Source organism: Microcoleus sp. T3_D1, from assembly GCF_036700405.1.
Lineage (GTDB): Bacteria > Cyanobacteriota > Cyanobacteriia > Cyanobacteriales > Microcoleaceae > Microcoleus.
Genome location: NZ_JAUBOV010000020.1, coordinates 1 through 57,671 on the forward strand (window position 1 = coordinate 1; position 57,671 = coordinate 57,671).

General features: G+C 45.9%; 44 protein-coding genes, 1 tRNA gene and 3 pseudogenes (1 of these 48 running past the window's edge). 24 read left to right on the plus strand and 24 right to left on the minus strand.

Annotation, left to right across the window (positions count from 1 at the left end):
* Together QT992_RS11415 and QT992_RS11420 are read right to left on the minus strand one after the other, a co-directional pair.
* Positions 1–624, minus strand: a pseudogene (locus QT992_RS11415) (photosystem II D2 protein (photosystem q(a) protein)); the annotation flags it as partial.
* Positions 625–710: 86 nt separating this feature from the next.
* On the minus strand, positions 711–941 hold the full coding sequence (locus tag QT992_RS11420; protein ID WP_333340085.1) for a hypothetical protein: 231 nt from the start codon (positions 939–941) through the stop codon (positions 711–713).
* 537 nt (positions 942–1,478) lie between these two features.
* Here QT992_RS11420 and QT992_RS11425 point away from each other — a divergent pair.
* From QT992_RS11425 to mutL, 6 genes are all read left to right on the plus strand, one after another.
* Complete coding sequence (locus QT992_RS11425) at positions 1,479–2,795, plus strand: transposase (protein WP_333340088.1); 1,317 nt, start codon at positions 1,479–1,481, stop codon at positions 2,793–2,795.
* Positions 2,796–2,926: 131 nt separating this feature from the next.
* Complete coding sequence (locus QT992_RS11430; protein WP_333320544.1) at positions 2,927–3,493, plus strand: photosystem I assembly protein Ycf4; 567 nt, start codon at positions 2,927–2,929, stop codon at positions 3,491–3,493.
* A gap of 316 nt (positions 3,494–3,809) precedes the next feature.
* Positions 3,810–4,601: a peptidylprolyl isomerase gene (locus QT992_RS11435; protein ID WP_445251168.1), complete on the plus strand. Its 792-nt coding sequence runs from the start codon at positions 3,810–3,812 to the stop codon at positions 4,599–4,601.
* 216 nt (positions 4,602–4,817) lie between these two features.
* Entirely contained in the window at positions 4,818–5,990 is a 1,173-nt protein-coding gene (locus tag QT992_RS11440; protein WP_333340091.1) for a beta-ketoacyl-ACP synthase, read from the plus strand.
* 568 nt (positions 5,991–6,558) lie between these two features.
* The gene (locus tag QT992_RS11445) at positions 6,559–7,668 is read left to right on the plus strand and encodes an ATP-binding protein (RefSeq protein ID WP_333320549.1); all 1,110 of its coding nucleotides are present in this window, start codon (positions 6,559–6,561) and stop codon (positions 7,666–7,668) included.
* Positions 7,669–7,850: 182 nt separating this feature from the next.
* The gene (gene mutL, locus QT992_RS11450; protein ID WP_333377002.1) at positions 7,851–9,728 is read left to right on the plus strand and encodes a DNA mismatch repair endonuclease MutL; all 1,878 of its coding nucleotides are present in this window, start codon (positions 7,851–7,853) and stop codon (positions 9,726–9,728) included.
* Positions 9,729–10,001: 273 nt separating this feature from the next.
* Here the strand turns inward: mutL and QT992_RS11455 are convergent, their stop codons facing one another.
* Entirely contained in the window at positions 10,002–10,262 is a 261-nt protein-coding gene (locus tag QT992_RS11455; protein ID WP_333377004.1) for a hypothetical protein, read from the minus strand.
* Positions 10,263–10,316: 54 nt separating this feature from the next.
* On the opposite strand from QT992_RS11455, the gene QT992_RS11460 reads away from it, so the two are divergent.
* Positions 10,317–11,141, plus strand: a complete 825-nt coding sequence (locus QT992_RS11460; RefSeq protein WP_333340097.1) for a transglutaminase family protein — start codon at positions 10,317–10,319, stop codon at positions 11,139–11,141.
* Between the two features lie 596 nt (positions 11,142–11,737).
* The gene (locus tag QT992_RS11465) at positions 11,738–12,424 is read left to right on the plus strand and encodes an alpha/beta hydrolase (protein ID WP_333340102.1); all 687 of its coding nucleotides are present in this window, start codon (positions 11,738–11,740) and stop codon (positions 12,422–12,424) included.
* A gap of 167 nt (positions 12,425–12,591) precedes the next feature.
* Here the strand turns inward: QT992_RS11465 and QT992_RS11470 are convergent, their stop codons facing one another.
* A complete protein-coding gene (locus QT992_RS11470; RefSeq protein ID WP_333340105.1) occupies positions 12,592–13,056 on the minus strand; it encodes an SRPBCC family protein in 465 nt (154 codons plus the stop codon).
* A 147-nt stretch (positions 13,057–13,203) separates the two neighbouring features.
* On the opposite strand from QT992_RS11470, the gene QT992_RS11475 reads away from it, so the two are divergent.
* Entirely contained in the window at positions 13,204–14,403 is a 1,200-nt protein-coding gene (locus QT992_RS11475; RefSeq protein ID WP_333340108.1) for a transposase, read from the plus strand.
* Positions 14,404–14,504: 101 nt separating this feature from the next.
* Positions 14,505–16,181 (plus strand): mechanosensitive ion channel, encoded by a 1,677-nt coding sequence (locus QT992_RS11480; protein ID WP_333340110.1) that lies wholly within the window; start codon positions 14,505–14,507, stop codon positions 16,179–16,181.
* Positions 16,182–16,424: 243 nt separating this feature from the next.
* Here the strand turns inward: QT992_RS11480 and QT992_RS33585 are convergent, their stop codons facing one another.
* The 4 genes and pseudogenes from QT992_RS33585 to QT992_RS11495 all read right to left on the minus strand — a co-directional run bounded on the left by QT992_RS33585 (position 16,425) and on the right by QT992_RS11495 (position 20,546).
* The gene (locus QT992_RS33585; RefSeq protein ID WP_445305794.1) at positions 16,425–16,607 is read right to left on the minus strand and encodes a hypothetical protein; all 183 of its coding nucleotides are present in this window, start codon (positions 16,605–16,607) and stop codon (positions 16,425–16,427) included.
* Positions 16,601–16,867, minus strand: a pseudogene (locus QT992_RS11485) (transposase); the annotation flags it as partial. The gene QT992_RS33585 and the pseudogene QT992_RS11485, both read right to left, overlap by 7 nt.
* Before the next feature lie 42 nt (positions 16,868–16,909).
* Positions 16,910–18,820, minus strand: a complete 1,911-nt coding sequence (locus QT992_RS11490; protein ID WP_333377006.1) for an ABC transporter ATP-binding protein — start codon at positions 18,818–18,820, stop codon at positions 16,910–16,912.
* A gap of 508 nt (positions 18,821–19,328) precedes the next feature.
* Positions 19,329–20,546, minus strand: coding sequence for an RNA-guided endonuclease TnpB family protein (locus QT992_RS11495; protein WP_333320563.1), 1,218 nt, complete (start codon positions 20,544–20,546; stop codon positions 19,329–19,331).
* A gap of 404 nt (positions 20,547–20,950) precedes the next feature.
* On the opposite strand from QT992_RS11495, the gene QT992_RS11500 reads away from it, so the two are divergent.
* Positions 20,951–21,355, plus strand: coding sequence for a hypothetical protein (locus QT992_RS11500; protein ID WP_333282538.1), 405 nt, complete (start codon positions 20,951–20,953; stop codon positions 21,353–21,355).
* Between the two features lie 378 nt (positions 21,356–21,733).
* Here the strand turns inward: QT992_RS11500 and QT992_RS11505 are convergent.
* The 5 genes from QT992_RS11505 to QT992_RS11525 form a co-directional block, all read right to left on the minus strand.
* Positions 21,734–21,807: transfer RNA gene (locus QT992_RS11505), tRNA-Pro, on the minus strand.
* A 37-nt stretch (positions 21,808–21,844) separates the two neighbouring features.
* A complete protein-coding gene (locus QT992_RS11510) occupies positions 21,845–22,213 on the minus strand; it encodes a DUF1818 family protein (protein WP_333320564.1) in 369 nt (122 codons plus the stop codon).
* Positions 22,214–22,354: 141 nt separating this feature from the next.
* Positions 22,355–23,002, minus strand: coding sequence for a hypothetical protein (locus QT992_RS11515; protein WP_333340116.1), 648 nt, complete (start codon positions 23,000–23,002; stop codon positions 22,355–22,357).
* A 68-nt stretch (positions 23,003–23,070) separates the two neighbouring features.
* Positions 23,071–24,366 (minus strand): transposase, encoded by a 1,296-nt coding sequence (locus QT992_RS11520; RefSeq protein ID WP_333340119.1) that lies wholly within the window; start codon positions 24,364–24,366, stop codon positions 23,071–23,073.
* 305 nt (positions 24,367–24,671) lie between these two features.
* Positions 24,672–24,908 (minus strand): DNA-directed RNA polymerase subunit omega, encoded by a 237-nt coding sequence (locus QT992_RS11525; protein ID WP_333320570.1) that lies wholly within the window; start codon positions 24,906–24,908, stop codon positions 24,672–24,674.
* An 80-nt stretch (positions 24,909–24,988) separates the two neighbouring features.
* On the opposite strand from QT992_RS11525, the gene QT992_RS11530 reads away from it, so the two are divergent.
* Positions 24,989–25,681 (plus strand): GDSL-type esterase/lipase family protein, encoded by a 693-nt coding sequence (locus tag QT992_RS11530; RefSeq protein WP_333320572.1) that lies wholly within the window; start codon positions 24,989–24,991, stop codon positions 25,679–25,681.
* A 106-nt stretch (positions 25,682–25,787) separates the two neighbouring features.
* Here QT992_RS11530 and QT992_RS11535 read toward each other — a convergent pair whose 3' ends face one another.
* Positions 25,788–27,398: a hypothetical protein gene (locus QT992_RS11535; protein ID WP_333340123.1), complete on the minus strand. Its 1,611-nt coding sequence runs from the start codon at positions 27,396–27,398 to the stop codon at positions 25,788–25,790.
* 365 nt (positions 27,399–27,763) lie between these two features.
* Here QT992_RS11535 and QT992_RS11540 point away from each other — a divergent pair, with 365 nt between their 5' ends.
* Positions 27,764–29,017: an S-layer homology domain-containing protein gene (locus QT992_RS11540; RefSeq protein WP_333340125.1), complete on the plus strand. Its 1,254-nt coding sequence runs from the start codon at positions 27,764–27,766 to the stop codon at positions 29,015–29,017.
* A gap of 127 nt (positions 29,018–29,144) precedes the next feature.
* Here QT992_RS11540 and QT992_RS11545 read toward each other — a convergent pair whose 3' ends face one another.
* From QT992_RS11545 to QT992_RS11575, 7 genes are all read right to left on the minus strand, one after another.
* The gene (locus QT992_RS11545; RefSeq protein ID WP_333320578.1) at positions 29,145–29,654 is read right to left on the minus strand and encodes a pentapeptide repeat-containing protein; all 510 of its coding nucleotides are present in this window, start codon (positions 29,652–29,654) and stop codon (positions 29,145–29,147) included.
* A gap of 134 nt (positions 29,655–29,788) precedes the next feature.
* Positions 29,789–31,138: an LCP family protein gene (locus QT992_RS11550; protein ID WP_333322561.1), complete on the minus strand. Its 1,350-nt coding sequence runs from the start codon at positions 31,136–31,138 to the stop codon at positions 29,789–29,791.
* 14 nt (positions 31,139–31,152) lie between these two features.
* Positions 31,153–31,500 carry a DUF6717 family protein gene (locus tag QT992_RS11555; RefSeq protein ID WP_333322563.1) on the minus strand — a complete coding sequence of 116 codons (348 nt, stop codon included), beginning with the start codon at positions 31,498–31,500 and terminating at the stop codon, positions 31,153–31,155.
* A 551-nt stretch (positions 31,501–32,051) separates the two neighbouring features.
* Positions 32,052–33,227, minus strand: coding sequence for an aminotransferase class V-fold PLP-dependent enzyme (locus tag QT992_RS11560; RefSeq protein WP_333340129.1), 1,176 nt, complete (start codon positions 33,225–33,227; stop codon positions 32,052–32,054).
* A 105-nt stretch (positions 33,228–33,332) separates the two neighbouring features.
* A complete protein-coding gene (locus tag QT992_RS11565) occupies positions 33,333–33,938 on the minus strand; it encodes a molybdenum cofactor guanylyltransferase (RefSeq protein WP_333322567.1) in 606 nt (201 codons plus the stop codon).
* Between the two features lie 179 nt (positions 33,939–34,117).
* Positions 34,118–35,182, minus strand: a complete 1,065-nt coding sequence (locus QT992_RS11570; RefSeq protein WP_333340132.1) for an anthranilate phosphoribosyltransferase family protein — start codon at positions 35,180–35,182, stop codon at positions 34,118–34,120.
* A gap of 128 nt (positions 35,183–35,310) precedes the next feature.
* Complete coding sequence (locus QT992_RS11575; RefSeq protein WP_333340134.1) at positions 35,311–36,285, minus strand: LysR family transcriptional regulator; 975 nt, start codon at positions 36,283–36,285, stop codon at positions 35,311–35,313.
* Between the two features lie 305 nt (positions 36,286–36,590).
* Here QT992_RS11575 and QT992_RS11580 point away from each other — a divergent pair, with 305 nt between their 5' ends.
* Together QT992_RS11580 and QT992_RS11585 are read left to right on the plus strand one after the other, a co-directional pair.
* Positions 36,591–37,892, plus strand: a complete 1,302-nt coding sequence (locus tag QT992_RS11580) for a transposase (RefSeq protein WP_333284907.1) — start codon at positions 36,591–36,593, stop codon at positions 37,890–37,892.
* A 119-nt stretch (positions 37,893–38,011) separates the two neighbouring features.
* Positions 38,012–41,419 (plus strand): PAS domain S-box protein, encoded by a 3,408-nt coding sequence (locus QT992_RS11585; RefSeq protein ID WP_333377008.1) that lies wholly within the window; start codon positions 38,012–38,014, stop codon positions 41,417–41,419.
* 20 nt (positions 41,420–41,439) lie between these two features.
* Here the strand turns inward: QT992_RS11585 and QT992_RS11590 are convergent, their stop codons facing one another.
* The 3 genes and pseudogenes from QT992_RS11590 to QT992_RS11600 form a co-directional block, all read right to left on the minus strand.
* Positions 41,440–43,656, minus strand: coding sequence for a polysaccharide biosynthesis tyrosine autokinase (locus QT992_RS11590; RefSeq protein WP_333319647.1), 2,217 nt, complete (start codon positions 43,654–43,656; stop codon positions 41,440–41,442).
* A gap of 82 nt (positions 43,657–43,738) precedes the next feature.
* Positions 43,739–43,990, minus strand: a pseudogene (locus QT992_RS33590) (transposase); the annotation flags it as partial.
* Between the two features lie 86 nt (positions 43,991–44,076).
* Positions 44,077–45,180 (minus strand): RNA-guided endonuclease TnpB family protein, encoded by a 1,104-nt coding sequence (locus tag QT992_RS11600; RefSeq protein WP_333340342.1) that lies wholly within the window; start codon positions 45,178–45,180, stop codon positions 44,077–44,079.
* A 457-nt stretch (positions 45,181–45,637) separates the two neighbouring features.
* Between QT992_RS11600 and QT992_RS11605 the strand changes: the two genes are divergently transcribed.
* From QT992_RS11605 to QT992_RS11645, 9 genes are all read left to right on the plus strand, one after another.
* Complete coding sequence (locus QT992_RS11605; RefSeq protein WP_333319650.1) at positions 45,638–48,415, plus strand: polysaccharide biosynthesis protein; 2,778 nt, start codon at positions 45,638–45,640, stop codon at positions 48,413–48,415.
* An 80-nt stretch (positions 48,416–48,495) separates the two neighbouring features.
* Positions 48,496–49,830, plus strand: a complete 1,335-nt coding sequence (locus QT992_RS11610; protein WP_333319652.1) for an oligosaccharide flippase family protein — start codon at positions 48,496–48,498, stop codon at positions 49,828–49,830.
* Entirely contained in the window at positions 49,778–50,974 is a 1,197-nt protein-coding gene (locus QT992_RS11615; protein WP_333319653.1) for a glycosyltransferase family 1 protein, read from the plus strand. The genes QT992_RS11610 and QT992_RS11615 overlap by 53 nt, the downstream gene beginning before the upstream one ends.
* Before the next feature lie 340 nt (positions 50,975–51,314).
* Complete coding sequence (locus QT992_RS11620) at positions 51,315–52,334, plus strand: hypothetical protein (RefSeq protein WP_333319655.1); 1,020 nt, start codon at positions 51,315–51,317, stop codon at positions 52,332–52,334.
* Between the two features lie 69 nt (positions 52,335–52,403).
* The gene (locus tag QT992_RS11625) at positions 52,404–53,618 is read left to right on the plus strand and encodes a hypothetical protein (protein WP_333319657.1); all 1,215 of its coding nucleotides are present in this window, start codon (positions 52,404–52,406) and stop codon (positions 53,616–53,618) included.
* Between the two features lie 3 nt (positions 53,619–53,621).
* Positions 53,622–54,818, plus strand: coding sequence for a glycosyltransferase family 4 protein (locus QT992_RS11630; protein WP_333319659.1), 1,197 nt, complete (start codon positions 53,622–53,624; stop codon positions 54,816–54,818).
* Positions 54,815–55,966 (plus strand): glycosyltransferase, encoded by a 1,152-nt coding sequence (locus tag QT992_RS11635; RefSeq protein WP_333319661.1) that lies wholly within the window; start codon positions 54,815–54,817, stop codon positions 55,964–55,966. The genes QT992_RS11630 and QT992_RS11635 overlap by 4 nt, the downstream gene beginning before the upstream one ends.
* Positions 55,963–56,910 (plus strand): NAD-dependent epimerase/dehydratase family protein, encoded by a 948-nt coding sequence (locus tag QT992_RS11640; RefSeq protein WP_333319663.1) that lies wholly within the window; start codon positions 55,963–55,965, stop codon positions 56,908–56,910. The genes QT992_RS11635 and QT992_RS11640 overlap by 4 nt, the downstream gene beginning before the upstream one ends.
* 82 nt (positions 56,911–56,992) lie before the next feature.
* Positions 56,993–57,671, plus strand: the 5' portion of a protein-coding gene (locus QT992_RS11645; protein WP_333319665.1) for a FemAB family protein. 395 nt of this gene lie beyond the right edge of the window; only the first 679 of its 1,074 coding nucleotides appear in the window; its start codon is at positions 56,993–56,995; its stop codon lies off the right edge, out of view.

Sequence of the window (57,671 nt, forward strand, 5' to 3'; positions counted from 1 at the left end):
CGCACCGCCCAAGATGCCTGCAACGCCCATCATGTGGAAGGGGTTGAGCGTCCAGTTGTGGAAGCCTTGCAGGAATAACAAAAAGCGGAAAATTGCTGCGACGCCGAAACTGGGGGCGAAGAACCAGCCTGATTGACCCAATGGGTAAAGCAGGAACACCGAAACAAACACGGCGATGGGGCCGGTGAATGCTAGGGCGTTGTAGGGACGGATGCCGACTAAACGGGCGATTTCAATCTGACGCAGGCAAAAGCCGATCAGTGCGAAGGCGCCGTGGAGGGCTACGAATGTCCACAGCCCACCGAGTTGGAACCAGCGGGTGAAGTCCCACTGTGCTTCGGGGCCCCACAGGAACAGCAGGGAGTGTCCGAGGCTGTTGGCTGGGGTGGAGACTGCTACGGTGAGGAAGTTGGCTCCTTCGAGGTAGGAGCTTGCCAAACCGTGGGTGTACCAGGATGTGACGAAGGTGGTGCCTGTTAACCAGCCACCGATGGCTAGGTAGGCGCAGGGGAATAGCAGGATGCCAGACCAGCCTACGAAGACGAAGCGATCGCGTTTGAGCCAGTCGTCGAGTACATCAAAGATGCCTCTTTCGTTCTGGGCGCGTCCGACTGCGATTGTCATTGGGGTAAAATCCTTTTGCTTGTTAAAAGACCAAGGTTTCTAATTAAAGTTAACATAACTATATATTAGAAGTTCATAAATTTCAACTAGAACAGCAGGGTTCCCCCACTAGAGGCGTACTCGATGAAAGCGTGGTTGAGAGGAAGGCCATCTGGGTTGACGATGCTCAGCAACAATCCAACTGACCCTTCGTCGCCAAGCGGCGAGGTGGCGGTGGTTGAGGAGCAAAACTTAAGTGCCCAATAGTTTCCCAAACTTATCCACAGTTGATCGCTGAGAGAAAGTTCTATGTGGAAAGTGGCAGAGTTCGCACGCATTAGTAGGAGTCCTCATGTTCTACGTTACGACGCCCAGAAAGTGAAGGCAAGTTAATTCCTGACAGAACACTCTTGAACCAGCGCATTTACTCAGAAAGTCAGTTTACAAAAATTCGTCATACTTAACTTGACTGATTAAAATTTTGGGCAGTATGATTACACCAATGCCTACAAAAGGCTTAATTATCTGGTTTGTAAACCGAGCGTGCAAGTCAAAACTGACCAGCCTGTCACAAGGTCGAACGGGAGCCCGCGTTTCGTTAAATTGGTTGAAAATAGTGGATGACTCATGGCTAAAAGCTTCAACCAAAATTAATTCAATTAGGGCGTTGCTCCACCCGAATTAACGCCTGTGGACAAGTTGCGAGCCGGCTCCCTTGGGTGAAGCAGGAAACAGACCCTTCAGGAGTCATTCTGATTGAATGGTGAGGCTTAAATAAGTTTAGCCAAGTTTTGTGTAGCAGACGAACAAACACTCTGCGCTTGCACTCAAATCCTTCACAGGGTAAGATTATCCTCTTATCTGTTGAAGAAGTTGTGAGCCAAGTAATTACCGCCAAACTCAAATTAAACCTGACTGCCGAGCAAAAAATCTCGGTAGCTCAGGTTTCTTTGGCCTATCGGGATGCGCTGAACTACGCATCCCAAGTGGCATTTGATAACGGTAAATCGGGCAACGGAGCTAAACTACAAAAGTTGGTCTACTCGGAGCTACGGGCATTATTTGGGCTTGGTTCCCAGATGGCGTGTAACGTGCCAAGACAAGTTGCTGCGACTTTTAAGACGCTGTGGACTAAAGCCAAGCAGAATAGCGAGGCGCTTAAAGCTGGGTATACCAAGCGGCGGTACAAGGGACTCGATCGAGCTCCCAAATACACCTCGCGGACTTGTACGCTTAATTACCAGCGCGACTACTCCTTTAAAAAGGATCGACGGGTCAGTATTAACACCCTGGGTGGTCGAATTGTTGTTCCGTTTGATGGCTACAACAAGCACATCGATCTGATGCGAGCGTCCAAGAAGATCGGTGCTGCTAAAATTGTCTACCAGAAATCCTCGAAGACTTACTATCTAATGGTGAGCTTGGAGGTGGAAACGCCTACTCTCGACCCACTGAACATCACTAGAATTTCTGGTATAGATGTGGGAATGAGATACCTCGCAGTCGAAACAGACTTAGCTAATAAGTCGAGTTTCTATTCGGGCAAGGCGGCTAGACATCGAGCCAACCGTTATCAAAAAGCCAGACAATCTCTACAGCGAAAAGACACCCGTTCGGCGAAGCGAAGATTAATCGCTTTGTCGGGACGGGAGAGACGGTTTATCGCTGATGTGAACCACCAGATTGCGAGTAAAATCGCCAAGCCTAACAGCCTGATTGGACTAGAAGATCTGACCGGAATACGCGATCGAACTAAATCTAAATCGGGCAAACGGGCAAGCAAGAAACAACGGAAAGCTAACAGGAACGTGGCTCAATGGTCGTTTGCCGAATTGCATGGCTATATCGATTACAAGGCTGTGCTGGTTGGCTCGTTAGCTACTAAAGTTCCAGCACATTACACCTCGCAAAGTTGCCCTAAATGTGGGCATACCTCAAAGGCTAATCGACCGAACAAGGGGCTGATTTTCCGCTGTGAATGCTGTGGGCATCAACTTCATGCAGATCTGGTTGGGGCGCGAAATATCGCACTTAGAACGTTGCTCGTCCGGCAAGCCTGGATGAGTACCGGGGTCTTGTCAGCACTCCCTCATGTATCGAGCCGTGAAGCCAAAGCTGAAATCCTTTCGAGGTTTTCGGAATTGAGGTGGAGTTCAGATACAAGCCCCCATCTCCGGCGGTACTCCGCTTGATGGCGGGTAGTTGACCATAATTAGCAGGAGTTGATACACAATCCCGATCGGTCGATCGCGATCGCCTCAGCGAAGCGTCACGCTCGGTGGACTAATTGAATTAAAATTTGGCTTTAAGGCTGTTTAGTTTTATGACTGCAAAAACAACGACCTCGACCGATCCTGTCCTGCGCTACCAGGTTGTGGGCTCCCGCCGCTTCAGCAATTTCTGGTGGGGGACGATTGTCAGCATTGGAGGGACTGGTTTCCTGCTGTCGGGCCTTTCCAGCTACTTGCACGTGAACCTGCTGCCTTTTGCTGACCCGACTCAGCTTGTTTTCATCCCCCAAGGCATTGCGATGAGTTTCTACGGTGTCTGCGGCGTGCTGTTGGCCCTCTACCTGTGGCTGACTATTCTCTGGGATGTCGGTGGCGGTTACAACGAGTTCGATCGACAAACTGGTAACATTCGGATCTTTCGCTGGGGTTTTCCCGGCAAAAACCGCAAAGTTGATTTTAATTGCAAGACATCGGAGGTGCAATCTGTGCGGGTGGACATTAAAGAAGGTCTCAATCCCCGCCGCAGTATTTATCTTAAGCTCAAAGACCGCCGTCAGTTTCCCTTGACTAGAGTCGGACAGCCGATTGCTTTGTCTGAAGTGGAAAATCAAGCGGCCGAATTGGCTCGATTTTTGCAAGTTCCCCTAGAAGGACTTTAGGGATTTTCGATTTGCGATTTGATATCTGAGATTGGTAATGTCTCGTAGGGTGCGCCTGGCCGCGCACCTTACCTACCTGGTAAGTGAAAAAGATCGATCGGCGAGTAAGCCCGTTACCAATTTTTGAATCTATCAATTAACAATACTTCCGACAGTTTTTGATTGCCAACCGTAGAATAAGGTTTTCAAGGATCTGCGGCAAGTTCGCTATCCAAGGAAAATCGCTGGTTTTAGACTACGAACTAAAAACAGTTCGGACTATTGAATTAAAATCTTTAGTTGCCAAGTCCGTAATTGACTCAAAGTGAAAATACAAATGCAAATGCAAATCAAAATTCAGCGGTGGTTGTTCTCACTTTTAATAATTGGCGCGTTGTTTGTCGGAGGATGCAGTAGTTCTCCTGTGGCAAACTCGACTCCGACATCGAATCCGGCGTCGGGTGAAAATATTTCTTTGTCTCAGTCTCCGTCTCCTTCTCCTGCTGCTGTAGCGGCGAGTTCGCAATTTAGCAATTTGCCACGATTGGAAGGAAAAGCAACGGTGGTGATGACGGTTAAAGGTTCTCCAATTACGATCGAACTCGACGGCACAAATGCCCCAATTACTGCGGGCAATTTTGTCGATTTGGTTCAGAAAGGTGTCTACGACGGGCTGGTATTTCACAGAGTCGTGCGGGAACCTCAGCCTTTTGTAGTTCAAGGCGGCGACCCCCAGGGTAAAGACCCAAAATTCCCTACAGCGCGACTGGGAACTGGTGGTTTTATTGACCCGAAAACTACTGTAGAACGCAGGATTCCTCTGGAAATTAAAGCTAAAGGTGCTGCCAATCCGACTTACAGCGCGACGCTACAAGAAGCTGGGGTTAAGGAGAAACCCGTGTTGGTGCACAGTCGCGGGGCTGTTGCTATGGCTCGATCGCAGAGTCCTGATTCGGCTTCTTCTCAGTTTTACTTTACTTTGACCGATGTGCCGTTTTTGGACGGTAGCTATGCGGTTTTTGGGTACGTCAAGCAAGGCATGGATGTGATTGATAAGATTCAAGCGGGCGATCGCATTGAGAAGGCTACTGTTACTCAGGGTTTGGAAAATTTTAAGCCGGCTAGCTGAAGGTAGTCAACCAATTTTGGATTGGGGATTTTAGATTTGGGATTTTAGATTTTAGATTATCCCCGCGGGATCGATCCGATGGCTTGTAAATTCGGGATTTGAGATCAGGGAATTGGATTTTAGATTTTAGATTATCCCTTTTTAATCCAAAATCTAAAATCCTCGGCCCTGATTCTTCTTTTAATCCAAAATCTAAAATCTAAAATCGGCTTAGCTATGGATGTTGTTGTTACTGGAATTGGTCTTGTTTCGGCTTTAGGGACTCTGGAAACAAGCTGGAAAAGACTGCTGTCTGGAGAATCGGGAATCGCTCGGCATCAACCTTTTTTAGAACTTGAACGGCGACCTTTGGCTTTAATTGGCAAAAAACCTGCCTATTTAATAACTTTAATTCGGCAGGTTTTAGCAGATGCTTTGCAAGATGCTAATTTGACTTTGCCTTTGCCTGATTGCGGAATTGCGATCGGTTCTAGCCGAGGTTTTCAGGCAAATTTGGAACTGTTGGCGAGGGAAGGAAGAGGGAAGAGGGAAGAGGGAAGAGAATTCCCAATTCCCAATACCCAATTCCCAATTCCCAATTCTCAATTTGTGAATTTTTTGCCTCACATGGGGGCGATCGCAGCGGCGAGGGCAATTGGCTCAATGGGGCCGGTGCTGGCGCCGATGGCTGCTTGTGCGACGGGCCTACAGTCGATCGCCCGTGCTGTTGATTTAATCCGCACTGGTGAGTGTCAGCGGGCGATCGCAGGTGCTGTGGAAGCGCCTATCACACCGCTTACTCTGGCTGGATTTAGCCGGATGGGTGCTTTGGCAAACAATGGGTGCTATCCCTTTGATGAAAATCGGGAAGGCTTTGTGCTCGGTGAAGGCGGGGCTTTATTTGTATTAGAATCGGCCGAGTTGGCAAGCCGCCGTGGTGCTAAAATTTACGGTCGAGTTTCCGGTTTTGGCTTGACAAATGATGCGTGTCATGCTAATGCGCCGGAGCAGGGGGGGAAAAGTGCGATCGCGGCGGTAAATCAATGTTTGAAACGCAGCAATTTAGCGGCGATTGATATAGATTTTATTCATGCTCACGGTACTGCAACTGAGTTAAATGACCGACACGAAGCACTGTTAATTGAGAAGTTATTTCACCCAGGAGTTGCTGTTAGTTCGACTAAGGGGGCGACGGGTCATACTTTGGCAGCTTCGGGAGCTTTGGGCGTGGCTTTTTGTTTGATGAGTATTAAATATGAGATGTTGCCGCCTTGCGCGGGAATGAAAAAACCGGGGTTTGAATTAGACTTTGTTCGCTGTGCGCGATCGGCTATTGTCAGAAATGCGGTTTGTTTAAGTTTTGGCTTTGGCGGGCAGAATGCTGCGATCGTTTTATCGGGCGATCGTTAATTTTTGTAAACTCGGTCGATCGGCATTTAAATTACACGATCTCTCTACAGTTAAAATCTTCTGAGGTGGCCGGAGAACCCCCCCACATCCAATTTAAATCTCAAAAATAGTACAATACTTATGTATTTTAGTCAATTAACTGAGAATTTTGGTGAGATTGCTGGTGCTGCTATGCTAGTCTGGCTCTCCATCCCGACGCTAATCCTTGCGTCAAAGCCTCGGAGGCTAGAAAAGAGAGCCAGATTAAAGCAGTATTGTATTTTAGTGAACACACCTGACGGTCAACTGAGTACAGTTAGACCGCAGGCTTCTTTTTCCTTTTTTTTCTCAGGCTTTTTATAGTGAGGTAGTTCCACCCCCACTTGCTAATATAGTATCAGAGTATTTCCCGATCGTATTGGGGTATAAAAGAAATAATTGTCGGTTTCCGTACCTACACCCGACGCTTCTTTCCATCACGCGGGCGTAATTTATTCGGGGTACTTCGCGCAGCGCTCTGATTAATCCCCTCTAAATATACCGAGGGACTTCCCGGCTGGTAGTTAAATTAAGTCTCAGGTATTTTCACATGGATCTGGCCTCTCATCGATTTATGTCTTATTTTGAACCAGAGCAAGCTGCTCACCTTTGCCAAATAGCTGTTTTGGAGAGTTTTGCTGAGGAAACGCTGGTTTTTGAAGAAGGAGAAACAGCGGATTTTTTATATCTAGTTTTAGAAGGTAAAGTCGAGTTTAGCAAGCGGATTGAAAATCATAAATATCAAACTGTTGCTGTCGCTAACCCAGACGATTATTTTGGCGAACTCGGAGTTTTAGACGGAGAGCCTCGCAGTGCTAGAGCTGTGGCAGTTACCGGCTCGACTTTGGCCAAAATAGACCGTGAAAAACTAATAACAACTCTCCACTTTGCTAAAGGCAGTTCGGTACTGCAAATGTTTAGTTTCATTACTAAAAATTTACGGGATACCACGGATCAATATGTTAGCCAGTTGGTACACAAACAAAAAATGGTATTGGTAGGAGAAATGGTGAGTACAATTATTCACGATTTCAAAAGTCCTTTTACCGGAATTAAACTCTCCAGTGAAGTGCTCAAAGAAATGCACCCGGATGAGGAAACTCAGGAGTGGTGCGAACTTATTCAATTGCAGGTTCAGCGAATGTTGGGGATGGCTGAAGAAGTGTTAGAATTTTCGCGGGGCAATTCTGTATTAAATAAAAAACCAGTTAATCTAATTCAGACGTTGCAGCAGTTTCAAAAGTTGAACCGAGTTTATTTTGAAGCAGCAAAAGTAGATTTGGTAGTACGGGTGACAGAAGTGATAGTGGAAGCGGATGAAAATAAGATTTTGCGCGTTTTACAAAATTTAGTTGGGAATGCTGTTGAGGCTTTTGGGGGACGAGGGGGGCGGGTGGAGATTGCTGCGTCGCAAAGTGAGGAGTGGGCAGAAATTAGCATTTACGATAACGGCCCGGGCATTCCGCAGGCAATTAAGGAAAAGTTATTTGAACCGTTTGTGACTTATGGTAAACGGACTGGTACAGGGTTGGGAACGGCAATTGTTAAGTCGATGGTTGAGGCTCACAAAGGGCAAATCACTTATGAGTCCGAGGACGGAAAAGGGACAACTTTTTACATCCGCTTGCCGAAAACCCAGGCTTTAGCAGATCAAATTTAAGTAGGTTGGAAGATATATACTTAGGACTTTCTCACTAAGCCTCAGAGACTTGGTTGATAAGTAGATATCTTGTTATCAAACAATATTTTTCTAATAAACCGGGTTTAAGAGCCTAAGTCCTAATACTGTGTAGCGACTTGCAGAATAAAGTAGAATTGAATTAACGAAATGCTAAAAATCTGATGCCAGTTACTATTCAAACCTTACCCACAGAAGTTATCAATTTAATTGCCGCCGGCGAAGTGATTGACTCGATCGCCGCAGCGGTACGAGAATTAGTTGAAAATTCTCTGGATGCTGGCGCAACTCGCATCGTTGTTTCTGTCTGGCCCGAACAGTGGCGGGTGCAAGTTGCAGATAATGGTACGGGAATGGATCTGGAAAATTTGCGGCAGGCGGCTTCGCCTCACAGTACGAGCAAAATTACCACGGAAGCAGACCTTTACAAAATTGATACTTTGGGATTTCGTGGGGAAGCTTTGCACAGTTTAGCTCAGTTGGGCTGTTTGGAGGTTTTGAGCCGATCGAATGATTTGGGATTGGGGGATTTTTCGGAAAATCCAGAGTCGGCGTCAAACCCCGCCAAATCATCCTTTAACAAGGGGGGAATGGAAAATGCTCGATCGGGCTGGCGGGTGGTTTACAATAACGCAGGCGTTGCTGTGGAGCTGGAAACAGCGGCGATCGCTCCTGGTACGGTGGTGACTGTTGATAATTTGTTTGGCAATTGGCCTGTGCGCCGCAGTTTTTTGTCGCCGGCACAGCAAATGCGATCGATCCAATTAACCCTTCAGCAAATTGCTATTTGTCACCCGCACGTTAATTGGCAGTTGCGTCAAGGAACTACGCCTTGTTTGCACGTAACTCCTGGTAGCACAGCAGAACAACTTTTACCTCAATTCGTGCGCGGTGTGCGATCGAGCGATTTGCAGTATTTAAAGTTAGATTTGCCGGCGAGTCCTCAAAATCAGAAAGCAGCAAATTTCTTGGTAGAAACTCAACTTGTGGGCGCTAGAGTTAAACACAATTACCAATTCCCAGTTGCGACTTCCAAATTCCAAATGCCCAATTCCCAGTTTTTGGAATTAGTAATTGGTTTGCCCGATCGCTGTCACCGCAGGCGGCCGGATTGGGTGAAAGTTGGGGTAAATCGGCGTGTTGTGCGATCGCCCGAATTAGAGCAAACTATTCTCAGCGCCTTTGCGCGCACTTGTCCGCGCGATCGCTATCCGGTGTGTTTTGTCCACCTGCAAATCTCCCCTTCGGAAATCGACTGGAACCGCCACCCGGCTAAGGTGGAAATTTATCTGCACGATCCGAGTTTTTGGCAAGCACAAGTTAGCGCGGCAATTGCTCGTGCTTTGCACCTGAACGATGAAGTTTTGCCTGCTGCCCCAATTCCCGATCGAGTGGGAAAATTGCTGAAGGCATCGGAACAAAAAAGTGCTTACAGTGTCGGGATTTCGGCTAGGCAGAATGATGAAGGCGGCGAACAGGAAAAAGCTAATAAAATAGGATTGATGGAATTGAGGGCGATCGCTCAAGTTCACAATACTTACATTGTTGCCGAACATTCCAGCGGAATGTGGTTAGTGGAACAACACATCGCTCACGAGCGCGTTTTATACGAGCAATTGTGCGCGGCTTGGCAGCTAAAATGTCTAGAAAAACCAGTAATTCTCAGTCAATTATCTGCACTGCAAATTGAGAATTTATCCCGCTTGGGTTTGGAAGTAGAAACATTTGGGGAACAGCTATGGGCTGCCCGCGAAGTTCCTGAATTGTTAGCCGATCGAGATGACTGTGCGGATGCGCTTTTTGAACTCAGTAAAGTCGCAGATTTACAAGCGGCTCAAGTTGCGACTGCTTGCCGTAGTGCTATGCGAAACGGTACTCCTTTGAGTCTTTCCCAAATGCAAAATTTGTTGGATGAATGGCAGCAAACTCGTAATCCGCGCACTTGTCCTCACGGCCGCCCTATCTATTTTGCTTTGGAAGAATCGACTCTGGCTCGGATTTTTCGCCGCAGTTGGGTGATTGGTAAAAGTCACGGGATTTGAAAGTTGATTTGATATCCGAGGGCGTTCACCTCAATCTGGCTCGCTCGAAAAAAATATCGTGAAGCTTTATTAAAAATAGGAGCTGATTTAGAGGAAAAAACTTATATAGCAATCCTAAATCATTTGTAAAAATATGTAGGGGTAGTGCTACCCCTACTCCCCGTGCCTACCCCAGTCAAGGCGGGGCAACCGGGCGTGGGTTTGCCCCTACAAGAATTACACGAATCATTTAGGATTGCTATAATATATTAAAATTTAAATAATGCACTGTTTTTAATATCTTTTGGGCAACAGGCAAGATGCCTGTTCCACAAGAAAAAATGCCTGTCTTACCCGAAAAAATTTAATTATACTACAAAAAGCTGCAACAGACAAGATGCCTGTTCCCCAAGAAAAAGTACCTGTTTTATCATAAGAAAGGTTAATTATACTACAAAAAATGCCGATTGACCCGAATAATTTTTGTTGTGGAACAGGCATCTTGCCTGTTCGTTGTGGAACAGGCAAGATGCCTGTTCGTTGTGGAACAGGCATCTTGCCTGTTCATGATATTAGTCCAATAAGTAAATTAAAAATAAATCAATAAATATGGATTTTCCGATCGCCCGACAACTCTTTTATCGAGAAATAAATCAGCCTGATGGCTCGATCGACCTGGCGAAAGCTGCCCTTTACATGGCTTTGGAAGAATACCCAAATTTAGAGCCACAGGAGTATCTAAATGCTCTCGACACGATCGCCGATGAAGTGCGAGATCGCCTGCCAGCACAGAATTATCCGCTGCGGATTATTCAAACTATTAACGGCTATTTATACGGGGAGTTGCAGTTTGCGGGCAATGATGTTGATTATTACGACCCCCGCAATAGCTTTTTGAATGAAGTTATCGATCGGCGTACTGGCATTCCCATCTCTTTATCTTTGGTTTATTTGGAGGTTGCTAAGCGCATTGATTTTCCGATGGTGGGTATTGGGATGCCAGGACATTTTTTAATTAGACCGGATTTTGAAGATGCTGGCATTTTTGTTGATGCGTTTAACGGCGGCGAGATATTATTTCCTGAAGATTGTCAAGCCCGACTTTCTCAAATTTACGGTCAACCTATGGAGTTGCAGCCGGCTTTTCTCGCCCCGGTAAGTCGCCGACATTTGTTGGGGCGAATGCTGGGAAATCTGAAGGCGATTTACTTGCAACAGGGAGATGCTGTGAGGGTACTCTTGGCGATAGAACGGATTTTGCTGCTGTTTCCCGATGCGCTGGGTGAACGGCGCGATCGCGGAATTCTCTATTATCAACTGGGACGCTTGGTAGAAGCGCGCCACGATTTGGAATTATACCTGAGAAATGCTCCTAATGCTCCTGATGCTGCTAGAATTCGCCAATTGGTCGATCGGCTCGATCGGGATATTTAAATTTGGTATCGATCGCACACTATAGCCATCCTAAATCATGTGTGAATTTCTTACTCCCTCCCCTTGATAAGGGGAGGGTTGGGGTGGGGTCAATCGATTTTAGATTTTAGATTTTAGATTTTAGATTTTAGAGGCGACCCCACGGATAAATGCGGGGGCTTGAGGATTTTCGATTTGAGATTTTGGATTGATTCCACAGATAAATCACGTGGCAGGTACCACCTTTGAAATTCGTGGTCAAAAATTTACGACTCCTGCAAGGATTGCTATATAAGAGGTGAAAGCGACACTCAATAAACTGCTGCCCGACGACTCTATTTCGCTTTTATACTTTTTGCCAATGTATCTAAAATTGTCAAACAGCTAATTATAACATATTAATTGTCAATTAATACCTATCTTTTGATAGGTTAAATTTGCTTGACATGACTGTAAAATCATAGGTCATTTACCGAACTTCCGAGTCCACTTTCCCGACTGATACCCGCACTGATACCCGCACTGATACCTGCACTGATACCTGCACTGATACCTGCACTGATACCTGCACAGACGAGCGAGCGAAAAAGTATTTTGACGTAAAGAGGCACAAACTCATGAACTTTCAGTTTCAACAAGGTTATCTCAACGGAATGCAACCGCTGTCAGCCAATTTAACCAAAAGAATGTCAAAGTCTTTATCATTTGGTTTGGCGCTTTTGTTGGGAACAAGTGCAGTATTCCTAAGCAGCGGCAAAGCCTTGGCATTAGATAATGTTACCGTAAAATACGGTGCTCTTGACGTAACATTACCGATGAGCGACTTGCAAAGCTTTGCACAAACCGGCAAAGCATCATCTCAACTGCAAAGCGTTCTGAGTCTTGCGAAACAAACTCCCGAGTCGGTGCGCCAAATATTAACGCAAGAAGTCCCTTTAGATTCCCAATTAGTAGCGGGGCTGGCAAATACTTATTTTGGGGAAATTGTTTTCAAACAATTGGGCGAGGTTGCTTATACGCCGGCCACTCGTCTTCAAAGCGCGCCCGCACTGCGCGATGCTTTAGTCGCAGCTTCCAAAGATGGCAAAATATCGCTGATTGAAGTGATGCAAAATTACAGCCCTGCTACCTTAGAAGTTGACGGGAATCAAGCTATGGCTATTTACCAACGAGTGATTAAAGACTTGCAAAATTTGCAAGCTATGTATCAGAATTCCCAGGCTTTGCAAAATACGGCCGGCCAAGCGGTGAATTCGGCGAGACAAATGATTTGTCAGCCCAGTCCATCGGGAAGCGCGAAGTAAATAACTGAAGTTGGAGGGAATGGGGAATGGGGAATTGGGAATGGGGAATTGGGAATTGGTGCTTTTTTTCCTATTAGCTCTAGCTTTCAGCTATTACCAATTACTCATGACCAATTACCAATTATTCGGCTACGCGAGGGTAAAAGTTTCCCATTACCCATTATCCCTTACCCCTTACCCATTTTTTGAGATAGTTGCTCGGCTACCCGCTTGAGTCGGCGGAGTTGGTCTTTCATATCTTTTTCCGTCCAAGGGGCGGCAAAGCGATTGAAACCAAATCTAATTAAACGATTGGGAATTTGAAATTCAAAGCGGTTAATCAAGAGAGTTCCTTGGATTTGCGGCTGGCATTCCCAACGATCGCATCCTTTGAAAAATCCGTCAAACCCCCAAACAATTAAACCTGGTTGTCGCTCCAACACAACACTCTCTAAAGAGGGTTGCAAAACGGGAATTTTTATGATAAATAAGCTGCGACTTCCTACAGCCGTATCCCATTCGCCCTGGGGTTCGCAGCGTAGCAGGGGATTGAGCCACTTGTGCATTAAAGTGCGATCGACTATACAGCGCTCCACCAGAGTAGCAGCAGCCTGAATTTCAATGGATTGCTCGAAAACTTGACGAATTGACATGAGAACCTGCAACAAGGAGGGTATTACAAAACTTTGCTTACTTTATAGTCCTTTATTTACTTGTAACGTCAATTTTTCCAGAAATTAAAAGATTGACACACTCATAAAGACAGTGTATCATCTTGAATTAAAGTATATATACCGATTATGGAGTTAGTCGAAAGGCACATCATTAAACCAAATCATAGGTTTTATCGAGAAGCCGATCGACTGTCTTGGCTGTGCAAAAATCTTTACAAGAGCGCTAACTACATCTACCGTCAAAACTTTTTCGCCAGCCAACAAACAAACGCTCTGGCTGTCGATCGCACCCTCAAAACAAGTCCTGATTACAAAGCACTGCCCGCAAAGGTAGCACAAAGCACGATCGGCTTAGCGATCAAAGCATGGACTAGCTACTATCTGGCGGTGCGAAACTATCAGGAAGACCCAACTAAATTTAAAACCGCCCCGAAAATCCCTCATTACAAAGGTTCAAAAGAGCGAAAAAGAGGGGACGGGCCCTATGTAGTTGTATTTAATTGTCAAGCTGTCAGCAAAAAAGCCTTAAAAAAAGGATATGCTCGTCCATCGGGGACTAATATTTGGTTGCCATCAAAAGTCACCTCGATTCTGGAAATCCGGATTGTTCCCAAAGTAGGTTGTTATGTTGTCGAGGTGCTCTATGAAAAGTTAGAACAGCCTTTACAAGTTAATCAGAGAGTAGCTGCCATAGATTTAGGATTAAACAATCTGGCAACATTAACCTACAATGTTCCTGGGTTAGTACCGACAATCTTCGATGGACGGGCTGTTAAGTCAACCAACCAATACTGCAATCAAGTTTCATCGGCCTTGAAATCATTGCTGCCCGCAGCGCAAAAAAACAGTAAAAAACTTGCCCCATTGTGGCACAAGCCTAACTGTAAAGTGGATTACTACCTCCACACGACGAGTTCCGCAATTATTAAAGCACTCGTTAATCATCAAATTGGCTTGCTAGCGATAGGCTGGAACCATGATTTTCAAGATGGGATTAATACTGGTAAGGTTAATAATCAAAATTTTGCCTGTATTCCCCATCGCCGATTCGTGCAAATGTTGGACTACAAAGGACAAATGGCGGGAATTAAAGTTGGGTTAGTAGAGGAGAGTTACACATCCAAATGTTCAGCTTGGGATTTGGAACCAATTCAACAACATTCCGACTACATTGGAAGTAGGGTAAAACGAGGATTGTTCAGAACCCAAACTGGACGCTTCATAAATGCCGATGTCAACGGTTCTTTGAATATTGGCCCAAAAGCAGTCGGAGATGGGTTGATCCCAAATTCGCTAGAGGGTTTTGTAGTTAACCCAGTACATTAAAAGTGTACAAACATTAAATTTAGGCGATGTCTAGATTTTTTGGAACTATTATTAAAGTTTCGTCTTCTCCTTGTCAAATGTGACGTTAACCTGAGAAAAAAATGAATGAAACTTGGCAAGAAATAACTAGACCCATATCGGGCCCAATAGCGGGTTTGTCCGATCGCCTTTTGGCACAGGCCCAGCCCGCAAATCCGCTGGCACAGGCCGAACGCGGAATTAACAATCTCTTTCAGGGCTCAAACATTGAAAATCTCCTCTGGGCCGTCGGTATCCTGCTAGTTGGCTTGATAGTATCAGCCGTCGTCTCATCTATAGTCGGGGGATTGCTCAAGAAGACAACGATCGACAATCGGCTGGCGGCTTGGATTACCGGCCGCCCGGAAGGAGCTGAAGCCCCGCAAGTGGAAAAATGGATTTCCACAGCGGTGTTCTGGATCATTTTTATCTTTTTCCTAATTGCCTTTTTCGATCGCCTGAATCTAACGGCTGTCTCGCAACCGCTCAATACTTTTCTCAATCAAATTACCGGTTTCTTGCCGAAGTTAGCCGGCGCGCTAATTTGGTTGGGGATTGCTTGGGTGTTGGCGACAGTCGCCAAAATGGCCGTATCGCGCGTGATGCGGACTTTTAGCGTAGACGAGCGCTTGAATCAGGAGGTGGGCGCAGCGCCCACTGAGCGCCCTTTGCTGCTGAGCGATACTGTGGCGAATGCGCTGTACTGGTTCATTTTTCTGCTGTTTTTGCCGCTGATTCTCGACTCACTGGAAATGCAGCAGGCTCTGCTGCCGGTTAATAATTTACTCAACCAAATTCTCGCGGCAATTCCGAAAATTCTGGAAGCTGTGCTGATTGGGTTTGTGGGCTGGCTACTGGCTATGGTGGTGCGGCGGATTGTCACGAATCTGTTGGCTGCTGCTGGGGCGGACGGTTTGGGCGCTCGGTTTGGAATTTCGCGGACTTCTGGCGGACAATCGCTGTCGTGGATTGCCGGGACGATCGTCTATGTTTTGATTTTGATTCCAACGGCGATCGCAGCTCTCAACGCTTTGGAAATTCAAGCGATTTCGCAGCCTGCCGTCGCGATGCTCAACGACATTTTGGGCGCGGTTCCCAAAATCTTCACGGCAGCCCTGATTCTGGCGCTTGCTTACCTTTTGGGGCGCTGGGTAGGCGATTTGGTTACTAATATCCTGACGGGAATTGGCTTTAACAATGTCTTTTCTTGGTTGGGGGTGCAGCCACCGAAACAGTCGCTGAGGCTACCGCCAAGTTCGATCGATCCGGAGGCAACGATTCTTCAGGAACCGGAACTTCCGGCCCGCACGCCTTCTGAGTTGGTCGGCATTGTGGTGCAGGTGGGCATCCTGCTGTTTGCAGTGGTGGCGGCTACCGACGTGCTGCAAATTCCAGCGCTGACGGCGATTGTTAGCGGTATGGTCCTGGTTGCAGGTCGGGTGCTGGCCGGTTTGGTGGTATTTGCGATCGGCTTGTATTTGGCGAATCTGGCGTTTAGTTTGATTGCCAGTTCTGGAACTCGTCAAGCGCGGCTTTTGGGCCAAACGGCTCGGATCGCGATTATTGCCTTTGTTTCGGCCTTGGCGCTGCAACAGATGGGCATTGGCAGCGATATTGTGAATTTGGCTTTCGGGCTGCTGCTTGGGGCGATCGCAGTTGGTATTGCTCTAGCTTTTGGTTTGGGCGGGCGCGAGATTGCGGCCGACCAAATTCGCGAATTGTTAGCGTCGTTTAAACAAGATAAGACGCCACGTTTGTAATTCTATAAAATGGCGTTTGTCAAGTACAAACGCCATTTTTTTTATGATTAATTTCATTGTGAGGGTCGCGAAGCGATCGCAAAGCCTTGGAATTTGAGGATACAGCTATAGACTGTTCGGAAGCAGAGATTGATTCTTGTTTCGGGGCCGATGCCTCTAATGGGGGCTTGCTGAATAAGCGATCGCAACTCAATAACAATAGCGATCGATATATTCAACCAACCTTAAATATGAGGGAGCATCTCATCTTTGTAAAAACACTTCTTCTGGCTCCTTCCTTCTTCCTTCTGACTCTTTTCTCCTGGCTCCTGACTCCTGAGTCCTAACTCCAATTTCTAGCTGGGCTGCAAAAGTGAGATGCTCCCAAATATGAGTTTTTCCTGCTTCAATTTTAGTAAAACATAACTGTAGATTATGTTCTACCAAAAAACAGGCATTGTTTTCCCCGAACGGCATAAAAACAAACAAAAAACCCGGCGCCACCCGGTAGAAAGTTTCATTACTAAAAAAGTAATCGCAATGGCTGGAGAGCGAGGTATTTTCAAGTTTTGCCCTGACCAAATTCCGATCGAATCTTCGTTTACGCAAGCCCCAAATTTGCCCTCAATTGCATTTCTAATCCTCTCATCAGATGCGGCTTGCTTCTTTTTTTCTTTACTCACCTTAAAGATTTTGCAGGGGCTCCCATTTCGATCGGGGAAGTTTTCAGCATATTCTGCTTCAAACTCTTACTGTATGCAGGGTTGATCGCTAAACCCTATTGATTGTACTGGGTCGTAGCCAAACATTCGGTAATAGAACCCCTGCTGGGTAAGGAGTTCGGCGTGAGTACCAGATTCAACAATCTCGCCCGACTGCATCACAAAAATCCGATCGCAGTCTACCGCAGTTGTGAGTCGGTGCGTGACCAAGATGATGGTTCTCTTGCGGCGCAGACGTTGCAGAGTCTCTATTACCCACTGCTCGTGCTTCAAGTCCAGCGCATTCGTGGGTTCATCGAGGATGAGTATGGGAGCCTTAGTGACGATCGCCCGCGCGATAGCTAGCCGCTGTCGCTGTCCCCCCGATAGGTTTTGACCGCCCTCAGCGATCGAGGTATCATACTGCTCCGGCAAGGTTTCGATGAACTCGGCTGCCCCAGATTCAACCGCCGCCTCCCGGATATCGGAGAGCCTCGCATCCGGGCGACCGTAGGCGATATTTTCGGCGATCGTTCCGGGGAAAAGCGGGCTGCCTTGCGAGACGAGCGCCATGTGTTTGCGGACATCGGCAATCTTAAGGGTGCGGAGGTCAAAGCCGTCGAGGAGGACGCTGCCCGATGTTGGGTCGTAGAAGCGCGGCAAAAGATTGAGCAGCGTGCTCTTTCCCGTCCCGCTAGGGCCCAAAAACGCCACCATCTGACCGGGCTCGATACTAGCGCTGATGTTCCGTAAAACGGGTTGCCCGGAGTTGTACTCAAAGCTCACATCGGCAAATGCTAGCGTGCGGGGATAGACGGGAAGCGATTGCGCGTCAGGCGCGTCTTGTATGGCGGGCAGCTCGTCAATGACCGTAAAGACGCGATCGCATGAAGCTACAAATGTCTGGATCTTAGTAGTAAACCCCAACACCCAACCTATCGGGTCCCAGAACTGCCCCAGGTACGCCATGAATACGAGCAGATCGCCGATGGTCACGCCGCCGGACACCGGACGTAAGAACTGGTCGCGATAAACTAGGTATCCGCCGTAGCCTAAGATTACCCCGCTTCCCAGGGCAAAGACTACCTGAACCGCTAGCGGATAGAGGTTTTCTTGCCAATTGAGCCGCAGGGAGGCCTTGACGCTGCGTTCGACCGCCTGCCCGAAGCGCCGCGACTCCGTTGCTTCTCGACCGAAGGACTGGATTAGCCCGATCGACTCTATAGCTTGCTGCATGGTTGAGGTCATCACCGCATCGGTCTGCTTCGACTCCAATGCTCGACTCCTAATTCTTCCCTCGAAGTACCAATTCGCCAGTATTAGAAGCGGAGTGAACGAAAGTGCAAACACGGTAAGAAGGACGTGGCGCGACAGCATGATCCAGATCATCGCCGTCAGCGTCACCGATGCGGCAGTGGAACCAATGAGCGTATCGATTACCCCCCAAGGGCCGAGACTGTCGTAGCTCAACCGATAGATTGCGTCACCCTGGGATCTGGAGCCGTGCCAACCGAGACTCAGCGCTTGTAGTTTGTCGTAGAGTTCGGTACGAACGCGCAAGGTTCCGTTGTACTGGATGCGGTAGTTCAACATCCTACGGAGCATGAAGACGGTATCACTCAGGATTCTGATAATCATCGCTACGAACGCCATTCCGAAAATTCGGTTCAGCGTGCCTTCACCGAACGGGGCAAGAAACAGCGTATGAATCCAGTTGGATTTCGGAGTTGGTGACAAAACCGTATCGACTAGAATCGCGATCGGCCAGGCGTTGAGAAGGTTGAAAAGCACCGATGCTCCAATTAAAAGCAAGAGCGTGACGATGAGCCATAAGTCTTGGCGGAAGTAGGAAATAGAGCGCAGGACGATCCGCACCAACCAATGTTGGTTAATTAACGGCATCACCAATTTTGGTGAGTTCTTCTGGCTCTTCAAACGTGCTTTGAATTGAAAATTCATGGATGTGCTGGATGCCTCTAAGTAAGACAATGCACCAATTAGGAAGTTTCACCTCAGTCAGAGAAGCCAGAAATTAACTTTGGGTTTTCACCCCTGTTGTCAAGCAGGGCAGATGGAATGTGAGATTATTCGACTGGTGCAAGATGTAAGGTAGAGTTTCGTTGTTTAAGGGTAGCTAAATAGAAAGCGAGCTCGCGTATGCTTCCTGGTGTGATGCGTAAGCGTTGCTTTCCCGAAAGCAGTCACAAAGTTGAAATAGTCTCAACTTTTAGTGCGGAACTTTCCCCAAGTGGTCGATCGCATCCAAGCAAAAACCCCATCAGTCGGGCAATACGGCATTAGCCATCGCCCAATAGATGACTACAATATTAGGAAAAACCTTCAGTAAATCCAAAGTTCTCTAGGTTGCAAAGGAGCCGGCATCGTCAGTTGGTCGAAACTAACTGAAACCCGACGCAATTTAGGCTAGACTCGATTTTTAGCGATTGTCGATAAATTTGTTAGTGAACTACCTACACCAACCGCTACGCAGTATGGTGTGGGCTTCCAACTTCAACCGGAACAGCCGATAACACGGAAGATTCCTTCCAGCCTTTGGTCTTACATCCCGTCCATTGGCAGTAGCGCTAGTTCCTAACGCTAATACTCGCAAGCCTTCATCTCGAATGTTGATAGCCGCATTCACATCTCTGTCATGCTTTGTATTGCAACTGGAACAAGTCCAGCTACGCACTTCGAGAGACAGGCTACCCACTTGATTAAGGCAAACGTGACAAGTCTTACTCGATGAAAAAAAACGCCCAATTTCTAGGTAGGTTTTGCCGTCTCTTTCCGCCTTGTATTTCAGTTGTCTGGTGAACTCTGACCAACCGCAATCACTGATTGCTTTGGCTAAACAGTGATTCTTCACCATATTCTTGACTGCCAGATTCTCAACAACGATGACTTGGTTTTCGTTCACCAGTTTGCGAGAAAGTTTGTGCTGGAAGTCTTTACGAGAATTTGCAATTCTTTCATGCACCCGCGCTACGATGCGACGGGCTTTCTTTCGACGATTAGACCCCTTCTGCTTGCGAGATAGCTTCTGTTGCTTGCGCTTGAGGTTCTTAGCTCGTTTTTTCAAGGGCTTAGGGTTGTCAAACTTAGAGCCGTCAGACGTGATTGCAAAATGGGTAAGTCCGACATCGATACCAACCGCTTTTCCCTGTGAACTAATTTCAACATCAGGCAGTCCATCATCGAACAGCAGGGAAGCATAATACTTTCCCGCGTGATTCATGCTGACCGTGACGGTTTTAATTTTCCCTTCAAACTTGCGGTGAATCTTGGCAGAAACAACGCCTAGTTTACCGGGAAAGTTCAGATGACCATCATCCACAATCTGGACTTTTTGCGGGTACTGAATCGATTGTTTATCGTGCTTAGATTTGAATTTCGGAAATGATGCTCGTCCCTCAAAGAAGTTGATAAACGCTCTTGACAGGTTCAGGGAAACACTTTGCAGCACTTGACTGTAGGTTTCACCCAGCCATTCATATTCTTTCTTGAGTGCTGGTAAACGGCTGTTCATCCCAATCTGAGATAAGCCTTTACCCGTCTCTTTGTAGAGTTCGTTCGTTGCGTTCAGCGAATTATTCCAGTACCATCTTGCACAACCAAATGCTTGTAATAGCACTTGCTTCTGTTCGACGGTTGGATAAATTCTGACCTTGACAACGTTTTTCATGCTGTTATTTTAGCACAAATTCTATTTGTTGTAATTCCGTGTTGATATCTAAGAGATTGGATATTTCTTGCCTGTCCTGCTTGTTCTCTCTTTGGGGCGTCCCGACCACAAACTCTTCCCGGCAAAAAATATCCTTGGCTTTCATCCCGCCGCTAAGATGAGTACATCTATAGCGGGGGACTTCCCGCCGAGTCAGTTAACGTCCGAAAACTTTAAACTGGAAAACTCTCAGAAGTACATTTTGTTGAAGCTTTCCGTTTTGCGGGAGTGGATGCCTTAACCGGAACAACCACCGACCCCGAATTAGAAGCATTCAACCGCTCCTCATCCTCGAACAACGACGGACGGTAATCGTTGACACATATGCCCTTCTACGTAATAAGCTAACACACATAAAAACCGGTGTGCAAGCACCATTCGTTGTATCGCTCGCAACAACACCCACAGCATCACTAAGAGCGAAAATATCACCCACACCACCACCAGTGGAAGCTGCATTGCCCACGGCAACACCACCTCAGCCGGAAGCATCGGCACCCGAAACAGTTCCCATTCAATCAGAGGAGCCTAGCCTGATGAGCAAACTCCAAGCACCAGATAAAGAAGCGACGGTCAGGTTTACCGTGGATATGTCCGAAACTCTGCACCGTAAACTGTCGATGTTGACAGCAAAGACAAGGCGCAAGAAAGTGGATCAGAGTGCGGATGTTGTTAGAAGATGGGTTAAAAGAAGAGGCTTAGGGGTAAGGATTCTCTTGATATTATGCGATCGCTGTATTTGGAGGGTGGCGATCGCTTTTTCATGCTAGCGGGACTTATACCAACAAGTTTTAATCCTAACAAACCTTCAATTGGCTTTATATGCAGCTTGGACTGCTATATTTTGTTACAGCTAATCCACAAATCTATACGTAGCTGTAGGAAGTCGGCATCATAATTATTCAGAGATGTCAACTAAAATATTGTGAGTAACCATTTCGAGCGCCTCAAGATTAATGTTCAAAAATTACTTGTGACGGCAAAGTGGCTTGAAAACTTCTATATTTACTGAGCCTTTTGGCATATCGCAGATTTATCGCACTTTATGTCTGAGTATGTCAGATATTGTCACCCCTTATTGGGAATGACAATATGCTGCGAAATCTCCCAAAAATAATGGAATCCTTAGTGTATAAGGATTCCATCTATCGGAGCGGCGGGATTTGAACCCACGACCCCTACTACCCCAAAGTAGTGCGCTACCAAGCTGCGCTACGCCCCGACAGCTTTAACAGCTTAGCATAGAATTCCCAAAAAAGTCAAAAAACTTTTAAAACTTTTGCAGCCTGCACCAAACTCGGAACCGCAGCCGCCGGCCAACAACCCTCGCACCTCCTGCCAGCATTCAGGATCAACTGCACGCTGTAAGCTTCGGGATAGCCTTCCACCTGCACCCACAGCAAGTCGCTTTCGGCTTCAATGGCGATTTTTTCCTCGTCCATTAACTCAGAGGCCATTTGACTCATTGTGCCTGCTAATTGCCCCAACAATCGGCAAAAATCGTTCAACTCAGCCTCCGTGAGTTCGATCGCCCAACCGTCGCCAGCCACCAAACCCTGAAACTCCTGGGCCTCCGGGTTCCATCCCAAACGCCACCCAACACCCGTTTTAATTACACGTTCCACCATTGAGGGATTTTAGATTTTAGATTTTGGATTTTAGATTAGTAGGACTTACCCATAAATACGAAATCAAACGGGTTTTTTACCTGTGTTAAAGGCTCAAAAGCAATATTTCCGTAAAAAACCCGGTTTCTGCATTCCTGAGTATTACGGTGCCAGCAACTTCGCATCTCCTGGCTGCGGCTGCGGTATCTCCGGCGAATTCGATCGCCCTTGTGGTTTTTCCCCCGCCGCCGGTGTGCGCCCACCCCCGGAATTCTCCGTAAAAACATCAACCAAAGCTTGAACCAAAGCATCCCGCTGTGCTCTATTTAAACTTTGAATAGCAGCGCGATCCTGTTCCATTGGATTTGAGCGCAAAACGTCTTTTCCCGGATAAACGCTTTCCACCAAATAATCGGGAGTCGCCCCCAAATAGTCAGCTAAACTCAACTTCCAATCAAAGCGGTAATTGGGCGGCCGTCCTTTGACAAATACGTGATATCGAATCAACCGCCCGACTAAAGTATTGGTAGGATCGACTTTTCCAGTTTCCTTGGAAATGTAGTTATTTTCGATCGGGAAATCCGGCAATTTTTCGTACACCAATTTCCACGCATCTTGCACCCTCACTTGCGGTGGGGCAGATTGTTGAGCAACCCGCTGCACAGACGCCGACTCAGAACTCCGCAGCAGCGAAGGTTCCAAAGCCGACATACTCAGTTCCCCCGATTCCAATACCCAACTCAAAAGCGTGAAAATCGCCACACTCAAAGTAACAAACAGAAAACTTAAGCCCTGCTTTAATCTATTCACGGTTTTGACAAGAATTTCAAAAATAGAATAATTTCTTGACACTCCCCGGTCTAAAGACGCGGGGATTCTTAAGGACAAACTTTGGGGGATGAATCCCGCCAAAGTTTAATTCTTAAAGGGTTCGTCAGCAGCCCACTACCCACTCGCTTAATAATTAAGTCTGTGGCTACTTTTGATTTCCGAATGATGTTCCCTGCACCGTTAGTATCTGCCTTGAGCAATAATCCAGTGCTAGAACGGTACAATCCTCTTTTGATTCTTTTACCCGATGGCTGCCAATTGTCGGGTTTTTCACCGACTTTCACTGGCAGAAAATCTCGGTCTAAAAAACTCGATTTTGATGTGTAAGATTCATCTTGATCTACAAATCGCCATCCCATTAAGTCGCATTCTTGCTGCAATCTTTCCTTGACTTTAGCGGTAGGAATTTGAACAAAACTCTGATTGGTCTTACCTCCCATATTAACTTCTTGCTTTTGTCCTTTATTCCAGCCAAAAACTATGACGTTAATTTGGTTATTTTTGCAATAATTTACGATAGTGCTGACTGCTTTATTAACCGCATCTCTCATTCTGCGGGCGCGAGTTTCCGATAACTGTTGCAGTCTTTTTGACGAAAAGCCTTGAGGTAATTTATGTCGGGCGTGTTCAGATTGAAGAAAAGCTTTTCGTTTGTTAAACCATTGATTCCAAGACTTCAACTTATGACCATCAATAATGAAAGGGTTGGCATTGCTAGAGACACAGGTTAACCAATTGTTGATGCCATGATCGATGCCCAAAACTCCTGTTACTTCGAGACTGCACAGGCGAGCCTGTTCAGTTAGACTTTCGTGGACATACTCAATCCAGACCTGACCGTTTCTAGGGATCAGCCTAAGTTCTTTGAGCTGGCAATCTTTTAACCTTTCTGGCAATGGAACCCAGAGAGCATCTGTCCCAAAGTGTCCTTTCCCTTTGGTTCCCAGAGGTAGCCTCACTCGATTGCCAACTATTTTTAAGGCTTGCCCTGGATAGGAGACTTGGTACATAGCGCCTTTTGCTCTATATTTAGGCAGCCTCGGTTTTTGATTAATCTCTCCTTTTTTGGCTAACCTTTCCAAGGCTCGAAAAGAGCTAAAAGATTCGGCAACAGATTTAAGGGATTGTTGAGCTACCTGAGAATAAAGTAAACCGTAATTCTCGTTGGTTTTAGTGATTTTGTACAAGTCAAGATATTTGACAGCACTTTTATCCTTAAAGTATCGTTGGCGACTTTCGTAAGTGCCAACATTAAACAGATTGTTCGACCATCTGAGTAGTTGCTCAACAATGGTTTTGTGGAGTCCCTTTAAATGCCAAATATCTTTTTGTACTGCATACATTTGATTTCACCTCCTTTGATTTATTTTACCGCATCTGGCAATCTTGATAGTAGGCAGGATAAATCCTGCAACGCCCTTTCATCCCTGGGCTAAAGCCACAGGGTTTTCAGGGTATTCTTTATAATTTTAGGATTTACGCTCATCAACCCGGTTTATTAGAAAAATCAGAGGTTTCTTAACGAGGTAGCTAGGAATAAACCGGGTTTCTCGTCCCGCGCGCCCAAGTCTAGTTTGAAAAAGTTGTGAGTTTTGAGTTGACAAAAATTGCTGGCAATTCACCACTCAAAACCCAAAACTCCCGAAGTCTAGTACTTGTCTCCGATAATTTCCGGCTGAGTCAGTTCGTCCGACATCTCAAATATCGCCCGCATTACAGGTTTCATTTGATGGTCGTCCATATTGTCAAAATCTTCATAGCGACGGCGTTTGGCGCGGTTCGCCACCTGCACCGTAATCCGATAGCGGTTGGATGCACCGTTAATCAACTCTTCCGCGCGACGGGTTAGCTGAGTAGAATCGAAGGGTTGACGCTTATTAGCCATGAGACTACCTACTTTATGTAATGTTACATTCTAGTCTAGTATGTCAAGATTCATAATTTATTAACTGAGTATCATTGCTTATGCAGGTAGCAACAGCCTATTCCTTTGGTCACTTGCATCGGGGAAATTCTCATCCCCTCAAATTGGTTGCTTTCGGTGACAGCTTAATCTACGGTTTCGGCGACGGTGTAGGCGGGGGTTGGGTGGAAAGATTGCGGCGCCAGTGGATGTTACCGGAGAGTGCAGGACACGTTTTATACAATTTGGGCGTTCGGGGCGATCGGGCTTATCAAGTCTCCCAGCGGCTCGAAAACGAGTTTCGCCACCGTGGCGAGCTCAGAAACCGCGTCCCGGATGCGATTATTCTTTCCGTCGGCCTCAACGATGCGGCGAGAGTGCAGTCGCCTACCGGGCGCAGCTACACTGATTTTGAACATTTTAAAACAGTTTTGGATCATTTGTTAAACCTGTCCCAACAACTTTGTCCGGTGATATTTGTCGGGATGGTGCCGGTGGATGAAAGTAAAATGCCTTTTCAAGATTGTTTGTATTACAGTCATGCCGACCAATATCGGTATAAAGAGGCAACGAAATTAGCTTGTGAGTTGCGGGGAATTCCCTATTTAGATATTTTTGATAAATGGATAAATCGGGGCAGTGATTGGTGGCGATCGCGCTTGATTGCAGATGGGCTGCATCCCAATGCAGCGGGCTATCAATCTTTATTTGAAGATGTGACAAGTTGGGAGCCGCTAGCCTCTATTAGTCATTAGTTCAGTAGTCATTAGTCATTAGTCAGTAGTCAGCTAGGCTGTTGCGCCTTTAATGCAGCTTGTCTAAAAAACTGTGTAATTGATATTACTCTTTTTTTGCAAGCAGCTATGTGCGTATAGACTCTACTGTGAATGAGAACTTCAGCTTAGGGATTCCGCTTGCCTGTAATAAACTTGCGATCGTGTCTACACTTTCATCGTATGACATATTATCTTTAGAACCAAATGGAATATCTGCTTTCCATTTCCCATTTAAGGTGACAGTGAGTATAGCAGGTGCTATAAATCTTCTAGGCGATACATACGCTTTGCTTACATATCCTTCTTCTTCGTTCAGCTTTACTTTAGCAAAATCCGACAAGTAGGTTTCTAGCAGTAACCAAAACACTCTATCTACTGTGGCTACTAAATAAACCTCTTTGTAATGTTTATCCTGAGAGCTTTGACTCGTCGTTCCTTTGGCGCCATATATTATGTTGTTCATAGGAATAGTTCTATTCCCATTTTGAAAATTATTAATTTGGTTTCCTATAGGTTCTTTGAGATTACAAAAGAATGGCTTGATCAAGATAGTCATTCTTTTATCTCCGAGGTTGTCTACGTAATTATCGTCCTTTGGTATGGAGCCTAGATACTTGTTAACCTGATAACGATTTAAGTCAATCCCACGTTCCGTTAACAATGCCACGAGATATTGCTTCTTATTAGCAATGTTAGCTAGCCTTACAGGAAGACCAGTATTAGTATCCCGGAGAGTTATTGTATCTCTTGGCAATAATTGCAGCTTATTTAAATCGAGATCTTCTTTAAAAAGTAATTTAACTAAATCTTCTTTGTAAGGGTGTATTCGTTCTATAGCCTTGCGACGAAGTTGATTGTATGGAGCATCTTGGTAAGCATCATTAGCTAAAAATATCCCTTCAAGTCTCAGCCAGCACTTATTTTTTAGAAGGGCTAAAGAAGCTTCATCAACGGCCCGAATGTCTACATTTGCCACTTGAGTCAAATCGTAGCCTTGAATGTATTCTAATGCTTCTTTGTCTATTTGATATACTTCTATAGCGAAGCCATTAACCAATAACCTTGTCACAGATAATTCATAAATTCTTTGACCTTTACAAGGAAATTCCCAGTTGTTTGAATAATTACTGCGCTTTCTAAAAAGATTTTTGAAAAAACGTACTGCTGATTTCCAGTCCTTTCCTAATTCACTAACATTTATGCAAATATGTATCACCTTCAGAGGCAAAACACCTTTTTTTACTCTCCAACGATCTTGCCAATTAATAGAATCTTCGATAAATTTAATATCTTCTTTTCGGGCGGATTCTACACCTAGTACGAAACTATAAGGGGCAAGGCTAAATAACGTTTGCCGTAACAATGTCTCTGTGGGAGCTAATTTCTTAGCCTTGACTTTAGTTCCATTCAACTGCGGGCTGTACTGCTCAATCCGCTGCTGTTCGATAATATCAAGTAGCGATTCCGGCAATAATTCGTAGTAGATAGTAAACTGTTGTTTTCGTTGCTTTTGTAGTTGATATAGTCTGTGGTGACTATCACCTGTCCACCGGGTACGAAGATTCTTTGCTTTTCCGATGTACCAAATTATGGAGTTTTCATCTACAACGTAATATATTCCAGATTCTTCCGGCAGTAGTGTTCTGCTCTTTAAACTTATATGAGGTAATTGCAAGATATGTTCGTCTGCACTCATATTTTTGTTTTCTAGTGGATGCGATGTGTCTCTAGAGCTAATATTCTCATGTGGGCGAGCTAATGTCAAGGGAACTCGCAGTTCTTCTCAAACCGCTTTGTCCGTAAATCCTGTTAATTGCAGAAACCAGGTAGATAAGGGAGATAAGCAACATAAGGATTTTAAGGGATTTAAGCTTTGGAAAATTCCCCAATCATCATAAAAATATTTATTTTAAAAGACCGTATCTTCCCCACACTAAAAGTAAAAGCATTCAATAATGATTACATAAGTGAGGTAAACAGCAAGTTCGGCAGTAATTAATCAGCCTATCAAAAGCTTACTTTTCCTCAATAAAAAGCTTGTGTAAATTGGAGAATCAAAAAATGTCTGTATTACATCGCATTAAATCCGGTACATCTGTTTTATTAACCTTGGGTACCGTTGCCGGAACCGCAGCGCCGATGCTAGCTCCCGCCCCATCTTTTGCTCAGACAGCTTTTTCGGATGTTAATAATAACTACTGGGCAAAAGACTTTATCCAAGATTTGTCAGAAAGAGGCATTATCAAAGGATTTCCCGATGGCAGTTTCCGCCCGGATGCACTGGTAACGCGGGCTGAATTCGCGGCAATGGTGCGTTCTGTGAAAAAGGCAAAAACCCGCGCTGCTGTAAGGTTTGCCGATGTTCCGTCTAATTTTTGGGCAAGCGGGGCGATCGCAGAAGCTTACGAAATGGGATGGATGTCTGGCTATCCCGGCAATGTTTTCAGGCCGACACAGCAGATTCCTCGCGTTCAAGTTGTAGTCGCTTTAAATAACGGAATGGGCTATGAGCCTACGTGCGATTTTCAAGATGTTCTCAGCTATTATAATGATGCGGGTGAGATTCAAAGTTATGCTGTCAAAAGCGTTGCTGCTGCTACTGAAAAACAGTTGGTTGTCAGCTATCCCAATCCTAAATCTCTCAAACCGAACAAGTCAGCAACGCGAGCTGAAGTAGCTGCTTTTATCTATCAAACATTAGTGAGTACCAATCAAGCAAGAGCAATTAATTCTCCTTACATTGCTAAGATTGATGTTAGCGAATCTGTTGCTGTGCAAATTCCCAGGGGGGTGACTATCCCAATCGAGTATGCAAAAGGCAAGATTTTGCTCGGCCCCAATGACAAGTCTCCAATTACGCTGACTGTAGCTTCGGATATCACGGGTAATAATGGCCAAGTGGTGATACCGGAAGGCTCGAAAATTAGCGGCGAATTGCGATCGACTGCTTCGGGCGTTCAGTTTGTGGCTCAAGAATTAAGTATACTCAACGGGAGCAGAGTGCCTCTCAATGCCACTTCGCAACTGATTACTAGGAAAGAAACTGTTACCAAGGGCGTTAATGTTGGTAATCTGGTTAAGAATACGGCGTTGGGTGCAGCAGCAGCGGCGGCGATTGCAGGAGTTACGGGCGATCGGGCGATCGCGACTGAAGAGGTGCTGGGGGGCGCGGGAATCGGGACTTTGGTCGGGGTGTTTTTGGGTAGAGATAAAGTCGATTTGTATGCTGTTAATCCTGACACCGATTTAGATTTGCTGTTGAATTCCGATTTGGTAGTTGGTACTGCCAGCACAGGCATTTGTAGCGCTCGATAGAGCCGATACTGGGAAATGTTTTCAAACCCCTCCCCTTGCTGGAGAGGGGCTTTAATTTGTGTATTTTACCTCCCTACAGGTGCATCTAATCAAACAATTACTCAGGACTTTTTTAAATTGTAAATTCCTACCGACATCCCAAACTTTCGCGGGTAGAAACTCCCGTCACGGGATTGACACCATCTGCTTTCTCGCACAGGAGAGTAACTTGATAAGCGTCGATAATCGCGTCAGTAAAATCAGCGCCGGAAATTGCAGCATCAAAAAACCGAGTTCGAGTCATAATTGCCTCGGAAAAATTAGCATTAGTCAAATTAGCACCGTCGAATGTAACTCTATCTGCCAAAGCACCGGAGAGGTTGGCACCTGACAAATTCGCATTCAGCAAAACTCCCTTAGTCAAAATCGCATTAGTTAAATCAGCACCTTGAAAATTTGTTCCCCGCATTTCAGCAGCGACAAATGTCCCGCCCGCTAAATCCGAGTTGGAAAAATCGCGATCGGACAAATTAATGTTTGTGTAATTAATATTTGTTTTCGGCAGGGCAAATGCCGGAGTAGCACTCAGCAGCACCCACCCCAAAGCCAACACTAAACTTAAAATCAGGCTCAGGAAAATTCGGAAAACACTTTTCATGATGATGGGAATGGGGAATTGGGCATAGTTGACTGTTGACTGTTGACTGTTGACTGTTAACTGTTAACTGTTGACTGTTAACTGTTAACTGTTGACTGCTGACTAATGACTAATGACTAATGACTCATGACTAATTAAAATCGCTTTACCCAATCTTCGCCGACGCGAAGCGTCAAGTCAGAATTGATTTCACCGGTAGAAGATGCTTCAATTTTACCGCCGCCTAACTCTTTTCGCAGTAAATTCGCTGCCTCTAAATCTCCTTGCTGAACAATAATTTGACTTTGACGCTGCTTCTGGGGCGAATCCTGCACTACAGATACATTAAAAAAGCCCTTTTTCCTGAGAAAGTCAGCAACCTTTTTTGCGGTTGTCGGTTTGCTAGAAGCGTTTTGGACAGCTATTTTGAGGTTTTTGGGCAACAGGGAGTCGCTAGGATTGCGAATTCGTGCTTGTTCAAAATCCGGCACGCTCTGGTTCAAATATTGTGTCATAATGCGATCGCGCCCGATCGCATCTACAATCCAATAACTCCTCAAATCGGCTTGTTCTGAACTAGAACTTCCAGGCAACATTACCATTTTAAAATTCTCTCGCTCCAATTGCAAACCGAAATTGGCCAGCGTCAATATTTCCTCATAATTTAGGTTTGTATCCACATATTTTTGCATCAATCGAACAATTTGTGGCAAGCGCACCAATACTGATGGACTTGCGAGGCGATCGCGAATAGCTTGAATTAAAGATTGCTGCCGCTGAATGCGGCCGATATCTCCTAAACCATCGTTGCGAAATCGAGCAAATTGTTCTGCTTGTTCTCCGTTGAGAGTTTGCCATCCCTGGCCTAAGTTTATTTTTAACTTTTGGGCGGTATCTGTATAGGACATTGGGCGAGGTACAAATACCTCAACTCCGCCTAACAAATCGACTAATTCCCGAAACGCACTGCTGCTGACTCGCACGTATCGTTCAATTTTCGTATTGTTCAGCATACTGCTAACCAATCGCGTCGCCAAAGCTGCTCCTCCTCTAGCATTGGCTTCGCTAATTTTGCTGAAGCTAATTCCGGGAACTTCGACTTTAGTATCTCGCGGGACTGAAAGCAAACTAATAGATTTATCTCTAGGATCGAGGTGAAATAAGAGTATTGTATCGCTGCGACCGTTAAATATCTTAGGGCCATTGGCGGCAGATTCCGGCACGCGGTCAATTCCCAATATCAAGATATTAACTGGTCGCGATAGGCGGTATGCAGAGCGGTTGGAGGATAGATAGTCAAAGCCAGTCGCCTCTAATACTCTATTGATAATTGGCGGTTCCACGGGAGCTAAAAGGGCGGTAATTGCCCCCAATGTGGCGGAGATGGCGGCTGTGAAAATTAGGAAAAATAGCCCCACTATATACAGGAAGAATTTAGGCTTTTTTCGAGAGATTTGATCGACTGGTGTAACAAAGTCTCTTTTAAAAATTGACAAGTTTTTCATTGACTTGCTGTTGATTATTGCAGTTTTTCAGCTTTGCAGTAAAACATGGGCGGTGCTTCGGGAAAGTATTTGAACATAGCCGGACACAGCCAGCCTTCGAGATTTGTCGATTCCCACCGATACCAGTTACCGCCGTACTCTGCTTTCAACCACAGCATTTCTGCTTGATATCCGGGAAATGGGTTGGCTGAAAATAAAAGTCGGAAACCTCGATCGGCATTGGGAATGTCTGCGACAAGCGCGTTAATCATTTCGGGGACGCCCTGAACAAATGGTTCTCGGACAAGTCCGACTCGCTCGTCGTCAAAAACCCAGGTGTACTGTTCGCGATAGGGGTAAATTACCATCATGGCATTGGACATGGTATTCGCCTCTTTTCATTTCCTTTTTTTGTCGGCAAAAATGCAACTGTTGATACATTATATTCTGTGGCGCGGAAGTTGTGCGCTATCCGATTTGACAACCCTGTTTAAAATTAGGAATTTTAGCGGGTTATTTACAAACTTTATTCGGTTGGGGCGGATTGGTTAAGTGTAGGTCGATCGGGCTTTAGATGGTTTTTTTTTATTTTTTATTTTCGGTAAATGGTAGCAAAATTAAAGACGCTTAAAGGTGATTCAGTGCAGGATTTTTTCTTTTAATTGTGCCTAGTTTTATCCCCCTTATTACCTTTTTAGTAATGATATCATGTCCGCTCGATCGCCCATAATACAATTGCCGGGGCGGGTTTGTGAGATTGTGTGTTTTTGGCAAATATTATTGGTGAACCCGCCCCTACAGGAATCAGGGTAATCGATCGGACATGATATGATAAATAGTTTTTATTTACCCAAACTATGAGGGCGGACACCCTAACTACAAACCTTTAACTGTTTGTAGTTGGGTGTTATGTTTGTTTCCGGGAAAATCCCGCTCAAGTTCTCGTCAGCTCAACCAGCGCCTTAGCTAAATATTGATACTGTGGCAAAGTATTGTATAACTGAGCCGAAATCCTCACCAACTGCTTACTAGCATCAGGCCAAGGAATCACCGGAACTTCAATTTTAAAAATCTCCCACAGCGCCTCTTGCAAAGGTGGAATTCCTCCCTTTGCAACCACATCAGACTGGCAGTCTGCCAGCGGCACAACAGCCATCGAACCCACCATTTCATCAGGACAAGGCAGCGGCAAATCTAATTTGTCCGCCAATATTTTTCTCCCCGCCAACGCCAAAGCATGATTTTTTGCCCTCAATTCCGGCCAGCCGCCGCTCAATAAAGAACCCATAAAATCAATAGCTACAGGCACGCACAAATAGGGGCTAGGATCGACTGTCCCCATCCAGTCAAATTCTAATTGAAAGCGTGATTTATCAGCGCGTGGCGAGTTAGCACCGTGACTGATCGTAGTTGGGCGAATGGCATCTTGCTTGTCGCGCCGCACGTATAAAAAGCCCGCACCTTTGGGCGCGCATAGCCATTTATGGCAATTTCCCGTATAGTAAGCCGCGCCAATTTCATCTAAATTCAGTGCTACCATTCCCGGCGCGTGAGCTCCGTCTACCAATACATCCACGCCACGGTTAGCTAACTCGCCCACTAACTGTTTGATGGGAAAGATTAAACCAGTTTGACTCACAACGTGGTCTAATAAAGCTAACTTTGTTTGCGGTGAAACGCACTTAATTATTGCTTCAATAATTTGTTCTGGTGACTCAATGGGAAAGGGGACTTCTGCTACTATTACTTTAGCGCCTGTACGCTCGGCTACAAAATTAAGTGTGTTGCGGCAAGCGTTGTATTCCTGATTTGTCGTTAGCAATTCGTCGCCCGGAGAAAAACAGAGCGATCGCAAAACTGCATTTACTCCCGTCGTGGCATTCGGCACAAAAGCCAAGTCATCCTCACTCGCACCGATAAATGCGGCTAACTGATTTCTCGCATTATCCAACAAGGGTTCAAATTCCCGCAGTAAAAAGCGCAATGGTTCTCTTTCGAGTTGTTCCCGAAAACTGGTTTGCGCTTCCAGTACGGGAATCGGACAAGCCCCAAAAGAGCCGTGATTGAGGAATGTTATATTGCGATCGAGCAACCAATATTGGTTAATCATTAGTAATTAGTAATTAGTAATTAGTCAGTAGTCATTAGTCATTAGTCATTAGTCAGTAGTCAGTAGTCATTAGTCAGTCAACTGTCAACGGTCAACTGTCAACTGTCAACCGTTCACCATTTTACCTTTTAATTGCTCAAACTCTTCTAATGTATTGCAATTCGATAACATTACTGCTTCTCGTTCCCCTACAGGTAGAGGGATTGCGGGGATTTGATTTAACCACACTTGAAAGGAACGTCCCCCTTTGTCAATAAAACTTTGCAAGCTGGGCAGAGATTGTTGGCGGTAGAAGCCGCACAAAGGCTCCCAGCGCGAATTTTGATAAGGCACAACTGCTAAAGTTGATGGGGGAAATTCTGTTAACTGACTCGCCCAACTCTGAATAATCTGGGCATCCAACAAAGGCAAATCGCAAGCTAACAGTAAAATCCATTCTGCCGCAATTTCTCTCAATCCCTGAGTCAATGCAACCAAAGGCCCGGAGCCCGGATTGTACTCTACCAGAAATTGGGATGTTTCGGTTAAGGTCGATCGATAGCGATCGGGCCAAGCAGTCAGAACATAAACTGCTGGCCCTACAACTGCCGCCACTTCCAACGCCCGCTGCAATAGGGATTTCCCCTCTATTTCCAGTAGAGCTTTATCCCTACCCATCCGCGAACTTTGACCGCCTGCAAGCACAATTACAGCAATTTTATGATTAGTCATTAGTTATTAGTCAGTAGTCAGTAGTCAGTAGTCAGTAGTCATTAGTTATCGCAAGAATTGTCTGTTTTGAACAGGCAAGATGCCTGTTCCACAATAATTATTGGAGATGTCTAGTAGTCAGTAGTCAGTAGTCAGTAGTTAACGGTCAACTGTCAACTGTCAACTGTCAACTGTCATTCTCAACTCAAAACACTAACGGCTTGGCTAACTTCCTCAAGTTTTTGAACAACTTGACCGCTGCTGAGTAAAGTTTCGGCCTCAATTAAAGCCGAGTTCACATCCAAACAAACTCCGCTGCGCCACAGATAAAATCCGCCGTTCCAGATAGCAGATTGCATCAATTCCGAGGGTTTTCCCAGCAACACTTCCTGCATTTGTTTGAATAACTCAGGGGCTGATTCAAAGGCAGGATTTGTGCTGCTAAAACCGTAATCTCCGTGGGCTAAAAGCACTCGCTCGAACTCAGCGTCGGGCTTAGCAATGCCGATAATTGCAGTACGATCGCGCGGCAAATCGCAGCTTCCCTCCAATCCTTTGACTGTGGTATAATTTTTGATTCCGCGCAGCTCAAAGGCTTTTTGAAACATACCTTCTGTCGGCGGGTGGACGTAGCCCGATATAACGTTAACGTCGCCGGCACAGGGACACCACATCAACTCCATTGTCGAAAAAGGTGGCCGTTTTCCAATTTCGCGCCGGTAGGGAACTAAAGCGGCGGCTTGAGGAAAATGCTTGGGAAGGTACACAAAACCCAAACCCGTCTTGTCAAAAACTTGCTGGACTTTTTCTAAACTCAGTTTTCCCCAATTCACTCCCAAACCGCGCCAAATTTCCATCAGGGGGATGCCTTCCTTCGTTGGCATCGTATCCCCTCCGTGCATGATGGTTGGGACGCCAGAGGCGGCTAAAATTAGGGCCGTTAAAGGGCTAATTGGAGCCGTGCGCGATCGCCCGTCGTAAGCAACACCAAACACGGCGACGGTAGAGACGGCAAACCCTTTTTCTCGGTTTGGGGGGGCAAGCATAGGGCCCAATTCTTCATAAGCATCGAGCATTCCGGCTAATTCTTCCCCAGTGGGCCGTTTAATGCGGTGGGAAATCATAAAAGCTCCGATTTGAGCCGGTGTTGCTTCTCCCAGCAGCATCATCCGCGTGGCTGCTGCTGCTTCGGAGCGAGTTAAGTTTTCTCCTGTGTGTGTTCCGCTGCCAATTTTTCGCAGCAATTCTCTAAATGCGTCACTCATAACTTGTGAAGTTGGTAATTGTTAGTTTGTAGTTAGTAATTGGTAATTGGTAATTGGTAGTTAGTAATTGGTAAGATTTGAATCAGTTTCAATTTAAAATTCCCAAAATTCCGTTCAAAATTATCGAATTAAGTCCCTGATTTTTCTAGCTTGATTAAATCAAATGGCGGCACAAATTCGCGTACCAGATTCCAGAAATGGGCGATCGGCGGAATTTGCATTCGATCGTGAGTTGTCACCAACACGACTTCGCGAGTCCAAGTGGGATCGGCGGCCAATTGACCGATCGTCGAAACCTTGGAATTTGACCGATCTGGGGCGATCGACCGAATTGCTAAAGTGCGATCGCCCTTGGCGTCCACCAAAGCTGAATGCGGCAGCAAAGCAATCAATTCTCCCTGTCGCACCACACCCCGAAAAGCATCAAGAGTGTTGAGTTCCAAAACAGCATGAAGTTTAGCACCCATGCGTCCAAATTGTTCTTGCACCATCCGCTGCATTCCGTACCCGTCCTTAAACACCACTTGCGGGTAACAAATCAATTCCGGCCAAGGTACTCGATCGTACTGGGCCAGGGGATGACCCGCCGCCATCAACACCTCGATCGGCTCATTGTAGAGCACCTCAACCAACATTTCCGGGGCTTGAGTAAAATAGCGGTTGTTCATCACCACCGCTATGTCCACCAAACCATCTTTGAGGACTTTCAGAGCTCGATCGCTACCGAGGGCAGTCACCCGCAATTGCACGTCTGGATAGTCGCGGCAAAACTTTTGCAGCACAGGCGGCAAATAAGCAGCGCAAACCGAGTGAATCGCAGCCACGCAAAGTTCCGGCTGCTTTCCCGCCCGTAAGTCTCCCAATTCTTCAGCAGCATTTTGCCAAGTCTGACAGATTTTGCGAGCGTGAGGCAGTAGGCATTCCCCTCCCACAGTCAGTTTCGCGTGGGCGGTGCGGTGAAACAGCGACAAACCCACTTCCGCTTCTAATCCCTGCACTTGGCGGCTAATAGTCGATTGGGTAACGCCGCACTTCCGGGCCGCTTGCTGAAAGCTACCAGTTTCAGCAACTGAAAGAAATGCTTGAAGCTGCTCTAAGCGCATGGATGTTTAATTCGAGATGGTTTCAGAAATTTTACAGGAATATAATCTGTGACATTAACCGATTTAGTAGAAGAGTTTAGTACACTTTGATACAGGTACCGATTAGTTTTGATTCTGGGGCTAGACAAGCCAAGGCATTAGCAATTGACACTGCCCCGTCAGAAAGATGCGGGATGCTTGGCTGTTTCTTTGTGTATTATAAAACTTTATTAAGTTTGTAAACAGTAGTAAGCAATGGTAGTATCATATAGTCAGGAAGATCAACTGAGAGAATGATTGCGCTCGTTAAAAAATGGAGAGTCTGAATGCAACTAGCAGAGAGACACATCATTAAATCCACAGAACATCGTTTCGCTCCGATCGATAAATTAGCCTTTCAATCAAAAAATCTCTACAATGCTGCCAACTACGTTATCCGCCAAAACTTTATATATGGATGGGGATATCTCAATTACAACAAAATGGATCGGTTGATGAAATCTCATCCAGCATATAAGGCGTTACCAGCAAAGGTAAGTCAACAAATATTGATGAGATTGGACAAGAATTGGCAAGGTTTTTTTGAAGCCATTAAAGTTTACAAAACTGAGTCCACACAATTTAAGGGACGCCCAAAAATCCCCAAGTACAAAGATAAAATCAAAGGACGAAATATTGTCATTTATACGATGCAGGCGATTAGTAGCAAGCAATTGAATAAAGGAATTATCAAGCTTTCAGGTACTAATATTTTAATTAAAACCCAGGTAAAACCAGAGCAGATTTGTCAAGTTAGATTGGTTCCCAAATGCGATTCCTATGTAATAGAGGTAATTTATAATGCTTGTACTGATCCCAGTCGAAGTGAACCGGAGTCCACCTTCAATGAAAACCAAAAACAGTCTATAGCTAGTATTGATTTAGGATTGAATAATTTAGTGGCGTTAACTTCAAATCAGCCGGGATTTCTTCCTTTACTGATTAACGGGCGACCAATGAAATCAATTAATCAATTCTATAACAAGCGTAAAGCACATCTACAATCTCAATTAAAAGGTCGGCGTAAAACCTCATCACGCATTCAACGCCTAACTCGTTGTCGAAACCAGAAAATCGATAATTACTTGCACTCATCGAGTCGTGACATCATCAATATTTTAAGAGAACGAAAGATTGGGACTCTGATAATTGGTAAAAATGTAGAATGGAAAAACGAGATTAATTTGGGGAAACAAACTAATCAGAACTTCGTAACAGTTCCTCATGCTCGATTGATTGAGATGTTGGAATATAAGGCGGCATTGGTTGGAATAAGAGTGATGGTGCAGGAAGAATCATATACTTCTCAATCCAGTTTCCTGAATTTAGACCCGATTCCTGTTTACGGGGAGAATGGTGCTGATTATGTCTTGTTTAGTGGTAAACGAATTAAGAGAGGATTGTACAAAACATCGAGCGGTCGATTAATTAACGCCGATGTTAATGGCTCTTATAATATCTTAAGAAAAGCAATCCCAAATGCTTTTAGCAATGGGATAGGGAGCTGCGTAGTTCAGCCAAGGCGGGTTAATCCGCTCGAAGTGAAAGTGAAAGGGGAGGGACTTCATGCCTCCCACGTCATCCAATAAATGACTATACTTTTACAAGCTATAAACTAGAAATTAGCGGGTCAGCAACACAAGTGCAACTAGGATCGATCGCACAGGAAAGCCGAAATGCTGCAATTTATTAAGCATTTATTAAGATTATGTCATTTAACCACAATTTTATTCCGCAAGATGGCTGTTGCCAGTGGCAGCCCCAGTTGATGGGACTGCACGCCGTCAGCGATGTGTTAATTGCCTTGGCTTATTATTCAATTCCAGCAATTCTGACATACTATGCCCGCAAGCAGCGAGACGTGCCTTTGAGCAAGGGGTTTCTCCTATTGGGAGCCTGGTTTTTCTGCGGCGGGACAACTTATTTGATGCAAGTTTGGATGCTGGTGCATCCCAGCTACTGGCTGTCAAGTTCGATCGCCGCCGTTACCGCTATCATCTCTTTGTGGGCTGTAGCGTCCCTGATACCCTGGGTTCCTCCAGTGTTGGCTTGGGCTGGGGCGGCGTCTTTTCCAGGAAATACGGCGCTGGAATCTGAAAAGGTCGAGCGACTGCAAGCCGACTCTGTTATTACAAATTCCGTCCCCTCCCTCACAACCGAACTCCAGCAAATTAACCAGCAATTGCTTGCAGAAATAACGCAGCGCGAGCGAGTCGAGGATCTCCTGCTTGACACTGTAGGCAAGCTGCAAGAAAGCGAAGAACGCTTCCGCGTTTTTCAGGAATTATCTCTAGACGGATTTAACGTATTCCGCAGCATTCGCGACGAATCCACAATTGTGGATTTTGAATGGGAATACGTCAATCCCGCAGCGGCAAAAATTCAGCATAGTACCCCGGACGAATTAATCGGCAAGCGATTGCTGCAAGTGCTGCCGGGGCATAAAGATAGCGGTTTGTTCGACCGTTACGTGCAAGTTGTAGAAACAGGAATTACCCTCGATACCGAGATTTATTACAACAACGAAGGCATTGTCGGCTGGTTTCGGATTATGACCGTTAAATTGGGCGACGGGATTGCTATTTCTTTTGGCGATATTACTAAGCGCAAGCAAGTAGAATCATCCCTGCGCGAGGCGCTGCAAAAACTCACTTCTCATTTTGAAAATACGCCCCTAGCGGTGATTGAGTGGGATAAAAATTTTCGTCTCAGCGGGTGGTCGCCGGCGGCCGAGAAGATTTTTGGGTGGGAAAAAATAGAAGTGTTAGGCAAGCATTTTAGCGAATGGAACTTTATTTCTAAGGGCGATTTTGAAGAGGTAAAATCGGCAATTTATAGTTTAAACCAACCAGAAAATCGCTGCAATGTAGTTCGCAACAGCAATTATAATAAGTCGGGTTCGTTGGTACACTGCGAATGGTACAATTCGGCTTTTTACAGCGATTCGGGACAGTTGATATCGGTGCTGTCTCTGGTTTTGGACGTGACGGAACGCTTTAAATTTCTGGAAGTGCTGCGACAGTCTGAAGAGCGGTTTCGGATTGCGGCAGAAAGTGCCAGCGATTTGATTTACGAATGGGATATCGAAACCGGGATCGTGCTGTGGTTCGGTCACGTAGACCAACATTTGGAGTACGAAAAAGGCGGATTTCCGAGGACAAGAGCAGCTTGGAACAGTATCTTGCACCCGATCGACCGCGATCGAGTTTTAGCCGCGGTCGATCGGTATTTGAGTGCGCCAGACAGTTCTGCCACCCCATTTTTTCAGGAATACCGGGTTCAGTGCCAACGGGGCGGCTTGCTCTATTGGATCGATCGGGGCAAAGCAGTGCTTGACAAACAAGGCAATCCCTGCAAATGGATCGGCGTGATTAGCGACATTACCGCTCGCAAAGAGGCCGAAGAACAGCGGAACCTAGCCTTGGCCAGGGAACAGGCTGCCCGTCGCCAAGCCGAAGCCAGCGAACAGTTGTACCGCGTCCTCGCTGAAGCCATCCCGCAAATAGTTTGGACTGCCACAGCCGACGGCTGGCTCGACTACTACAACCAGCGCTGGTTTGAATATACGGGCTTGACGCTGGAGGAAACTCAAGGCTGGGGGTGGCAGCCAGTTTTGCATCCAGATGACGTGGAAAACTGCCTAGAACGCTGGAATACCTCCGTGCAGACGGGGAGGACTTACGAGGTGGAATACCGCTTTAAACGGGCATCTGACGGGGCTTACCGCTGGCATCTGGGCAGGGCATTGCCCGTGCGGGATGCTGAGGGGAAAATTATCAAGTGGTTCGGGACTTGTACGGATATTGACGATCGCCAGCGAGCGACCCAAACAGCCTATTTTCGCGCTCAAGCTTTGGCTGTGCTGTCGTCGGCTTCCCTGGATTACGAGGAGGCGCTGCAAGGTTTGGCAGATTTAACAGTACCGGCGCTGGGGGATTGGTGCTGCGTGCATTTGCTCGATGCCGACGGCTCGATCCGCTTGCACGCAGTTGCTCATTCAGATCCGAGCAAAGTCGCTCTGCTGTGGCAAATCGATCGGCGTATGCCGCTAGACCCCCAGGGACGGCACGGAGTAGCAAAGGTGCTGCGGACTGGGGAGTCGAAGCTATACGCAGAAATACCGGAATGGGTGATCGAGGCGGTTGTGTCCGACAGGGAACTGCAGTTGGTGCTGCGATCCCAATCCCAGGTGCTGTCGGCAATCTGCGTGCCGCTGATCGCTCGCGGGCGGACGCTGGGAGCGATTTCGCTGCTGTGCGGGGAGTCGGGCCGCCGCTGCGGGGAGAGCGATTTGGTTTTGCTGGAGGATTTGGCGCGGGATGCGGCGGTGGCGATCGACAATGCGCGGCTTTACCGGGAAGCAGCCGAGGCCAACCGGATTAAAGACCAGTTTTTGGGAACGCTTTCTCACGAGTTGCGGACGCCTCTGAACGCGATTTTGGGCTGGGCCCAGATGCTGCGGCAGCGCCAGATGAGTGCTGAAAAAACGGCTGTGGGTTTGGAGACTATTGAGCGAAACGCGCGGTTGCAGACTCAGATGATTGAGGATTTGCTCGACGTTTCCCGGATTGTGAGCGGCAAAGTGTGTTTGAAGCTGTTCCCGGTGGATTTGGCACGGATTGTAGAAATGGCCGTGAAGGCGCTGAGCCTTGAGGCTGAAGCTAGGGGAATTGAATTGGTGAGTTTTTGCAGCGAAGGGGTGAGCTCGGTGAGGGGCGATGCTACTCGTTTGCAGCAGGTGGTGTCTAATTTGCTCTCGAATGCTATTAAGTTTACGCCGCCGTCGGGTCGCGTGGAAATAAGGCTCTCGGAGGATGGGGAACCGGGAGCAGCGGGTGGCGCCCTCTTGTCTGGGCCGTCTCCGGTTCACTCTGTTTCGATCGTTGTCAGCGATACGGGAATTGGCATTAGCAAGGAGTTTTTGCCGTTTGTGTTCGATCGCTTCCGCCAAGCTGACAGCACTTCTACGCGCAATTACGGCGGGCTGGGACTGGGATTGGCGATCGTCCGCCATCTCGTGGAACTCCACGGCGGGACTGTCTGGGCCGAAAGTCCTGGGGAAGGACTCGGCTCGACTTTCGGAGTGCGGCTGCCAATAACAAAAGTCAACAGTTAACTGTTAACTTTTGTTATTGGTTACTGGTTATTCGTTATTTTATTGATGCCAGAACTTTGCTCTTGAGCGTAAGATTCATTGGTAAAATAGTAATGGCTGTGCGGTTCGTTTTTAGGACTTACTCCATTTACCACTAAGCCCAGAACGTGTTGGCTTGATTTCTTCAATAGCTCCTTCGCAAAAGCCACAGTACCAGAATGAAGAACTCCAGGTCGCACAACCAATAAAATCCCATCTGCTTTATTCCCCAGAATCAGAGCATCAGCAGCAACATTCAGAGAAGGAGCATCAACGATCACGGCATCATAAGTAGCCGAAAATTGCTTAATTAATAAAGTGAGCCGCTGGGAGTCCAACAGAGCCATTGGATTAGGCGGAATTACTCCGCAAGTGAGTATATCTAAATTATCCATGACTTGGGCGATCGCATCCCCAAACCCAGCTTGTCCGACTATCACATTGCTCAAGCCTACTTGATTGGGAAGTTCCCAAATCCGATGTTGAACTGGACAGTGCATATCCGCATCTACCAGCAAAACCTTCCGTCCTAATTGAGCTATAGCTACAGCCAAATTAGCCGATACAGTAGACTTGCCTTCTTGCGGTAGCGAACTACTGACAACAATCACTTTCAGCTCTTTATCCGAACTCAGGAACCTCAGATTTGCCTGAAGCATTCGGTAAGCAGCACTGCTCGAAGTATGAGGATTATCTCTAACAACAATCTGTCGGGGAGATGCCTCTAAATCCAGGGAAGTAGATTTAAGCCGCCAGGCCTTGCGCCGAGGATTTTTTTCAGACTTTTTATGAAAAGGAATCACTCCCAACAAAGTAAACCCAAATAATTCCCTCGCCTCTTCAATAGTTTTCACGGACTTATCTTGAGACTCTAAAAGCAGCGCCGCAGCTATAGCCAGCAGAGTTCCCAACAAGCCGCCAGATACCAGCAATAAAGACTTGCGAGAACGCACTGGTTCTTCAGGGACACTCGGATTTTGGATAATCCGAGCATTCCCCACTTGCTGATTTTCAGTAATCCGAATTTCCTGGAGTTTTTTTTGCAATTCCTGATAATCAGCTTCGGCTTCTTGGAGTTTTCTTTCCAGTTCCCGCTTTTCCTTCTCTAGCTTAGGCAAAACTTTTACCCGCTGCTTGTAAGCAGCTAGAGCATTTGAGAGAATAGTAACTCGCTCAGCCAAACCCTGGCGTTCTACATCTACCTTGATAAATTCTTCGATTAGTTTTGGTTTCACATCTCCTATCTGTAAACTTTGATTTTGCAACGGCTGATCCCCGCCTAAAACTTGTTGTATTTGTTTGTCTAGTAAAGCTTTCATCGTAGCTTTCTTATTTTCTAACCTAGTTATTATAGGCGAATTGTCCAGGTAGCGATTTTGCTCAATTGCTAACTGCCGCTCTATTTGTTTGTACTCTTTCAGAGCTTCCTGCACAGTGCTAGATTGGCTGAGGGTGCTGGCGGTCAATGCTTGCTGGGGATTCATTTGTAACTCGTATTCAAATGCTTTGGACTTAGCACTGGCATTGAGCAAATCCGACTTAGCTTGGTCGATTTGACTTTCTAGTCCTGCCATAACTGCCACGGCTGATTTAGCTTCTTCTTCAAGATTTACGACTTTATTCTCTTCTTTAAATTTGCTCAATTCTGCCGCTGCTTTCCGCATAGCTTGGTCGGAATTAGGCAGTTTTTTTTCAATAAACTGTCGAACAGACACAGCTTCTAGGCGATTCACTTTTTGATTGTTATCTATATAAAAATTCATCAGGGTTTTTACGACATCGGCTGCTACTTTTGGGTTTTGGTGTTTGTATGAAACCGTTAGGATATCAGCTCCCCGAATAGTAGCTACTGTCAGTTTCTTTAAAACCTCTTTTGTTTTCACAGGATTATTTGTTTCGTCTTTTAACTGAAGCCTATTTATCGTTTTTTCAACATTTTCTAGAGAACGAATCAGTTCGATCTCGGTAGTCAGAGGGTTACTTTGCTCCGCCGCCGGAGTCAACTGTCCAATTTCTTTTCCCAATTCTGTTAAAGCAGAGCCAGCAGTTGTTTTCTTAAATAACAGCTTTCCTTCTGCTTCATAAACTGCTTTTTCCTTCAGCGTGGCGTAGGTGGTGAGTGCCACAACCGAGGCAAATACAGCTAAGGCTGGCAGCCACCGGCGCTTGAGAATCTGCCAGTATTCCGGAAATCCGATACCACTTTCAGTTGATTCCATCTGTTACTCCAGAAAAATGATTTTTTGTAAACTCTAACACCCTAGGGCGTGTGTTCAAACTATAACCACAACAGACAAAGGCGAGCGTAATCATGGCTGTATAATTTCCAGCCAATTTCTCATATCGGGTAGCAATACGTCTCCATTGCTTGAGTCGGTTGATAGCAGATTCAACTATATTGCGTTGACGGTAGATTTCACGGATAAAAGGATCGCGACGTAGTTCCTTTGAAAGTCGTGGGATGGTAAAACGGATATTTATGATACCTCGCCCACGTAGATCGCGAAGGATGCGACGATGTGCGATCGCCTTTGTCTGCTTTGTAAAACTTATCTAAACTTGTCTAAACTCATTTTTAGACACAATTCGAGTTCACTTCCTACGCTGTTGGGTAGACGGCTAATCCCAAGATAAGTAGGCTATCCCCCAATAGCCTTGGGTTCCCAGTTTAAAATATTTAAACTCGCATTCACATCACGATCTAAAGATCTCCCACAAGCAGGACAGTCAAAAGTCCGAACGCTTAGTGGCATATCTTTTTTATGGCCACAATTAGAACAGGTTTTAGAGCTAGGGAACCATTGATCTACCAGCACTAAAGTTGCTCCATACATTTTGCACTTGTAATCAAGTTGGCGTTTGAATTCGTAAAATCCTATATCTGATATTGCCCCAGCTAACTTGTGATTCGCCATCATGCCTTTTATATTCAAGTCTTCAATCTTAATTAGCTTGAAATTTTGGGCGGTGGGAGTTGTTAACTTGTGAAGAAAATCTAGGCGAATGCAAGCTATCCGCGCGTGGAGTCTGCTGATCTTATTATAGGTTTTGCGTTGGTTTTGGGAGCCTTTTACCTGTTTTGAGGCTTGGCGCTGCAAAGTAGCAAGTTTGGTTTTCGCACGGGCTTTTAAGGGTTTTGGTGCATCAAAGACCTGCTGGTTTGACAGCGTGGCCGCATATTTAATGCCCACATCGATTCCCACGGATGCCTGAGACTGTTGAACTGGTAAACGTTCGGCATCAACACAGAAGGAAACAAACCAACGACTTCCTTCTTTTGAAATCGTAAAAGTTTGAGACACGTAACCGCATTCTAGGGCTTCGTAGAGCCGAAAAGTTCCCAAGGTAGGAATCTTTATGGTGTTGCCAGCGCTTAGTAGAACTTTTCCGTTAGACGAATCGACTGTAAAAGATTGACCGTCTCGGCGACTAGCGAATCTTGGATGACCTGCTTGGACAGATCGATACCGACTAAACGCATCTTTTAGATCGATCAACGCATTTTGGTAAACTCGACTAGACAACTGGTTCATCCAGCCGAATTCAGGCTTTTTCTTGACGTAGTTGGTAAGAACTTTTTTGACTTCGTTGATTACCTTCGAGTCGGTAAATTTCCCCTCACTATACATTTGAGTTCGCAGGCTTAATCCAAAATTAAATACTACACGCCGGAATCCTGCGTGTCTTGCCATCAAAGTCGCTTCGTTGTTATTCAATTTTAGCGCTCGTTTAACGGCAAACATAGAACTTCCTCAAGGGCGATTAAGTATGGATAAGTTTAGCGAACTATTTGGCACTTAAGTCTTGCTCATTATTGAGGATATCCACTGTATCACTTAAGTCAAGCACTGTCATAGTTTTAACACATATATCGTTGGCCATCCCCCTAGAGAAATATTTTTGGGTGAAATTATGTAAATAATTGTAAAGTTCTGAGCGATCGAACCAGTAGTAGGAGAAGATAGACGCAGCAATAAGGTGGCATCTATAAATTTTAGCTGAAAAAATCCTCTCCCAAATGAAATCAAGAGACGGGACATATTCTTGATAATCTCTCCTTAACCATAATATCACTTGAGTTAGGCCCGACGATTAAAAGGTTGATTAATTTCAGGGGAGAGTGTGGTATAAAAAACTACCTCAACATTAGGTACTCGATCTACTTACGGTAAAGTTGTTGTCTAATAGGGTCGGAAGAATATGATCAGAAAAAAAATTAGCAAAGTGTTGGTGGGATTAAGAACCCGTCATTTTTTGATAATCGATGCAATTTGTTTTGCGATCGCACCGTTACTGGCCTTGGAAATTCGTTTAGATGGCATATTGGATCTGACTCCCTACTTACAGAGCCTAGCGGTAGTTACAGTATTATTTGTAGCAGTCAAACTTATAGTATTTTATGCCGGCGGCTTCTACAAGCGTTACTGGCGGTATGCGGGCCTGGAAGAAATGGCACAAATAACGATGCTGATAGGTATATCCCTAGCAGGGGAAATTATCTTGTTCCAAGAACTATACCAGCTAAATAATTCGCCGATCGCAAATCTGCCACGCTCGCTGCCGCTACTAGACGCTATGATCAGCTTTTTGTTAGTGGCGGCGATTCGTTTCAGCATTCCAGCCCTGGAAAGATGGAACCAAAAATCGTGGAAAGTTCAGCAACGCGAGCGCGTCCTGATAGTCGGTGCGGGCAGTGCAGGCACATCTCTGATGCAAACGATGCAGAGGAGCCCAGAGGTAGGACTAGAGCCAATCGCTTTCATAGACGACGACCGCAAAAAAATCTCCAAGCAGATTGGCAGACTGACTGTAGTCGGCAATCGCTGTAACATTCCGGAGGTAGTTCGATCGCTAAATATCGACAAAGTTATGATTGCCATCCCCTCAGCTCCGGGAAAAGAGATTAGGGAGATCGTAGAAATTTGTCAGTCAATTGGAATTCCAACCAGCACCCTCCCCGGCCTCAATGAAATCATCAACGGTCGTGTCAGTTTAGGTAGCCTCAGAGATGTACAGATTGAGGACTTGCTCCGCCGCGAACCCATCCAAACCGATGTTGAGAAAGTCTTGGGATTGATGGGAGGTAAGAAAGTTCTAATTACCGGTGCGGGTGGCTCCATCGGCAGCGAACTTTGTCGGCAAATATTAAAGTGCGCTCCTGCGGAAATCATCATCGTCGGACACGGAGAAAATTCTGTATTCAACATTCAACAAGAATTAGGAAAAGCCCTGTCAGAACTCAAAAAAACCAGCCCAACCCCAACAGATATTACTCGCGTGACAGCCTTTATGGCCGATATTCGCTTTCGCGAGCGCTTAGAGTACGTTTTTCTAACAGTGAGACCAGACATCATTTTTCATGCGGCCGCTCACAAACACGTACCCATGATGGAATTAAACCCGCCGGAAGCGATTACTAACAACGTGCGGGGGACGAAAAATCTCCTGGATCTGGCATTGAAATACAATGTGCAACAATTTGTGATGATTTCCACCGACAAAGCGGTGAATCCAACTAGCATTATGGGAGCTAGCAAAAGAGTTGCCGAAATGCTGGTGCTGCAAGCAGCCAAAAAAAGCAAAAACCCCTTTGTAGTGGTTCGTTTCGGTAATGTTCTTGGCAGTCGAGGTAGCGTCGTACCTACTTTCAAGCGACAAATTGCTGAGGGCGGGCCGATCACAATTACCCATCCAGATATCACTCGCTATTTCATGACAATTCCCGAGGCAGTTCAACTGGTTTTGCAGGCAGCAGTCATCGGCAATGGCGGGGAAGTATTCATGCTGGAGATGGGGGAACCAGTCAGAATTTTTGATTTAGCAAAAGATTTGATTCAGCTCTCAGGATATGAAGTGGGTAAAGACATAGAAATCGCGTTTACAGGGCTGCGGCCGGGAGAAAAATTGTTTGAAGAACTGTTTATTCCGGGCGAGAAATACAACCGCACTAAACACGAAAAAATTCTGAGTCTCGGCAATGCCAGCCGCCTAGTGAAAGAAAATATTGACCCGGAAATAGAAGCCCTTTGTCAAGCAGGCGATCGCAATGATACCACTTTAATAGTCTCAATGTTACAGCAGTTAGTTCCTGAGTACGTACCAGGGTATTCAACCGCCAATTTGCAAGCCACTACAGCCCAAAAAACAACCCCTGTGGCAAAGATTAGCAGTGCAGCATCTATTCAGTTAGAGAATGATTTGCGAGTGGCTCTGGCAAATGAGGAGTTTCGGATTCACTATCAGCCGATCGTCTGCCTGGAAACTAATAAGATTAGTAGTTTTGAAGCGCTATTGCGCTGGCAGCACCCAAATCGAGGTTTGCTTTGGCCAGACGAATTCCTACCAGCGGCAGAAGAAACAGGCTTGATTGTTCCTATTGGCGAGTGGGTACTGCGGCAAGCTTGCAGCCAGATGCGGATTTGGCAGTCGCAATTTCGTCTTAACGCTCCTTTAACAGTCAGCGTGAATCTGACTAGCAAACAGTTTTTCCAAGCTGACTTAATCGAGACGATTGCCAAAATATTGAAAGAAACAAATCTCGATGCTCAGAGTTTGAGGTTAGAAATTCCTGAGTATGTTGTGACGGAAAATTCCGAGTTGGCTGGGTCTGTTTTTCTCAAACTTAAAACTTTAGGTGTGCAAGTACAAATCGACCACTGTGGTCTTAGTGATGTATCATTAACTCAGCTCTACCAATTGACGCGGCTGAAGTATGGGAAATTCGACAGTTTGAAGCTAGATTGCTCTCTAGTCACCGGCCTGGATGCTAGCAACCCCAACTTAGAAATTTTTCACAAAATTATTGCCATAACTCAGGAGTTAGGTATGGGCATGATTGCCACAGGAGTAGAAACGAGGTGGCAAATAGCTGAGCTCAAAGCTCTGAAGTGCGTCTACGGACAGGGATACTTTTTCTCGAAGCCTGTAGAAGGCTCTAAGGTAGAAAAATTGATTGGGGCTATGGCTGTTAAAAGTTAATGGGACATTTGTGAATAATTTTGAAAGGGGAAATACACGATTGGGAACTCACAAATTAGCAAGCAGGTAATTAGTTACTAATGCAACAGTTGAAACCACTAACATTACGCCGTAATTTTTCCTGGACTTTCACTGGCAACCTCATTTATGCGGCTTCCCAGTGGGGGATGTTGGTGGTGCTTGCTAAATTGGGCAGTCCTGAAATGGTGGGTCAATTTACCTTGGGATTGGCAGTGACAGCGCCTGTGGTGATGTTTACTAATCTGCAACTGCGAGGTATCCAAGCGACGGATGCGAAAGGGGACTATGTTTTTAGTGATTATCTGGGTCTGAGGTTAATTGGAACTGGGTTAGCACTATTGATAATTGCGGGCATTACGCTCAAAGCTGGATACCGAGGGGAGACATCCTTGGTGATTTTGACTATCGCACTGGCGAAATCCTTCGAGTCGATCAGCGACGTGTTTTACGGATTGATTCAACAGCACGAACGGATGGATAGGATTGCCATCGCCCTGATGATTAAAGGGCCTTTGTCGTTATTACTTTTAAGCATCGGAGTTTCCCTGACTGAGAGTGTTTTAGGGGGAGCGATCGGATTAGCAGTTGCGTGGGGTTTAGTTCTCTTCGGCTGGGATCTTCGCAATGGTAGATTAATTTTAAAGAATTCCTCGCACGGGAGAGAGGAAGAAAATTTATTAGTTGCCGATGCTGAACCTGCAAAAAGCCAAAATCCCTTGTACCCGCGCTGGGACGGAAAAACTTTGGCAAAGTTAGTTTGGCTGGCTTTACCCCTAGGTTTTGTGATGATGTTGATTTCGCTAAATACTAATATTCCTCGCTATTTTATCGAGCGGTATTTGGGCGAACGGGAACTGGGGATTTTCGCTGCAATGTCTTACCTGATGGTGGTTGGGCAGATGGTAGTGAGTGCGCTTGCGGAGTCTGCAAGTCCGCGGCTGGCAAAATATTATGCGGCGGGAAATAGCACTGCTTTTCGCAGACTTTTGCTGAAGCTGGTGGGGGTTGGCTTGATGTTAGGTGCGGGAGGCGTTTTTGTCGCTGTTGTTGCCGGCCCGGAAATCCTAACTTTACTCTATAAACCGGAGTATGCTGAGCGGGCTGATTTGTTCGCGTGGCTGATGGTGGCTGCGGGTATGGGTTACGTTTCTTCCTTTTTGGGTTACGGGATGACGGCAGCTAGATACTTTCGGGTGCAAATGCCTTTGTTTGTTTTGGTAACGGGGAGTTCTGCGATCGCTTGTTTCTGGTTAATTCCGACACAGGGAGTCCTAGGGGCGGCGATCGCGCTGATCGTTGGGGCGATCGTTCAAGCAGTTTTTAGTTTCGGAGTTATTATTCATGCACTATACCGACTCAACAAATATCAAGGAACCAAATCAAATATCGACTAAACAGCGTCCGATCCGCATTCTTCATGTTGTTGGCGGTATGAATCGTGGCGGAGTGGAAACTTGGCTGATGCACGTTTTGCGAAATATCGATCGCGATCGCTTTCAGATGGACTTTCTAGTTCACACTGAGAAACCCTGTCCTTACGACGACGAAGTGCGTGTTCTTGGTAGCAAGATTATCCCCTGCCTCAATCCTGAAAAACCTTGGCTGTACGCTCGCAACTTTAAACGAATTCTACGCGAATACGGGCCCTATGATATTGTTCACAGCCACGTTCACCACTTCAGCGGTTACGTTCTTTGGTTAGCAAAACAAGCAGGCATAGGTGTACGCATTGCCCAAAGCCATAACGATACCTCCTCGGTTCAGGCAAAAGCAGGATGGTATCGGCGTTTGTATCTCGCTTTAACAGAATGGTGTGTAGATCGCTATGCAACAGTTGGTTTAGGAGTTAGCTACAAGGCAGCGGGGTCTCTATTCGGTTCAGCATGGTCAACCGATCCGCGCAGGCAAATTCTTTACTATGGCATCGATCTAACTCCGTTCCAGTCTCCTGTCAATTCGGTTGCTATTCGGACTGAATTGGGTTTACCTGCGGATGCTTTTGCGATCGGTCACGTAGGCAGATTTATAGAACAAAAGAACCATCTGTTTCTCTTGGAAATTGTGGCGGAAGTTGCCAAACGAGAACCAAAAATGCGCCTATTACTGATAGGAGATGGTTCGTTGCGCCCAGAAATAGAACAAAAAGTTATTCAGCTTGGTTTGACAGACGTTATTATTTTCGCAGGTCTCCGACCCGACGTACCCCACTTAATGCTAGGTGCTATGGATGTATTCCTTTTGCCATCCTTTCATGAAGGGTTGCCTTTAGTATTGCTCGAAGCACAGGCTGCTGGACTTCCCTGTATTTTCTCCGATGTCATTACGGAGGAAGTCGATATTGTCAAGCCTCTGGTGCGGCGAATTTCCTTGTCGCGCTCGGCATCTGATTGGGCAGAGGAAGTTTTGTCAGCACGAGCCGATACATCAGCCATTACCCAATCGAATACCCTAGCGGTTTTAGAAAAGAGTTCTTTCAGTATTGAGATGAGTGTAAAAGAGCTAACAAAAGTGTATCAGGCTAACTTTCCTAGCTGCTAGCGTTAGTCATTTCTCCTAATTTTCTTTTATGTTAGACGTGCTGTTCTGGTTTAGCTTTTTCTATTGGACGGTGATACCATCGACCAAAACTCCGTGGTTTGAAATTGAATCGATACCTGTTAACGGCAAAGACATACTTCTTGTGGCAGTCGCTTGCATATTTTTGCTGTGGCCAAGGAGGAATAAACCGTCAAGTACCACTATGCCCCGACGGGAACACCTAATCACCGCCTTCCTCGAACCTTGGCATTATCACTTGCCGATTTTGACAGTTAGCCTGATATTTTACGCTACACTATCCCTTCAAGATAGCCGAATGGACCCGCGCGACGCTAAGGGAATGATTTGTACCCTGATATTGACAGCATCCAGCTTTTTGCTGGGCTATAATGCGATCGCCAAAAGACCAGTGGCATCTGTACGATCATTTCTCTGGCGACTTACAGTTTGTCTAGGTGCGGTGGGGCTGTTATACACAGCCACATCTTTATCATCCTTCCAATTGGCTGGTGTAAGAAGCGCGCTCATTAACGATACGACGGTGCGAGTACAAGGCCCGCTGTTTGGGTCAGATGATGGATATTTTGCGCTAATACCAGCTTTGGCCTTTGCGATTCAAGATATCATTCAAACTCCTACTCAACGTTTATTTAAGCTTGCCATTATTTTTGTTTTAATGCTGACTCTGATCGGTATGGGATCGCGGGGCGCACTGGTAATTCTTGGCTTATTTCTTGGTTTGATAATCTTGTTTAATAAAAATAAGAAGATTGCGGCTCTTGCTGCTCTGGGAGTGATTGTTTTCGTAATGATAGCAGGGCTAATAGTTTTGGCGACATCAAATAGTGGCAATCGCTTGCAATCCTTAGAAGACTCATCTCGTTCAGATACATACTCAACCTCTTTTAAGATTATAGGTAATCGGACTAACGACTTGAATATTTTGGGTTCAGGTTATGGCTCTTATTGGGATTGGTATATTCTAGATATTGAGGATGGTTCAGATGTAGATGGAGGTCGAACTTTCAAAATAATACGAACTTCCTTCGGACCGATTTTATATCACCCTCACTCAACTTTTTTGCTACTAATTGTCGAGCTAGGAATGGTGGGTTTCCTATATTTTGTCTTCTTGTTGACTGTTTATGCCCGTCTCCTGCTTCGGGATTCAAGAAAATTGGTCTTTCCAATTTTTGCCTGTGGCATGGTTGCCTCAGTATTTTCAGTATTTATGAATTTTTTCATTTTTAGGCTACACATACTCAGTTGTCTGTGGTGGATTTTCCTATTCGGTGCTTTAGCCTTGAGTTCAGGTGCTAGTCCCTGTCAGACACAAAATACTATTCCTCCCCATGAGTGATCGCAGTTGGCAAGATAGATATTACAGACGTTAAACAGGTAGCAAGACGCTCGCAAACGAACTTAACCAATGAGTAGCAAAAAAACAACAACTAATAAGTCTCCTGGCAAAGCAATTATGGTATTATCGGTTTTGTTGATTTCAGTTGTTTTTTATTTCAGCTCATGCAGTAGTGCTAATATCAGCTTATTATGTGCGGATGAAGTCCCCGTTATTGCCAATACAAATCCTAGAGTAGAAGTTCGTGCGGACGGTACTGCTATGGTTAACGGTAAACCATTTTTCCCCTTTGGTTTTTATCACGTTTCCTCGTCATCTACGGCAGAAGTTCGCATCAATCATATGCGGGAAATTGCAGCCGCCGGATTTAATATAATTCACCCTTCTTTCAAAACCAATGAAAAATTTGAAGAATATGAAAAATTTCTCAATGAGGCTGAGCGCAGCGGTATTTACGTTTTGACTGAATTTGAGTTAATCCCAAGGGTTAATCCCATTGAAGTAGTCAATAAATTTAAAAATAAACCAGTGATTTGGGGCTGGAGTATTGCTGATGATGTCGATAGTAATAAGGATGGATTTACGCCCCATCAGATTTTAGATTTACATTGTAAATTTAAGATGGCTGATCCCGCTCACATAACCTATATTAGCGGTAGCAAAGAAAAGAAAATTGCTAATTTTATCAATACGGCGGATGCAATTGGCGTTCAAGCTTATCCTGTTGGAGAAAATCTTTCCTTAAATTGGGTTAAACATATGATTTCTATTGCTCGCGATGCCGCCCCAAAAAATCGCTTAATTATTGGAAACGTGCAGTCATTTAGATGGTATTATGCAGGGGCGAAAGTACCAACTTTTGATGAAATTCGTAACATGACATATCAGGCAATTTTGGCTGGTGCCAAAGGAATTATTTACTATACTTATTACGATCGGCAGTGGAGTTTGCCAGAACATCCCGAGTTATGGTTGGGAATCAAATCTTTAGTACCAGAAATGCAAGCAATTAGCTCGTTCTTGCTAGACGGTGATTTGAAAAATATTGAGACGGGGGTAAAAAACCTCTTGGCTGGAATTTGGTTGTATCAAAATCAAACTTTAGCTGTGGTCATCAATACCTCATACGATCGCATTGGAGAAGTGGCAATAACACTTCCAGAAAATGTCAGAGAAGCACGACAGATTTTTCCCGATCGCGCTTCTGGTATGAGCGTTAAAAACGGTCAACTCACAGGTTCGCTAAATCCCTTAGATGTTCGCGTTTATAGTCTGAGAAACTAATTCATGAATGTTGTTGTCGCTCTTGAACATCGATTCGATCGCACGCCCGACGGAAAAGTTTGGACGCAGGTAGCGTTTCCACATTCCTTCTGGATGCGTTACTTGGAAGTTTTCGATCACGTGCGCGTGGTAGCGCGGGTTCGAGAAGTACCTTCTGTTTCTGGCGACTGGAAACGCGCAGACGGCGAAGGGGTTTCCTTCGCAGCCATACCATACTACCTCGGCCCTTGGCAGTACCTCCAGAAAGCACCGCAAGTCCAGCGTGCGGCAAGAAATGCAGTTGCACCCAACGATGCCGTGATTCTGCGGGTGAGTTCCCAGATTGCTACTTGCATCCAACCCATGTTAAGTCAGACAAATCATCCGTATGCTGTAGAAGTAGTAGCCGACCCCTATGATGTCTTCGCACCCGGTGCCGTTAAACATCCCTTGCGCCCGTTCTTTCGCTGGTGGTTCCCGCGCGGGTTGAGGCATCAATGCGCTGGGGCACTTTCTGCTGCCTACGTCACAGAAGGTGCCCTGCAATGCCGATACCCTCCTGGGCCTGGGGCGTTTTCCACCCACTATTCCAGCGTTGAATTGCCGAATTCAGCTTTTGCTGCAGCGCCCCGCTGTGACGATCGCCGCAAGCAAACGTTCACCCTGGTTAGTGTCGGCACGCTGGCTCAACTCTATAAAGCCCCAGATGTCCTGATTGATGCTGTAGCTACCTGCGTGCAGTCGGGATTAAACCTGAAGTTGGTTTTGATAGGAGATGGCAAATATCGCTCAGAATTGGAGGCGCGATCGCAGGCCTGCGGTATAGCAGATCGGGTTTGTTTCCTTGGCCAATTGAGCGCTGGCGATGCTGTACGCGCCGAGTTAGATCGAGCTGATATTTTCATTTTGCCTTCCCGCCAGGAAGGTTTACCGAGGGCAATGATTGAGGCGATGGCCCGATCGCTCCCGTGCATCGGCTCTACGGTAGGTGGCATTCCCGAACTGCTGCCGCCGGAAGATATGGTACCGCCCGGTGATGCGACTGCTTTGGCTAATAAAATTCGCGAAGTGGTGACTAATCCAGAACGCATGAGTCGGATGTCGGCCTGCAACCTGGAGAAAGCCAAAGACTATCGAGATGAAGTGCTACAGGAACGGCGGAATCAATTTTACCGCTACGTGCGAGAGATGACGGAAAAGTGGTTGAGGGAAACAAGATGAACAAACTATTGATAGTAACGACGATCGCACCAACTCTCCGCGCTTTTTTCGCACCCATTGCTCGCCACTTGCGCGAGATCGGTTGGGAGGTAGACGGGATGGCCAAAGGAGTTTCGACTTGTCCAGAATGCTTGCAGGCCTTCGATCGCACCTGGGAAATCAACTGGTCCCGAAACCCCACCGCGCCCCAAAATCTGCTGGTTGCGCCGCCACAAATCCGAGAAGTGTTAGCACAGCAGGCCTATAACCTGGTAAATGTTTCCACCCCCGTGGGGGCCTTTATCAGTCGTTATGTTCTCAATGATTTGAGAAAGCAGGGAAAACTCAAGGTGATCTATACTGCTCAAGGTTTTCACTTCTACAAAGGAGGTTCACCGCTCAAAAATGCGATTTTTCAGGGGCTAGAAAAGCTTGCGGGGCCTTGGACTGATTGCCTAGTTGTCGTGAACCGCGAGGATGAGGAAGCGGCCAAACGCTGGCTGGTTCCCCCTGAACGAGTCCGTTATATACCGGGAACTGGGTTGAATGTCGATCGCTACAACCCCTTGGAGATTCCTGAAGCAGAAATCCTGCGAGTGCGCCAAGAATTGGGAATATCACCGGATACGTCGCTGTTTTTGTCTGTTGCTGAGTTGATTCCCCGGAAGCGCCCCCACGACGTTTTAAAGGCTTTCGCTCGTTTGGGAAGACCAGAGGCACACTTAGCCTTTGCTGGCCAGGGACAAATCAAGGAGATGCAGCAGTTGGCCTCTCAGCTAGGAGTGGAAAATAAGGTGCATTTTTTGGGGTTTCGTCGGGACATTCCTGTGTTGATGCGGGCCTCAGCAGCAACAGTGCTGGCTTCTGAGCAAGAGGGGCTTCCCAATTGTGTCATGGAGTCGCTGTGTCTGGAAGTTCCGGCGATCGGTACAGATATTCGTGGCACTCGCGACTTGCTGGAAGGAGGTTGCGGTCTTCTTGTCAAGTTGGGAGATATCGACGGGTTGGCTCAGGCTATAGCTTGGGTGCTGGATCATCCTCAAGCAGCTCGCGAAATGGCACAGCGCGGTAGGAAAAGCATACTTGCTTACGAACTTCAGAACATCCTGAAGCAATACGAGGCTTTGTACGCTGAAATCAACAATCAACAATTAACAATTAACCAATGAGTAATATCGTTACAGGCGCGGCAGGTTTTATCGGCTCTCACTTAGTAGAAACTCTGTTAAAGCAAGGTGAGAAAGTTATCGGTATTGATGAAGTCAACGATTATTACGATCCCGAAATGAAGAGAAAAAATCTCGCTCATTTTGCAAAACATCCAAATTTTCAACTGATCGAGGACAATATTTTATCTTTGGATTGGCGATCGCTCTTAGCCAATACAGAAGTCATTTATCACCAAGCCGCGCAAGCCGGCGTCCGCGCTAGTTGGGGAGAGGGTTTCCGCAGCTACACCGATCGCAATATCAATGCAACTCAGGTACTCTTAGAAGCAGCAAAAGATGCACCACAACTGAAAAAGTTTGTATTAGCTTCTTCTTCGTCGGTGTACGGCAATGCTGAAACTTTCCCTACCAGCGAAACTGCCTGTCCTCAACCTGTTTCTCCCTACGGAATTACTAAGTTAGCTGCTGAACGTTTGTGTACGCTTTATTATCACAATTTCGGCGTTCCGGCAACCATGTTGCGCTATTTCACCGTTTACGGGCCTCGCCAGCGTCCCGATATGGCATTCCACATATTTTTTAAGTCAATTTTGCGCGGCGAAGCGATTTCAATTTACGGAAACGGACAGCAAACCCGAGACTTCACCTTTATCAGCGATTGCATTGCTGCTAATTTAGCTGCTGCTAAAGTTCCAGAATCTGTGGGCGAAATTTTCAATATAGGAGGGGGAAGTCGAGTTGCTTTAGCAGAAGTTATTCACACAATGGAAAACATTGTCGATCGCCCGATTCGCATCAATTACCTAGAATCGAGCAAAGGAGATGCCAGGGATACTAGCGCTGACGTATCCAAATCTCAGAAAATATTGGGATATCAGGCACAGGTTTCTTTGAGGGAAGGGTTGAAGCAAGAATGGGAATGGGTGCAGTCTTTGTATAGTTAGGGCGTACTTAACCTACTTGACGGATGCAGCTATCGGCAGGGATTGTACCCGACAGGAAATTTATTGTTTAGTAGAGAAAAAAATGAAGATTCGAGTAATTAATTTATCAGACTCTTTGTGGTTAGAGACTCTGGAAAACCTTCGCCACGATATTTATCATTTGCCTGAGTATCTATATTTAGAGTCTGTTAGGTACAACGCCGTAGCAGAAGCTATTTTGATAGCAGAAGATGACAAAATATTTTTTCTGCCTTATTTGTTGCGTCGGTGTGATAACATATTTGACCAAAGCTTAACAACACAAGAAGTTTTTGATGTAGTCTCCCCTTATGGTTATCCGGGAATTCTATTGAGTGATAAGGCCGCTAGTACGAAAGAGTTTTTAGATTTAGCAATCAATCAGCTAATCTCTACATTGCGTGCCAAGAAAGTCTGTTCGGCATTTTTTCGGCTGCATCCGATACTTAACAGCGGCTTCAATGATTTTTTATCTCCCGATATTTGCAACGTTAATGGAGAAACTGTATCTGTTAATTTAAAACTCTCCGAAGCCGAAATATGGAGTCAAACTCGACGGGATCACCGCACCAGTATTAATAAGTTAAAGCGCTCTGGGATGACAGCAAGAATGGTTCCTTTTCAGGAGTCGATCGGCGAGTTTATTTCAATTTACTATGAAACAATGGATCGGTTAGGGGCTGGGCGATCGTACTATTTTGATGATGAATACTTTTCGCATTTCTCTAAACTCGGTGAAAAAG

What these genes read in the sequence shown, in the direction of transcription:
- QT992_RS11610 (WP_333319652.1), top strand. Translation starts at nt 48,496, where the DNA reads ATGCAACAGTTGAAACCACTAACATTACGCCGTAATTTTTCCTGGACT.
- QT992_RS11560 (WP_333340129.1), bottom strand. Translation starts at nt 33,227, where the DNA reads ATGATTAACCAATATTGGTTGCTCGATCGCAATATAACATTCCTCAAT.
- QT992_RS11530 (WP_333320572.1), top strand. Translation starts at nt 24,989, where the DNA reads ATGCAGGTAGCAACAGCCTATTCCTTTGGTCACTTGCATCGGGGAAAT.
- QT992_RS11555 (WP_333322563.1), bottom strand. Translation starts at nt 31,500, where the DNA reads ATGTCCAATGCCATGATGGTAATTTACCCCTATCGCGAACAGTACACC.
- QT992_RS11420 (WP_333340085.1), bottom strand. Translation starts at nt 941, where the DNA reads ATGCGTGCGAACTCTGCCACTTTCCACATAGAACTTTCTCTCAGCGAT.
- QT992_RS11635 (WP_333319661.1), top strand. Translation starts at nt 54,815, where the DNA reads ATGAACAAACTATTGATAGTAACGACGATCGCACCAACTCTCCGCGCT.
- QT992_RS11510 (WP_333320564.1), bottom strand. Translation starts at nt 22,213, where the DNA reads ATGGTGGAACGTGTAATTAAAACGGGTGTTGGGTGGCGTTTGGGATGG.
- QT992_RS11460 (WP_333340097.1), top strand. Translation starts at nt 10,317, where the DNA reads ATGGATTTTCCGATCGCCCGACAACTCTTTTATCGAGAAATAAATCAG.
- QT992_RS11575 (WP_333340134.1), bottom strand. Translation starts at nt 36,285, where the DNA reads ATGCGCTTAGAGCAGCTTCAAGCATTTCTTTCAGTTGCTGAAACTGGT.
- mutL (WP_333377002.1), top strand. Translation starts at nt 7,851, where the DNA reads ATGCCAGTTACTATTCAAACCTTACCCACAGAAGTTATCAATTTAATT.
- QT992_RS11445 (WP_333320549.1), top strand. Translation starts at nt 6,559, where the DNA reads ATGGATCTGGCCTCTCATCGATTTATGTCTTATTTTGAACCAGAGCAA.
- QT992_RS11490 (WP_333377006.1), bottom strand. Translation starts at nt 18,820, where the DNA reads ATGAATTTTCAATTCAAAGCACGTTTGAAGAGCCAGAAGAACTCACCA.
- QT992_RS11580 (WP_333284907.1), top strand. Translation starts at nt 36,591, where the DNA reads ATGCAACTAGCAGAGAGACACATCATTAAATCCACAGAACATCGTTTC.
- QT992_RS11475 (WP_333340108.1), top strand. Translation starts at nt 13,204, where the DNA reads ATGGAGTTAGTCGAAAGGCACATCATTAAACCAAATCATAGGTTTTAT.
- QT992_RS11470 (WP_333340105.1), bottom strand. Translation starts at nt 13,056, where the DNA reads ATGTCAATTCGTCAAGTTTTCGAGCAATCCATTGAAATTCAGGCTGCT.
- QT992_RS11545 (WP_333320578.1), bottom strand. Translation starts at nt 29,654, where the DNA reads ATGAAAAGTGTTTTCCGAATTTTCCTGAGCCTGATTTTAAGTTTAGTG.
- QT992_RS11430 (WP_333320544.1), top strand. Translation starts at nt 2,927, where the DNA reads ATGACTGCAAAAACAACGACCTCGACCGATCCTGTCCTGCGCTACCAG.
- QT992_RS11625 (WP_333319657.1), top strand. Translation starts at nt 52,404, where the DNA reads ATGAGTAGCAAAAAAACAACAACTAATAAGTCTCCTGGCAAAGCAATT.
- QT992_RS11535 (WP_333340123.1), bottom strand. Translation starts at nt 27,398, where the DNA reads ATGAGTGCAGACGAACATATCTTGCAATTACCTCATATAAGTTTAAAG.
- QT992_RS11640 (WP_333319663.1), top strand. Translation starts at nt 55,963, where the DNA reads ATGAGTAATATCGTTACAGGCGCGGCAGGTTTTATCGGCTCTCACTTA.
- QT992_RS11435 (WP_445251168.1), top strand. Translation starts at nt 3,810, where the DNA reads ATGCAAATGCAAATCAAAATTCAGCGGTGGTTGTTCTCACTTTTAATA.
- QT992_RS11630 (WP_333319659.1), top strand. Translation starts at nt 53,622, where the DNA reads ATGAATGTTGTTGTCGCTCTTGAACATCGATTCGATCGCACGCCCGAC.
- QT992_RS11550 (WP_333322561.1), bottom strand. Translation starts at nt 31,138, where the DNA reads ATGAAAAACTTGTCAATTTTTAAAAGAGACTTTGTTACACCAGTCGAT.
- QT992_RS11615 (WP_333319653.1), top strand. Translation starts at nt 49,778, where the DNA reads ATGCACTATACCGACTCAACAAATATCAAGGAACCAAATCAAATATCG.
- QT992_RS11570 (WP_333340132.1), bottom strand. Translation starts at nt 35,182, where the DNA reads ATGAGTGACGCATTTAGAGAATTGCTGCGAAAAATTGGCAGCGGAACA.
- QT992_RS11480 (WP_333340110.1), top strand. Translation starts at nt 14,505, where the DNA reads ATGAATGAAACTTGGCAAGAAATAACTAGACCCATATCGGGCCCAATA.
- QT992_RS11495 (WP_333320563.1), bottom strand. Translation starts at nt 20,546, where the DNA reads ATGAAAAACGTTGTCAAGGTCAGAATTTATCCAACCGTCGAACAGAAG.
- QT992_RS11605 (WP_333319650.1), top strand. Translation starts at nt 45,638, where the DNA reads ATGATCAGAAAAAAAATTAGCAAAGTGTTGGTGGGATTAAGAACCCGT.
- QT992_RS11620 (WP_333319655.1), top strand. Translation starts at nt 51,315, where the DNA reads ATGATTTGTACCCTGATATTGACAGCATCCAGCTTTTTGCTGGGCTAT.
- QT992_RS11540 (WP_333340125.1), top strand. Translation starts at nt 27,764, where the DNA reads ATGTCTGTATTACATCGCATTAAATCCGGTACATCTGTTTTATTAACC.
- QT992_RS11455 (WP_333377004.1), bottom strand. Translation starts at nt 10,262, where the DNA reads ATGCCTGTTCCACAACGAACAGGCATCTTGCCTGTTCCACAACGAACA.
- QT992_RS11525 (WP_333320570.1), bottom strand. Translation starts at nt 24,908, where the DNA reads ATGGCTAATAAGCGTCAACCCTTCGATTCTACTCAGCTAACCCGTCGC.
- QT992_RS11520 (WP_333340119.1), bottom strand. Translation starts at nt 24,366, where the DNA reads ATGTATGCAGTACAAAAAGATATTTGGCATTTAAAGGGACTCCACAAA.
- QT992_RS11600 (WP_333340342.1), bottom strand. Translation starts at nt 45,180, where the DNA reads ATGTTTGCCGTTAAACGAGCGCTAAAATTGAATAACAACGAAGCGACT.
- QT992_RS11440 (WP_333340091.1), top strand. Translation starts at nt 4,818, where the DNA reads ATGGATGTTGTTGTTACTGGAATTGGTCTTGTTTCGGCTTTAGGGACT.
- QT992_RS11565 (WP_333322567.1), bottom strand. Translation starts at nt 33,938, where the DNA reads ATGACTAATCATAAAATTGCTGTAATTGTGCTTGCAGGCGGTCAAAGT.
- QT992_RS11590 (WP_333319647.1), bottom strand. Translation starts at nt 43,656, where the DNA reads ATGGAATCAACTGAAAGTGGTATCGGATTTCCGGAATACTGGCAGATT.
- QT992_RS11585 (WP_333377008.1), top strand. Translation starts at nt 38,012, where the DNA reads ATGTCATTTAACCACAATTTTATTCCGCAAGATGGCTGTTGCCAGTGG.
- QT992_RS11465 (WP_333340102.1), top strand. Translation starts at nt 11,738, where the DNA reads ATGAACTTTCAGTTTCAACAAGGTTATCTCAACGGAATGCAACCGCTG.